This is a genomic window from Polynucleobacter sp. MWH-Berg-3C6 (assembly GCF_018881855.1).
In the GTDB taxonomy this organism is placed as follows: domain Bacteria; phylum Pseudomonadota; class Gammaproteobacteria; order Burkholderiales; family Burkholderiaceae; genus Polynucleobacter.
On record NZ_JACVPN010000002.1, the window covers coordinates 113,667 to 170,522 of the forward strand.

The 56,856-nt window shown below is 45.8% G+C and carries 57 protein-coding genes and 1 tRNA gene (1 of these 58 cut by a window edge); 24 read left to right on the plus strand and 34 right to left on the minus strand.

Annotated elements, in window-relative coordinates; translation table 11 throughout:
* Positions 1 to 86: 86 nt before the first annotated feature.
* From ICN13_RS05570 to ICN13_RS05580, 3 genes are read right to left on the minus strand one after another with little or no spacing between them, the layout of a single operon-like run.
* Positions 87 to 638 (minus strand): DUF3833 family protein, encoded by a 552-nt coding sequence (locus ICN13_RS05570; protein ID WP_216139418.1) that lies wholly within the window; start codon positions 636 to 638, stop codon positions 87 to 89.
* On the minus strand, positions 639 to 1,184 hold the full coding sequence (locus tag ICN13_RS05575; RefSeq protein ID WP_216139419.1) for a chalcone isomerase family protein: 546 nt from the start codon (positions 1,182 to 1,184) through the stop codon (positions 639 to 641).
* Between the two features lie 2 nt (positions 1,185 to 1,186).
* Positions 1,187 to 1,597, minus strand: coding sequence for a thiol-disulfide oxidoreductase DCC family protein (locus ICN13_RS05580; protein WP_216139420.1), 411 nt, complete (start codon positions 1,595 to 1,597; stop codon positions 1,187 to 1,189).
* A 62-nt stretch (positions 1,598 to 1,659) separates the two neighbouring features.
* Here ICN13_RS05580 and ICN13_RS05585 point away from each other — a divergent pair, with 62 nt between their 5' ends.
* Both ICN13_RS05585 and ICN13_RS05590 read left to right on the plus strand, forming a co-directional pair.
* Positions 1,660 to 2,034 (plus strand): DUF2237 family protein, encoded by a 375-nt coding sequence (locus ICN13_RS05585; protein ID WP_216139421.1) that lies wholly within the window; start codon positions 1,660 to 1,662, stop codon positions 2,032 to 2,034.
* Positions 2,031 to 2,933, plus strand: coding sequence for a histone deacetylase (locus ICN13_RS05590; protein ID WP_216139422.1), 903 nt, complete (start codon positions 2,031 to 2,033; stop codon positions 2,931 to 2,933). Before ICN13_RS05585 ends, ICN13_RS05590 begins: the two co-directional genes overlap by 4 nt.
* A gap of 8 nt (positions 2,934 to 2,941) precedes the next feature.
* Here ICN13_RS05590 and ICN13_RS05595 read toward each other — a convergent pair whose 3' ends face one another.
* Both ICN13_RS05595 and ICN13_RS05600 read right to left on the minus strand, forming a co-directional pair.
* On the minus strand, positions 2,942 to 3,490 hold the full coding sequence (locus ICN13_RS05595; RefSeq protein WP_216139423.1) for a phasin family protein: 549 nt from the start codon (positions 3,488 to 3,490) through the stop codon (positions 2,942 to 2,944).
* Positions 3,491 to 3,604: 114 nt separating this feature from the next.
* Positions 3,605 to 3,748, minus strand: coding sequence for a hypothetical protein (locus tag ICN13_RS05600; RefSeq protein ID WP_216139424.1), 144 nt, complete (start codon positions 3,746 to 3,748; stop codon positions 3,605 to 3,607).
* 109 nt (positions 3,749 to 3,857) lie between these two features.
* Between ICN13_RS05600 and ICN13_RS05605 the strand changes: the two genes are divergently transcribed.
* Both ICN13_RS05605 and ICN13_RS05610 read left to right on the plus strand, forming a co-directional pair.
* Positions 3,858 to 4,493: an NAD(P)H-dependent oxidoreductase gene (locus ICN13_RS05605; protein WP_216139425.1), complete on the plus strand. Its 636-nt coding sequence runs from the start codon at positions 3,858 to 3,860 to the stop codon at positions 4,491 to 4,493.
* Positions 4,494 to 4,503: 10 nt separating this feature from the next.
* Positions 4,504 to 5,160 (plus strand): DsbA family oxidoreductase, encoded by a 657-nt coding sequence (locus tag ICN13_RS05610; protein WP_216139426.1) that lies wholly within the window; start codon positions 4,504 to 4,506, stop codon positions 5,158 to 5,160.
* Positions 5,161 to 5,170: 10 nt separating this feature from the next.
* Here the strand turns inward: ICN13_RS05610 and ICN13_RS05615 are convergent, their stop codons facing one another.
* From ICN13_RS05615 to ggt, 3 genes are all read right to left on the minus strand, one after another.
* On the minus strand, positions 5,171 to 5,833 hold the full coding sequence (locus ICN13_RS05615; protein WP_216139427.1) for a cupin domain-containing protein: 663 nt from the start codon (positions 5,831 to 5,833) through the stop codon (positions 5,171 to 5,173).
* A 189-nt stretch (positions 5,834 to 6,022) separates the two neighbouring features.
* Complete coding sequence (locus ICN13_RS05620; protein ID WP_216139428.1) at positions 6,023 to 7,240, minus strand: serine hydrolase; 1,218 nt, start codon at positions 7,238 to 7,240, stop codon at positions 6,023 to 6,025.
* A gap of 91 nt (positions 7,241 to 7,331) precedes the next feature.
* Complete coding sequence (gene ggt / locus ICN13_RS05625; RefSeq protein WP_370622959.1) at positions 7,332 to 9,032, minus strand: gamma-glutamyltransferase; 1,701 nt, start codon at positions 9,030 to 9,032, stop codon at positions 7,332 to 7,334.
* Between the two features lie 338 nt (positions 9,033 to 9,370).
* Between ggt and ICN13_RS05630 the strand changes: the two genes are divergently transcribed.
* Together ICN13_RS05630 and ICN13_RS05635 are read left to right on the plus strand one after the other, a co-directional pair.
* Positions 9,371 to 10,381, plus strand: a complete 1,011-nt coding sequence (locus ICN13_RS05630; RefSeq protein WP_216139559.1) for an asparaginase — start codon at positions 9,371 to 9,373, stop codon at positions 10,379 to 10,381.
* Positions 10,382 to 10,577: 196 nt separating this feature from the next.
* The gene (locus ICN13_RS05635) at positions 10,578 to 11,330 is read left to right on the plus strand and encodes an SDR family NAD(P)-dependent oxidoreductase (protein ID WP_370622960.1); all 753 of its coding nucleotides are present in this window, start codon (positions 10,578 to 10,580) and stop codon (positions 11,328 to 11,330) included.
* Between the two features lie 11 nt (positions 11,331 to 11,341).
* Here ICN13_RS05635 and ICN13_RS05640 read toward each other — a convergent pair whose 3' ends face one another.
* On the minus strand, positions 11,342 to 12,736 hold the full coding sequence (locus tag ICN13_RS05640) for a 3'-5' exonuclease family protein (RefSeq protein WP_216139429.1): 1,395 nt from the start codon (positions 12,734 to 12,736) through the stop codon (positions 11,342 to 11,344).
* Positions 12,737 to 12,801: 65 nt separating this feature from the next.
* On the minus strand, positions 12,802 to 13,371 hold the full coding sequence (locus tag ICN13_RS05645; protein ID WP_216139430.1) for an Rrf2 family transcriptional regulator: 570 nt from the start codon (positions 13,369 to 13,371) through the stop codon (positions 12,802 to 12,804).
* Positions 13,372 to 13,460: 89 nt separating this feature from the next.
* Here ICN13_RS05645 and ICN13_RS05650 point away from each other — a divergent pair, with 89 nt between their 5' ends.
* A complete protein-coding gene (locus tag ICN13_RS05650) occupies positions 13,461 to 13,967 on the plus strand; it encodes a hypothetical protein (RefSeq protein ID WP_216139431.1) in 507 nt (168 codons plus the stop codon).
* On the opposite strand, the gene ICN13_RS05655 is transcribed toward ICN13_RS05650, so the two are convergent.
* Both ICN13_RS05655 and ICN13_RS05660 read right to left on the minus strand, forming a co-directional pair.
* Positions 13,944 to 14,372, minus strand: coding sequence for a DUF2244 domain-containing protein (locus tag ICN13_RS05655; protein ID WP_216139432.1), 429 nt, complete (start codon positions 14,370 to 14,372; stop codon positions 13,944 to 13,946). The genes ICN13_RS05650 and ICN13_RS05655 overlap by 24 nt on opposite strands.
* A gap of 22 nt (positions 14,373 to 14,394) precedes the next feature.
* Complete coding sequence (locus ICN13_RS05660) at positions 14,395 to 14,544, minus strand: hypothetical protein (RefSeq protein ID WP_216139433.1); 150 nt, start codon at positions 14,542 to 14,544, stop codon at positions 14,395 to 14,397.
* Positions 14,545 to 14,675: 131 nt separating this feature from the next.
* Here ICN13_RS05660 and ICN13_RS05665 point away from each other — a divergent pair, with 131 nt between their 5' ends.
* Together ICN13_RS05665 and ICN13_RS05670 are read left to right on the plus strand one after the other, a co-directional pair.
* A complete protein-coding gene (locus tag ICN13_RS05665; RefSeq protein ID WP_216139434.1) occupies positions 14,676 to 15,320 on the plus strand; it encodes an LON peptidase substrate-binding domain-containing protein in 645 nt (214 codons plus the stop codon).
* A gap of 4 nt (positions 15,321 to 15,324) precedes the next feature.
* A complete protein-coding gene (locus tag ICN13_RS05670; protein ID WP_216139435.1) occupies positions 15,325 to 16,185 on the plus strand; it encodes an oxygenase MpaB family protein in 861 nt (286 codons plus the stop codon).
* 79 nt (positions 16,186 to 16,264) lie between these two features.
* Here ICN13_RS05670 and ICN13_RS05675 read toward each other — a convergent pair whose 3' ends face one another.
* Positions 16,265 to 16,444 (minus strand): hypothetical protein, encoded by a 180-nt coding sequence (locus ICN13_RS05675; RefSeq protein WP_216139436.1) that lies wholly within the window; start codon positions 16,442 to 16,444, stop codon positions 16,265 to 16,267.
* A gap of 84 nt (positions 16,445 to 16,528) precedes the next feature.
* Here ICN13_RS05675 and ICN13_RS05680 point away from each other — a divergent pair, with 84 nt between their 5' ends.
* Positions 16,529 to 17,161 carry an alpha-ketoglutarate-dependent dioxygenase AlkB gene (locus ICN13_RS05680; RefSeq protein WP_216139437.1) on the plus strand — a complete coding sequence of 211 codons (633 nt, stop codon included), beginning with the start codon at positions 16,529 to 16,531 and terminating at the stop codon, positions 17,159 to 17,161.
* On the plus strand, positions 17,151 to 17,552 hold the full coding sequence (locus ICN13_RS05685) for a dihydroneopterin aldolase (protein WP_216139438.1): 402 nt from the start codon (positions 17,151 to 17,153) through the stop codon (positions 17,550 to 17,552). Before ICN13_RS05680 ends, ICN13_RS05685 begins: the two co-directional genes overlap by 11 nt.
* An 87-nt stretch (positions 17,553 to 17,639) precedes the next feature.
* On the opposite strand, the gene ICN13_RS05690 is transcribed toward ICN13_RS05685, so the two are convergent.
* From ICN13_RS05690 to rpsU, 6 genes are all read right to left on the minus strand, one after another.
* Positions 17,640 to 18,038: a BLUF domain-containing protein gene (locus ICN13_RS05690; RefSeq protein WP_216139439.1), complete on the minus strand. Its 399-nt coding sequence runs from the start codon at positions 18,036 to 18,038 to the stop codon at positions 17,640 to 17,642.
* Between the two features lie 114 nt (positions 18,039 to 18,152).
* Positions 18,153 to 18,229, minus strand: a tRNA-Ile gene (locus ICN13_RS05695).
* A 13-nt stretch (positions 18,230 to 18,242) separates the two neighbouring features.
* The gene (gene rpoD / locus ICN13_RS05700) at positions 18,243 to 20,783 is read right to left on the minus strand and encodes an RNA polymerase sigma factor RpoD (protein WP_216139440.1); all 2,541 of its coding nucleotides are present in this window, start codon (positions 20,781 to 20,783) and stop codon (positions 18,243 to 18,245) included.
* Between the two features lie 222 nt (positions 20,784 to 21,005).
* Positions 21,006 to 22,952, minus strand: coding sequence for a DNA primase (gene dnaG, locus ICN13_RS05705; protein WP_216139441.1), 1,947 nt, complete (start codon positions 22,950 to 22,952; stop codon positions 21,006 to 21,008).
* 51 nt (positions 22,953 to 23,003) lie between these two features.
* Positions 23,004 to 23,450, minus strand: a complete 447-nt coding sequence (locus ICN13_RS05710) for a GatB/YqeY domain-containing protein (protein WP_216139442.1) — start codon at positions 23,448 to 23,450, stop codon at positions 23,004 to 23,006.
* Between the two features lie 120 nt (positions 23,451 to 23,570).
* Positions 23,571 to 23,783, minus strand: coding sequence for a 30S ribosomal protein S21 (rpsU, locus tag ICN13_RS05715; RefSeq protein ID WP_011903537.1), 213 nt, complete (start codon positions 23,781 to 23,783; stop codon positions 23,571 to 23,573).
* A gap of 77 nt (positions 23,784 to 23,860) precedes the next feature.
* On the opposite strand from rpsU, the gene tsaD reads away from it, so the two are divergent.
* Positions 23,861 to 24,934 (plus strand): tRNA (adenosine(37)-N6)-threonylcarbamoyltransferase complex transferase subunit TsaD, encoded by a 1,074-nt coding sequence (gene tsaD / locus ICN13_RS05720; RefSeq protein ID WP_216139443.1) that lies wholly within the window; start codon positions 23,861 to 23,863, stop codon positions 24,932 to 24,934.
* A 14-nt stretch (positions 24,935 to 24,948) separates the two neighbouring features.
* On the opposite strand, the gene folE2 is transcribed toward tsaD, so the two are convergent.
* The 4 genes from folE2 to xseB are packed head-to-tail and all read right to left on the minus strand — an operon-like array spanning position 24,949 to position 28,847.
* A complete protein-coding gene (gene folE2, locus ICN13_RS05725) occupies positions 24,949 to 25,776 on the minus strand; it encodes a GTP cyclohydrolase FolE2 (RefSeq protein ID WP_216139444.1) in 828 nt (275 codons plus the stop codon).
* 25 nt (positions 25,777 to 25,801) lie between these two features.
* A complete protein-coding gene (dxs, locus tag ICN13_RS05730) occupies positions 25,802 to 27,703 on the minus strand; it encodes a 1-deoxy-D-xylulose-5-phosphate synthase (RefSeq protein WP_216139445.1) in 1,902 nt (633 codons plus the stop codon).
* Positions 27,704 to 27,723: 20 nt separating this feature from the next.
* Positions 27,724 to 28,614, minus strand: a complete 891-nt coding sequence (locus ICN13_RS05735) for a polyprenyl synthetase family protein (protein ID WP_216139446.1) — start codon at positions 28,612 to 28,614, stop codon at positions 27,724 to 27,726.
* Positions 28,614 to 28,847 carry an exodeoxyribonuclease VII small subunit gene (xseB, locus tag ICN13_RS05740; RefSeq protein WP_087909413.1) on the minus strand — a complete coding sequence of 78 codons (234 nt, stop codon included), beginning with the start codon at positions 28,845 to 28,847 and terminating at the stop codon, positions 28,614 to 28,616. Before xseB ends, ICN13_RS05735 begins: the two co-directional genes overlap by 1 nt.
* A gap of 161 nt (positions 28,848 to 29,008) precedes the next feature.
* On the opposite strand from xseB, the gene ICN13_RS05745 reads away from it, so the two are divergent.
* Both ICN13_RS05745 and ICN13_RS05750 read left to right on the plus strand, forming a co-directional pair.
* Positions 29,009 to 30,115 carry an aromatic ring-hydroxylating dioxygenase subunit alpha gene (locus ICN13_RS05745; protein WP_216139447.1) on the plus strand — a complete coding sequence of 369 codons (1,107 nt, stop codon included), beginning with the start codon at positions 29,009 to 29,011 and terminating at the stop codon, positions 30,113 to 30,115.
* A 31-nt stretch (positions 30,116 to 30,146) separates the two neighbouring features.
* Positions 30,147 to 30,980, plus strand: a complete 834-nt coding sequence (locus ICN13_RS05750) for a sulfurtransferase (RefSeq protein WP_216139448.1) — start codon at positions 30,147 to 30,149, stop codon at positions 30,978 to 30,980.
* A gap of 1 nt (position 30,981) precedes the next feature.
* On the opposite strand, the gene ICN13_RS05755 is transcribed toward ICN13_RS05750, so the two are convergent.
* Genes ICN13_RS05755 through polA form a run of 3 tightly spaced genes read right to left on the minus strand, consistent with a single transcriptional unit; the run spans position 30,982 to position 35,484 of the window.
* Positions 30,982 to 31,758, minus strand: a complete 777-nt coding sequence (locus ICN13_RS05755; protein ID WP_216139449.1) for a ZIP family metal transporter — start codon at positions 31,756 to 31,758, stop codon at positions 30,982 to 30,984.
* Between the two features lie 5 nt (positions 31,759 to 31,763).
* Positions 31,764 to 32,633, minus strand: coding sequence for a dienelactone hydrolase family protein (locus ICN13_RS05760; protein WP_216139450.1), 870 nt, complete (start codon positions 32,631 to 32,633; stop codon positions 31,764 to 31,766).
* Between the two features lie 22 nt (positions 32,634 to 32,655).
* Entirely contained in the window at positions 32,656 to 35,484 is a 2,829-nt protein-coding gene (gene polA / locus ICN13_RS05765; protein ID WP_216139451.1) for a DNA polymerase I, read from the minus strand.
* A gap of 85 nt (positions 35,485 to 35,569) precedes the next feature.
* On the opposite strand from polA, the gene ICN13_RS05770 reads away from it, so the two are divergent.
* From ICN13_RS05770 to ICN13_RS05780, 3 genes are read left to right on the plus strand one after another with little or no spacing between them, the layout of a single operon-like run.
* Positions 35,570 to 35,980 carry a hypothetical protein gene (locus tag ICN13_RS05770; RefSeq protein ID WP_255534061.1) on the plus strand — a complete coding sequence of 137 codons (411 nt, stop codon included), beginning with the start codon at positions 35,570 to 35,572 and terminating at the stop codon, positions 35,978 to 35,980.
* 26 nt (positions 35,981 to 36,006) lie between these two features.
* On the plus strand, positions 36,007 to 36,984 hold the full coding sequence (locus ICN13_RS05775; RefSeq protein WP_216139453.1) for a homoserine kinase: 978 nt from the start codon (positions 36,007 to 36,009) through the stop codon (positions 36,982 to 36,984).
* Entirely contained in the window at positions 36,981 to 37,757 is a 777-nt protein-coding gene (locus ICN13_RS05780; protein WP_216139454.1) for a BPSS1780 family membrane protein, read from the plus strand. The genes ICN13_RS05775 and ICN13_RS05780 overlap by 4 nt, the downstream gene beginning before the upstream one ends.
* Positions 37,758 to 37,771: 14 nt before the next feature.
* Here the strand turns inward: ICN13_RS05780 and ICN13_RS05785 are convergent, their stop codons facing one another.
* Positions 37,772 to 40,135 carry a UvrD-helicase domain-containing protein gene (locus tag ICN13_RS05785; protein WP_216139455.1) on the minus strand — a complete coding sequence of 788 codons (2,364 nt, stop codon included), beginning with the start codon at positions 40,133 to 40,135 and terminating at the stop codon, positions 37,772 to 37,774.
* A 24-nt stretch (positions 40,136 to 40,159) separates the two neighbouring features.
* On the opposite strand from ICN13_RS05785, the gene ICN13_RS05790 reads away from it, so the two are divergent.
* A complete protein-coding gene (locus tag ICN13_RS05790; protein ID WP_216139456.1) occupies positions 40,160 to 43,051 on the plus strand; it encodes a valine--tRNA ligase in 2,892 nt (963 codons plus the stop codon).
* A gap of 33 nt (positions 43,052 to 43,084) precedes the next feature.
* Entirely contained in the window at positions 43,085 to 43,969 is an 885-nt protein-coding gene (gene galU, locus ICN13_RS05795) for a UTP--glucose-1-phosphate uridylyltransferase GalU (RefSeq protein ID WP_216139457.1), read from the plus strand.
* A gap of 15 nt (positions 43,970 to 43,984) precedes the next feature.
* On the opposite strand, the gene ICN13_RS05800 is transcribed toward galU, so the two are convergent.
* Both ICN13_RS05800 and alaS read right to left on the minus strand, forming a co-directional pair.
* On the minus strand, positions 43,985 to 44,212 hold the full coding sequence (locus tag ICN13_RS05800) for a sulfurtransferase TusA family protein (protein WP_216139561.1): 228 nt from the start codon (positions 44,210 to 44,212) through the stop codon (positions 43,985 to 43,987).
* A gap of 11 nt (positions 44,213 to 44,223) precedes the next feature.
* Positions 44,224 to 46,848, minus strand: a complete 2,625-nt coding sequence (gene alaS / locus ICN13_RS05805) for an alanine--tRNA ligase (protein WP_216139562.1) — start codon at positions 46,846 to 46,848, stop codon at positions 44,224 to 44,226.
* A gap of 125 nt (positions 46,849 to 46,973) precedes the next feature.
* Between alaS and ICN13_RS05810 the strand changes: the two genes are divergently transcribed.
* From ICN13_RS05810 to ICN13_RS05820, 3 genes are all read left to right on the plus strand, one after another.
* A complete protein-coding gene (locus ICN13_RS05810; protein WP_216139458.1) occupies positions 46,974 to 47,435 on the plus strand; it encodes a tripartite tricarboxylate transporter TctB family protein in 462 nt (153 codons plus the stop codon).
* Between the two features lie 19 nt (positions 47,436 to 47,454).
* On the plus strand, positions 47,455 to 48,957 hold the full coding sequence (locus ICN13_RS05815) for a tripartite tricarboxylate transporter permease (RefSeq protein WP_216139459.1): 1,503 nt from the start codon (positions 47,455 to 47,457) through the stop codon (positions 48,955 to 48,957).
* Between the two features lie 83 nt (positions 48,958 to 49,040).
* Positions 49,041 to 50,813, plus strand: coding sequence for a glutamine--tRNA ligase/YqeY domain fusion protein (locus ICN13_RS05820; RefSeq protein WP_216139460.1), 1,773 nt, complete (start codon positions 49,041 to 49,043; stop codon positions 50,811 to 50,813).
* Here the strand turns inward: ICN13_RS05820 and ICN13_RS05825 are convergent.
* Entirely contained in the window at positions 50,794 to 51,690 is an 897-nt protein-coding gene (locus ICN13_RS05825; RefSeq protein ID WP_216139461.1) for an SDR family oxidoreductase, read from the minus strand. The genes ICN13_RS05820 and ICN13_RS05825 overlap by 20 nt on opposite strands.
* Before the next feature lie 27 nt (positions 51,691 to 51,717).
* Here ICN13_RS05825 and ICN13_RS05830 point away from each other — a divergent pair, with 27 nt between their 5' ends.
* A complete protein-coding gene (locus ICN13_RS05830) occupies positions 51,718 to 52,758 on the plus strand; it encodes a 2Fe-2S iron-sulfur cluster-binding protein (protein ID WP_216139462.1) in 1,041 nt (346 codons plus the stop codon).
* Between the two features lie 56 nt (positions 52,759 to 52,814).
* Positions 52,815 to 54,008, plus strand: coding sequence for an acetylornithine transaminase (locus ICN13_RS05835; protein WP_216139463.1), 1,194 nt, complete (start codon positions 52,815 to 52,817; stop codon positions 54,006 to 54,008).
* Positions 54,009 to 54,010: 2 nt separating this feature from the next.
* Here the strand turns inward: ICN13_RS05835 and ICN13_RS05840 are convergent, their stop codons facing one another.
* The 4 genes in view from ICN13_RS05840 to ICN13_RS05855 are tightly spaced (each overlapping or abutting the next) and all read right to left on the minus strand, a layout consistent with a single transcriptional unit that may run on beyond the window.
* Complete coding sequence (locus tag ICN13_RS05840) at positions 54,011 to 54,724, minus strand: ABC transporter ATP-binding protein (RefSeq protein ID WP_216139464.1); 714 nt, start codon at positions 54,722 to 54,724, stop codon at positions 54,011 to 54,013.
* Positions 54,724 to 55,497 (minus strand): ABC transporter ATP-binding protein, encoded by a 774-nt coding sequence (locus tag ICN13_RS05845; protein WP_216139465.1) that lies wholly within the window; start codon positions 55,495 to 55,497, stop codon positions 54,724 to 54,726. Before ICN13_RS05845 ends, ICN13_RS05840 begins: the two co-directional genes overlap by 1 nt.
* Positions 55,497 to 56,585: a branched-chain amino acid ABC transporter permease gene (locus ICN13_RS05850; RefSeq protein WP_370622962.1), complete on the minus strand. Its 1,089-nt coding sequence runs from the start codon at positions 56,583 to 56,585 to the stop codon at positions 55,497 to 55,499. The genes ICN13_RS05845 and ICN13_RS05850 overlap by 1 nt, the downstream gene beginning before the upstream one ends.
* Positions 56,578 to 56,856: the end of a branched-chain amino acid ABC transporter permease gene (locus ICN13_RS05855; protein WP_216139466.1), read on the minus strand. The gene runs 657 nt beyond the window's last position; the window shows 279 of its 936 coding nt (coding positions 658-936); the start codon falls outside the window, past its right edge — the gene reads right to left on this strand; its stop codon occupies positions 56,578 to 56,580. The genes ICN13_RS05850 and ICN13_RS05855 overlap by 8 nt, the downstream gene beginning before the upstream one ends.

The following is a 56,856-nucleotide window of genomic DNA, read 5'->3' on the forward strand; positions in this document are numbered from 1 at the left end:
ATGGGTTTTTAGATTTTCCTGGAGTTCTGCGACCCCTCTCTTTGTGACACTTGTTGGAAAGTGTGACACAAATCCGGGGTATCTGCTTAGCGCTTATAAAAGCTTAAAGTAACCTCTCCGAGCTCAATGCCGAACTTGCTCATTTTGGCCTTATTCAACATCACCTTAGGGCTTACAAGGTACATCCAGTCATTAAATTGCACATGGTAAATCGTGCCGTCAACGGACAAGGCCAGGGTATAGGCCCAATTCAGTGCGTTACCAGCCAGATCACCCTGGGCATCGCCTACGACGTCATCTGCTCTACCAATATATTTTCCAGGAGACTGCTCTATCAAAGTCCAAATACGTTTTTGTTTAGTGCCATCTGAGTAATCAAAACTCTCATCCAGAGTGCCAACTTTTTTACCATCAACTACCTTCCAATCTGCTTTTATGAGGACGGTAAAGCGCTTCTTCACTTCACCACTGCGATCAGTAAAGATTCCATAGGCATCGATGGTTCCAGAAAAGTACTCGCTCAAATCTAATGCCGGTTTCTCATTGGCATATTGCCTAACACTCGGGCCTGAACAAGCAAGCAATAAGAGTGCACTTATTAGCGCCGCAAAAGACTTCAGAGAAAAATAGTGTTTCACTTAGCAGGCCTCATTAAAAAGTGGTGGCGGGCAACCTTGCCCTAGCAATTCATTGCGCAACTTAGGAGCGCTCGTTTTGGGATCTAACCAAATGCCAAAGAATGCTTTTGAAAACTCGACTCCGGGTATCTGAGCAACACGTTTGCCATCGTGATAAAAAATCGTCCCCTGTTTAGGCGTATAGATTGCCGTCAAGGTTTGGCCTGACTCAATATTGGGCAAAATAGTGGCAAGCTCCTTACCCCATGTTGTTACCTGGGCATCAGGAACGCCCATTTTTTTCATCTCGTCAGCAGTGCGATTGGCAATAGAGACGCCAGTAAATGATTTTTGATAGCGAATGTTAAGAGCAAACTCCGGGGAAGACGGCACACCTGAGCGATAAAAGGATGCATCATAAATATGAAAACCCAACCAATTTAATCTACCGCTACCCTGAAGCTTTGCAGGGTTTAATACGCTATCAATATAAGAAATATCTCGCGCAAAGCTATTGGAGGCTAAGAGAAAAATAGCTCCGCAGAAAATGAAAAGTTTCTTCAGCATATTCAAGATGCGCTCTTTGTGGAAGTAGCTTTCACTAAATAGAGGGCTACTGGACCAAATACATTAGATATAGCATGCCGGTTTTTAGCAAAGAATCGATATCCCACTTGCAATATGGGTTGCAATAACTTTCTAGAGAACATCCATGCTAAGAATGGGAGATTTGCCCTACGATATGCTTCAGGGAAAACAGTCACCCCTTGAATCAGGACCCCATTGGCATACTGCCCATACATAGCAGCCAAAGCTTGCTCACAGGAGATGCCAATTCTGTCAGAGTCAAAACGTTCAGAATTGATGTCCACAAAGTCGAGTAGACCGGCTTGATTTCTTCTGGATAAAAACAGAATTTCAGCCTGGCATAAAGGACAGGCGCCATCGTAAAAGAGAGTTAGTTTTTCTAGTGCATTCATGGCTCAGCAAGTTTAAGCCTTATTGAATAAACTGGCTGATAACAACACTATTAAGGGATCTCATGCAAAAAGAAGTTGCCTTAAACGTATTTGGAGAGCCATTAATCCCCTGTTCCTTTGATCCACTCACAGGCTTCTTTAGAGATGGATGCTGTAAAACCAATGAAGAAGATGTGGGTAGCCACTTAGTCTGTGCGGTTGTAACAAAAGAGTTTTTACAATTTAGCCTTGAAAAAGGAAATGATCTAATAACCCCAAGGCCAGAGTACCAATTCCCAGGGCTGGTTGCCGGAGATCAATGGTGCCTGTGCATTACTCGCTGGGTAGAGGCCGCCAATGCTCAATGCGCCCCGCTCATCAAGTTGGAGAGCACGCATATCAATGCTCTCGAAACGGTTTCCTTAGATGTCTTGCAGCAGTACGCGAGTGAAGTGTGAAGGCTTTTTATACAGATCATTTTGTATTACCCCTGCCGGCAGGGCACCGCTTCCCGATGGAGAAATACTCTCGACTCAGAGATCTAGTCAATACCATCGCTGACATCGAGTTGCTTGAAGCACCAGCTGCTAGTGATACCCAAATTCTGTATGCCCATGACCCCAACTACCTGATCAATATCATTGAAGGAAAGCTAAGCCCTCAGGAGCAAAGAGAAATTGGTTTTCCTTGGAGTGAAAAAATGGTTGAGCGCTCACGCCGCTCCGCAGGCGCCACTGTCGCTGCTGCAAAAACTGCACTTACAGAAGGAATTGCCGTCAATTTAGCTGGAGGCACTCATCATGCCTATCGTGATATGGGTAGCGGATTTTGCGTGTTTAATGACTCTGCTATTGCAGCACGCACCCTTCAAAAAGAAATCAATCCCAAGTTAAAGATTGCCATTATTGATTTGGATGTCCACCAGGGCAATGGCACAGCCTCTATTTTGCAAAATGATTCCTCAATTTTCACATTATCGATTCATGGTGAGAATAATTTCCCTTTTAAAAAAGAGCAAAGTGATCTTGATTTAGGACTTGCTGATGGATGCAATGACGAAACTTACTTAAGCTCGTTAGAGCAGTGTCTTGATGAGCTGAGCTCTCGCTTTAAAGCAGACTGTCTGATTTATCTTGCAGGAGCCGACCCTCACGAAGGTGATCGCCTAGGAAGGCTGAAGATTAGTACAGATGGCATGCGCTTAAGAGATGAAACTGTTTTTCAATATGCCCTAGATAGAAATCTACCTCTCGCTATGTCAATGGCAGGCGGCTATGGAAAAGAAATTGAATCTACTGTTGATATCCATTTTCAAACCATTAGAACCGCTCTGCAGTTTCAACAGCAGTGCAACTAGCTAGCTACTTACTTCTTGCTAGGACTCACCTTTGGGGTTGGGAGCTTGCTCATGCTTTCTATGCCCTTCTCAAAACTTGCATAGGAATCGTTCATTGCAGCACGTATCAATTCAAAATTTTGCAGGGCATTATTAAATGAAGTCTTGAATACCGACACATAAGCCTCAGTACCCATTGGCGCATTATTGGTTGCATCATTTACAAAATGAATTAGATCGGCTTTAGATTCCTGAATTAAACCTTCTGCGATCGCAGCCAATTCTTGATTACCGCTCTTCAGAACCTGCATCAGTTGCTGTTGATACTGAATTACTTCTTTGGCGGCATCTTGCAACACTTCTGCATGCACATATTCAAACGCAGCACGAGGATCTTGAGTCTGCATGAGCTCAGACACTCTTTTTTGAACTAGCTCAGCTAATTCCTGTGCTGCCTGTTGGTTAATTTTTGCTATGGCTTGGGCGCTTTCAGTGGCCACACGCCCTGCAGCCTTGGTGGCATCGATAGCCCTTTGCTGACCAGGCATAGCACTCATATCAAATGGATTTTTGCTCATATCAACCCCTTAAGTAGTGATCACTAATATCAATCTACTCTGCTTATAGGAGCTTTCTATAGAGGAATACCAGTAGAAACAGGGGTAGACCTCAAATATTATCCAGCTGAATGCCTAGGCAATAGCAAAAGTAATAGGTTCGCCAATGAACGAGACATTTGCTTCATCGGGCCTGGTGGTGATGTAGGAAAAAATACAGGCGGCAACAATGCACAGTACGCCAACCCCTAAAATCCAAGATCTCGAATTCTTACTCAAATGCCCCCCTTAGAATGCTATAGACATCTATCGCACTGATACCTCAATGATTTATTTTAACTTGCAATAAAATCAATACCATCTTCTATCCCAATTCGAAGGAATATAAATGAGTTTGATTGATAAGCTGCAGTGGCGCTATGCCACTAAAAAAATGGATCCAGCAAAAGCGGTTCCCCCAGAAAAAGTGGATCAAATTCTGGAAGCAATTCGTTTGACAGCTAGCTCTAGTGGTTTACAGCCATATGAAGTGCTAGTGATCACCAATAAAGAGGTCCGGGAGCAAATCAAGCCGATTGCTAACGGCCAATCTCAAATTACTGACTGCTCGCACCTGCTTGTTTTTGCAGCCTGGGATACTTACACCGCAGAGCGCATTAACAACGCCTTTGATATGACAGAAAAAAACCGTAACTTCACTAGCGAATCCGGAACAGCTTATCGCCAAATGCTATTGAAGGCTTACCCAGCTAGAGATGCGGAAGTTAATTTCACACATGCTGCAAAACAAGCCTATATTGGCCTTGGCACTGCACTCATTGCGGCAGCCTATGAACAAGTCGATAGCACGCCAATGGAGGGATTTGATCCACAAGCACTCGACACCATTCTGAACCTCAAAGATAAAGGTTTGCGTAGCGTGGTCTTACTACCATTGGGATATAGAAAAGCTGATGAAGATTGGTTGCTTAATCTGAAAAAAGTTAGAAGAGCTAAAGAGAATTTTATTAGCTGGATTAAATAAGTATCAGCATATGAAACCAACTATCAAAATTGACTTTGTATCCGATATTGCCTGCCCCTGGTGTGCCGTAGGGCTAGGCAATCTCAATCAAGCAATTGCACAGCTGAGTGACAAAGCCAATTTTGAGGTGCACTTCCGCCCTTTTGAGCTCAATCCCTCTATGCCTTATGGGGGCCAAGATGCAATTGAACATCTCACGCAAAAATACGGCTTAACTGAGGAGCAGGTCAAAGCCAATCAAGCTAATATTCGCGCTAAAGCATTAGAAGCAGGGTTTGCATTTCATCCAGAAGGTCGTAAACGGGTTTACAACACCTTTCATTCTCATCGGCTTTTATCTTGGGCCGCAAAAGAATATGGTCTAAAGCAGCAAGCAGCCTTAAAAGTGGAATTGCTGAACACCTACTTTTGTCTTGCAGTCAATTTAGATGATCAGAAAAACTTACTAGATGCCGTAGCTCGAGCTGGCCTAGATGCCGAAAGAGCAAGAGAGATTTTAAATGGGGCTGAATTTGCTAATGAAGTACGGCAGGAAGAAGTCACCTATACAAATGCCGGGATCAACTCTGTTCCCTCAATCATTCTGAATGATCAATATCTTCTACAGGGCGCCCAACCTCCTGAATCATTCATAGAGGCATTTGAGCAACTCATGCAAAAGAGCTAAAAAGACAAATCTAGCTCTCGTCACTTAATAAGTGGCCAGTCTTCACAAAAATAGTACAGCCCTCTTTACTAAAAGGCTGATGAAGACTGAGGTGCGGGCTTCTAATCCATGATCCAGCAGGATAGCGTCCGTGCTCATCCTCAAAGACCCCGTCCACTACAAAAATTTCCTCGCCCCCATAATGCTTGTGCGGATTAAAGTAAGTCTGAGGCGCCCACCTCACTAGGGTGGATCCCGTTCCTTGTCGCATCAAGGGCATTACCGTCAAACCAGGAACCATTCCCTGAAACCACTCTGCGGAGTGAGTATCTACAATCTCTCGCTCCATTTGCTCTGATCCAAGATGCCGCAACTTTACAAAGAGAGTGCAGCCCTCTTCACTAAAAGGCGCATGAGACGAGCCAGGAGGATTCATGAGGTAGGTACCCGCAGGATAGCTTCCAGTCTCATCACTAAATACACCATCTAAAACAAAAATTTCCTCACCGTATTCATGAAGATGTGGCGCAAATCTTGCGCCTGCTTGATAGCGAACAATCGAGGTTGCCTTAGCGATTTCATCACCCATACGATCAAGCATGCGTCTCTCAACACCTAATGAGGGGCTAGAGATCCAGGGAAGATCATGGTGGTTAAGGACTACACGCTGACTGTAGTCAGAATTAATGTTCATTGGGCAGGTATTGATTGTTATTCATAGTTTTACATAAGAATACCAATGGAATGAAATCGGCATCCCAAAAGACAAAACACCGGTCACCCCGATAAACCCATCAGGACTTGAGCCTAGGGCCAAGGGATTTTTTGAGCAACCATATAACAGCTCGTTGCTCAAAAAATAACTTTTACCCTCACCAAAAAATTATTGGGCTATTTTCAAATTATCGACAACTGCTGCCAAGAAATCCAAGTCATCAATTGCTTGTTTACCAACAGGTTTTGAGCGAGCACCTAAGCCCACAATCACGATATTATTTGCTGGATTGATATAGAGATATTGGCCGTGAATACCTCTACCCATAAAAACACTCTCGTGAACTTTTCCAGCCTCAGGCTTTACAGTCCACCACTGATAACCATATCCATTTTTACCAGTAACTCCCGTAATAGGTTTAGCACTTCCAGCATCGGCAAGCCACCCATCAGGAACAATACTCTGACCATTGACTTTTGCTCCATCTAAAATGAATTGACCAAAGCGGCCAAAGTCACGTAACACCGCCAAAATTCCACTGCCACCAACCTCATGCCCCCCAGGAGAATCTAGCCACCACAAACCATTCGCTTGCATACCAACGGGTATCCAGATTTTTTTCGATAAATAATCTGCAAGCGGTATCTTGGTAGCAGCCTGCACGACCTCACCAATTAAAACTGTCTCACCCGTGCTGTAGTTAAAGTTTTTACCGGGCTCAGATGCCTTTGAAAGCGTTTTCATCACATCAAAGATTGCACCTTGCTTATTGCTAGCAATCTGAAGCTCTAATAACTTGCGACGATCAGATGATGGATCGGTATAGGTCTCGTTCCACTTCACACCCGAAGCCATCATTAGCAAATCCCGTACCGATACACCCTCGTATGCACTTCCGGCCAATTGGGGGAGGTACTTAGTTACAGGATCATTGAGGCTAGTGATGTAACCATCCTTAATGGCAGCGCCAACCAGCGTGGACACAAATGACTTGGCTACTGACATTGACATCCAGCGAGTATTTACTGTTACACCAAAGTCGTAATGCTCATACGCAATCTTGCCATCTTTTAGAACCAATAAGCCCACCATTCGATTCAGCGCGACATAATCGGGCAAATCATATGTTTTACCTTCCGAGGTAAATTTCAATGAAGTCAATTGTTGGGGACTTTGAAGTAAGGGTGATGGTTTACCGCCAGCCTTAATAACGCGCGTAGGGAAAATTTTCTCAGTTTGACTATAGGTACGAACGGCTTTATCTGGATAAAGAGAGCCATCGTAGATATCCCTTGCGCCGCCAATATCTGCAGTACTGGGTTGAGCATTTAGTCCTGTACAAAAAGATGTGACTAAAACTATCGCCAAAAATTTAATTTTCCACATTTGCTAGTTTTCTAATTTTGAGTTGAATAAATGCATCGAAAGATAAGACCTCTTTGCTTATAGCAAAGAGGTGCCAAATCAATTCAATAAACTATACGCCCAGAGCTCTGCCATCACTCCTTGGATCATGTGCACCAGTAATTTTTTTAGCTTGGTAGTCAATCACAATTGCGCCTGGGTGTCCTGCTAATGGGCTTTGCGCTGCAATTTCACTCATTTCATGACCACGTTTTCCAAGCTCGACAAATACTTCTTGCCCAGCATCTTTTTCAAGCTTTAAAGAATCCCTAGTATCTGAGAAAGTTTTCCCCAATAAGAAGCGTGGTTTTGCCAGCGCTGTTAATGGATCCATCTTATAGTCAATCAATCTAGTTAATACAGCTGCTAATGTCTGCGGTTGACCATCCGCTCCTTGCGTGCCATAAAGAATCGCTGGCTTTCCATCTTTGATATACATTCCCGGGTTTAAGGTATGGAATGGACGCTTGCCAGACTCAAGACGATTCGGTGATTTTGGATCCAAGTTAAAAGAGGCACCACGATTGTGCCAAAGCATTCCAGTATCCCCAACTTGCACCCCGCTACCCCAGTCGAAATAAACAGTAGTGAGCATAGAAGCACAGTTACCCTTGCTGTCTACTGCTGCCAAAAATACCGTATCGCCGTTTTTGTAAACATATGGCCAGGGCATAGCAGTTTCCATTTGAATCTTCTTGGCTTGCTGATCTAGGTAAGCATTAGATAGCAGTCTTTGAGTTGGAACATCTACAAATTTTGGATCAGCTACATATTTATTGCGATCGATGAATGCTAATTTAACGGCTTCAACTAATAGATGATAGTAATCAGGGCTTCCCTCAGGAATTTTTGAAAGATCAAATCTCTCTAAAATTCCCATAATCTCTAAAGTAGTGATCGCCTGGGTTGGAGGTTGATTGCCCAATAGGGTTCCGCCACGATACGCAACACTTAAAGGTGGTTCTATTTGGGCCTGAGTTAATGCAAGGTCTTGTGCCGTTAATGGCGATCCCGCATCTTTTAAACCTTTAGCCAAGATGGCTGCTAGCTTTCCTTCATAAAAATCACGATGTCCTCGCTCAGCAATCATTTCAATGGTCTTAGCAAGTTTGGGCTGCTTAAATATCTGACCGACTGTTGGCACCTTTCCATCAATCAAATATCCAGACTCAACTCCGGGCAATGATCCCATTTCTTTTAGACGAAAATTGAGCCAAAAGACTTCTGAAGCAGAAACGGGGAACCCATCTTTTGCTAGCTTAATAGCAGGTGACAACAATGAGGCCCAAGATTTATTACCCCTGAGATCTTTTTTACTAATTTCATAGGCTTTACCTAAGGTGTCGACATAGGCGGCACTTGTCAGCATTGATTTTGGCCCGCGAACTGGAATACTTCCCGAGTAAGAGCTGATGTCTTGCGGCGCCTGCCCGATGCCTGAAATTGTTTGTGCCTTTCCATTGGCATCGCTAATAATCATGAATGCATCGCCGCCATATCCTGAAAAATGTGGATAGGTAACTGATAGGCAGGATGAAATCGCAATAACCGCTTCAATTGCATTTCCCCCTGATTGAAGTACTTTCAGGCCCGCTTCTGTTGCCAACTCATGGGGGCTGGTCACCATTCCCTTGCTGGAAGTAGCTAGCGCACTTTTTGATGTGGACTGAGCTAATGCAAAGTTGGGTATTAAAGGTGCTATTGCCGCCATGCTCGAAGCCTGAATAAAGCCACGGCGCATTTGCGAAGATGGATTAAGTTTCTTATTTGTCATTGCTTGTCCCCATATTTTTTTATTTGAATAACTGCAAACCCATCCTAAAGCAGGGGGCCCCAATTTAGTGCAGAATTAATGGAAAGTACTTACAAGAGAAGTTGAGGGGGCAATAAAAATTAGAACTTCTAGAATTCGATTACTGAAGCTTACTTTTTTCATTTAAGAGTTGATGGACTTGATGCCGACTCTATTCGGAAGTTAGTGAAAACCCTAGATTAAGAGAGCATGGAATAAATTCACACCTGTATTTATGAAGTTTGCTAATAATTCTAAAAATATCATAGGGGACACAAGTGAAAATTAAGCATCTGATAGTAATCAGTCTATTTTGTGCAATGCCGCTTAAGGCTGCCATCGCACAAAATCTTCCAACAGTTAAATTCATTGCTACTGGCGGCACAATTGCAATGAAAATTGACCCAATCAAAAATGCACCGGTTCCTGCAATTAATGGGGATGACTTACTTGCTGCCGCTCCAGAGGTCGGCAAATACGCCAAAATTGAAGTAAGCAATATTTCCAACGTTCCTTCAGACTACATGAATCCTGAGCGATGGGTGAGCCTTACAAAAGCAGTTCAAGAGGCTCTTGAACGCTCTGATGTAGCTGGCGTCATTGTTTCTCACGGCACAGATACATTAGAAGAGACCGCGTTTTGGCTCGATTTAACAATTAAGTCCAATAAGCCAGTTGTCTTAATTGGAGCCCAAAGAAATGCATCAGTGTCAGATTTTGATGGTCCAAGAAATCTCACAAACGCCGTCCGTATCGTCGTCGATAAACAGTCTGAAGGTAAAGGCGTGTTACTGGCAATGAATAACCAAATTAATTCAGCTAGATACGTTACTAAAACTCATACCGCCAATGTAGAAACATTTAACTCTGGAATCTTTGGAATTATTGGCGAGGTATATCCTGATCGCATTTTTTATGCTTACAACCCTATTAGACGTCAGCACATAAAACTGAAGACTGACAAAATGCCAACTGTAGACATCGTTCCAATGTATGGTGGCGCCGATGGGGTTGCGCTAAAAGCATCTGTAGATCGCGGAGCTGATGGCATCGTAGTTCAGGCTCTAGGGATGGGCAATATGAATGAGTCAATGTATGAGGGCGTTAAATATGCCATCTCAAAAAATATTCCCGTTGTTATTTCCACTCGAGTTCTTAACGGTAGAGTTATGGGAAGTTATGGGTTTGTGGGTGGAGGCAAAACCACTGTTGATGCAGGTGCAGTAATGGCAGATGATCTCCGCGCTCAAAAAGCCCGAATTCTCTTGATGTTATTGTTACAGCAAGGCACCAAGGATCAAAAATCTTTACAACAAGCCTTCGACAAATAATTTAGGAAGGCTTTTTAGCACTTATTAATCATGCTGCTAATGTAAAAATGCCAACCTAAGGGTTGGCATTTTTATTTCTGGTGGGCACACCAGGACTTAGGCCTAGGACCAAAGGATTGGGAGAGAAAAGCTTCCAACTAGACCCCTAAGGCAAGAGGCTACGGGCAGTCATTAGCGTTACATGGGTAAATGTGCAGTGGGCTTACACTTAGAAGTCACTGTAATCCATGACCACACTACTCAAAAGATCTTTATGCAATTACTGCCAACTCCTTTTCGCGCTCTAGTCATTGGCTCTTCCGGAACTATCGGAATGGCTTTTGTAGATCTGCTGAAAAAGAATCCTGCCTGCTCAGAGGTAATAGGCATTCATCGTCAATCAGAGTTCCCAATTGACTATCAACATTTTGAATCCATTGAATCTAGTGCTAATGCGCTTGCTCAGATGGCACCTTTTCAACTGATTATCAATGCCGTTGGGGTTTTGCATACGAGCAACTGGATGCCAGAAAAGAGGCTAGATGATCTCAATGCCGAACAACTGATGGAGCTTATGAGCATTAATGCCATTGGTCCGGCGCTAACCATTCGTCATTTCTCCAAATTACTGGATCCCAAAAATAGCATTATGGTGACCCTATCAGCTAAAGTTGGCAGCATTGAAGATAACCGTCTTGGCGGGTGGTACAGCTATCGCAGCTCAAAGGCAGCTCTGAATATGCTTTTGAAAACGGCATCTATCGAGTGGGCTCGCACAAAACCGAATACTGCCTTAATCGCAATGCATCCTGGCACAGTGAACTCTAGACTCTCCAAACCCTTTCGTGGAGAGCAAATTGGCAGGCCTGCAGACCAAGCGGTAACCGATATGTTTAAGGTAATTGAAAATCTCCAGAAAGAAGATTCAGGAAGCTTTATATCGTATTCAGGTGAAAAGCTACCTTGGTAACAAACTGATCGCTAATTGATATGAATCACTTGGTTTTTATATCGTCCTGCTAGCGCTTTTTTAACGATCTTATAGATATCTAAATCAAATTCGACATCACCGGTGCTTTTCAGTTCAGATAACTCATCTGCGTTAATAGCAGTCCCTAGGTAGCACCACTTATCCAGGACAATCATTTCGCCACCATCATCAATCGCAATTGGACCCTCATAAGGCCAAACTTGCACCTTATACAGATTCATTGCAGTTTGAAGCTGCAGGTTATACATCTTGGCAGACATGGCGCCAATACATGCTCCGCTACATTGCTTTAACTGATATCCAAAACAGGGCTTTCCTTCTGCGCCCTTTTCTAGCCCCAACAGCACTTCGCATAAGCGATACTTTTTAGCAACTGCTTTGAGATAAGAGTGCGCCTCTCTTTTGCTATAAAACAGGCCATATAAGTTATCTTGAAGGCCAGGTAGCAAATCTTTCTGATTAACTAGTGCTGGCACTAGCATTCCTGCAGAGTTTTGTTCTAGACTCCAGGCACACAGATCCTTAGAGCGACGAAGCTTGATATTCATACTGGGCATGCGCTCTTTAATGAGCTGAGACTCCAGAATTAAGGCTCCCAGCTCGCCACTGGTTTCTATCCAGTCAATGTCCCTGACCTGTAAAGAGAGTTTCATTTCTTTGCGCTGTGTAAGCGAACCCTGAAAATGGCCCATCACCCTGCTTCGCAAAGAAATACTTTTTCCAATATACAAAGGGCTCTTGTTTTCGCCATAAAAAATATAGCAGCCTGGCGCATCTGGGATTGAGTCAATCAATTCCTGATCAATATTGGACGGCAAGCTTGCATTACCAATTAATTGATTGACGGCTTCAACTAATCGCTCTCTACCAACTGTTTTTTCACATACTTGCCAAAATTGAAGTAATAAATCAGCATCGCCAAGCGCCCTATGCCTTGCACTGACAACTAGGTCATGAGACTGAATAATGGTATCGAGGCTATGACGCGCTTGATTCGGAAACAATAATCTTGATAGTTTTACTGTACATAAGACCTTGGGCTTGAAATCAATTCCAAGCCTTTTGAGAGATGCTTTGATGAAGCCATAATCAAATCTTGCGTTATGCGCTACAAAGATTTTACCTTCGAGCTCTTCTTTAATTTCTCTAGCAAGCTCCTCAAAAGTCGGCTGACCAGCTACCATTTTCGGGGATATGCCAGTTAGCCTTTGGATATTTTGAGGAATGTAGACCTGGGGATTAATTAATCTTTCCCAAACGCTAATCTGATTATCTGCAAGCGTTTTAATCCCAATCTCAGTAATACGATCCCGCTCGAAATGGGATCCTGTAGTTTCAATATCAACAAAAGCAAGCTTGGGATATTGAATGGTTTGCTGATTCATAAAAATTCAATATTGATGAGCAATCAGGCCGGCTACGTGGGCACAATTGCAATCATTGCCTGATTTTAGCTAGGGTTACGATGCAAGTAGTTAGCAAAGTCAAATACGGAGTTAGGCCCACGTGGAACTTCCGCTACTTTCTTAAATTCAGCCTTCACAACATACTGAATCTCGCCTCGTTGTTTCTTCTCTTTCTTTGGATCCAAGGGAATATATGACTTACGTTCTGGTGCTTTTTTAGCCTCACTAAAACTTGGAACATAATCTTTAATGGTCGATGCAAGGGATACGTTTTCCATGCAACTCAACATATAAGCTTCAAGAGACTGATAAAGATCTTTAGCAATATCCGATAGCTCAACCTTGCGCTTTTTGATTAAATTCATTGCAAGCACGATGTCTTTAATGGTGATGATGCGAGGGTCTTTAGAGAGTTGATAACCGCCTGTTCGCCCCTTCACCGCAAAGACGATCCCAGACTCCCTCAAGGGGCGTAATAGGAGCTCAATACGGCTAATGGACAAATGCTGCCTCTTGGCTATCTCAGGGACCGGCACAAGCTGACCATTGCCTGAATGACTAGCTATATCAACCAAGGTATTGAGTGCTGTTTTGACTGCTTTTGTAATTTCCATGGCTCTTTTAGCGAAAAAATTAGATTGGGACTAGTATGAAACCGAATCCAATATCTTGCTGCAGCGCACTACTTAACCCTCTTTATCACATGGTTGAAGCCACCCAAACTCACCACCCCCTTGCGTATCGACTACTTAGGCTAATCGCCTACCTTTTGGCAGGCGGCATTCTCGCGCAAGCCTTCAGTTGTGGTCTTATCTATTTTTTAATTTATGACTCTCAAGCGGCAGGCATGCTAGCCCACATGATGATTCAACATCTCTCTTATTTTTTCTTAGGAGGCATATTTGTCATTATAAGCGTTTCCAATATTCTCATTAAAAGGGGTGTATCCCATTTAAGAGTGATCCGCTTTCCATCGCTCACTGTATTTTTAGCAATTGCTACTACAAGCTTTCTACTGATACCCCGTATGGATTACTTACGAGAAACTGCCCTAATAGATGGTATGCCAGTCTTACTCTCTCCTTTTGCAAATTACTTTGCAATACTCAATGCGATTACGCTGCTACTACTGACTACCCAGATTATTTTTAGTGCCATCATAGCGTGGCGCTTAAGCGATACTCAATTAACCCAAGTGGCGTCTAACTGAAGCAATCAATGGAATCTGTTGTTCAGGCCTGACAAACTGTCCAAGCTCAACTCGTAAATCAGATTGAGCAATAAAGAAGGTTTTTGAACCCTCAATGGGCGGCTCGATCTTCGCCCATTGGGCATTAAATTCATAAACCTTTTCTCTATAGCCTATGAATTTTTTGACCAAAAGACGCTTGCCTTCAATTTCAATCGTTTCACAATCTAAGGCATGTCTACAGTAGATTAAAAATCCAATGGTTACTGCGGTTAATTCCAGAGTTGTGAAAATCGGAATCATCCAGACTCCAGCTAAAAAGAAGCCTACCCCCACTATTAAGGAGAGACATACTAGGGCAATATAAAACTGGAGCAGTTGCTTCGGTGTCAGCGCACAGTTTCTACGCATTTGCCAAGTCTTCATGCCAAACCCGTTTACCTATAAATTAATGAGTGCTTTTGCGCTCTTGGGATTTGGCCAACTGATCAGCACTTCTTTGCTGGAAATCGACCATACTGTGATAACCCATTTGGTAGCAAGGGCAATGTTTCCCTAGAATCCAGCGAGCAAGCTTCACACGAAATTTTTGAATCATTTACATCTCCTAGTATTGAGCTTTAAATGTAAACGCAAATGGGGTTTGGTGCTGGCCGAAAGCATAAAAGTGGGGCATTTAGCACTGATTTGGTGTCAGCAAAGATGGGATAAATCCATTACATTGAATACATGACTAATTCGACCTCCATCACTCGTAAATTGCCTTTATTCCCACTGGGTACCGTACTTTTTCCAGATGGCGTTATCGCTCTCAAGATTTTTGAAGCACGCTATCTCGACATGATTAAGCAATGCCTACGTGAAAAGACAGAATTTGGCATCGTGAGCATCATTAAAAATACCGACACTAGTGATGAAGACATTTCTCAATCATTTTCCAAGATCGGCACGCTAGCTCAAATTGAGGATTTTGACCCTGTTCAGCCAGCACTTTATATGACCAAGTCATTTGGTACGCAGCGCTTTAAGCTATTAAGCTCCAGTCAGGAAGCTAGCGGTCTTTGGATCGGCGAAGTCGAGCTTTTGGAAAACGATCCACTCATGCCCATTCCGCAAGAACATCAAGGCGTGGCTAAATTACTCGATCAAATTATTTCCGTCATTCAAAGTGAAGATTTATTAGGAGAGGCGCCTTTTAAGAAGCCCTTTAAGGTAGATGATTGTGGATGGGTATCCAATCGCCTAGCAGAGCTACTACCGATCTCTCTTGCCCAAAAAAATCATTTGCTAGCCCAAACCAATCCGCGCATTAGACTGGATCTGATTACTGAAATTATCGAAGATGACGATTTAAGAAATCTTATGATGCATTGAAGCCATGCTTGATGAGTTGATCCGTAAAACAATTCGAGAAATGGTTGGGGGCAGCGGTCCACCAGTTGCCTTCTTAACTCCACCAGGAGATCGAGGATTATTCGGCCCTGAGTCAGTTGCCTGGAAAATTCATGCAGATTTTATTTCCATGATGATTGGCGGCATAAGTTCGCTGATTTTGCAGGCCTTACACCCACAAGCTTTAGCTGGGGTATGGGATCACTCCACTTTCAGAGAAGATCTAAAGGGTCGCCTTGGTAGAACTGCGTTTTTTATTGCGGCAACGACCTACGGCCCCACTGAGATGGCAAATAACATCATCACTAAGGTCAATCAGATTCATACCAAAATCACCGGCTTCGATGAATTTGGTAAACCGTATTCAGCTACAGATCCTCATTTGCTTGCTTGGGTCCATCTCACGGAGACGCGCAGCTTCATCAACTCATTTGAAGACTATCGCAAAGAAACAATCAGCCCAAAAGAGAAAGATCAATATTTTTTAGAGATGAGCTCCCTAGGAGAAAGAATGGGTGCTACGAACCTTCCAAGCACTTATGCCGCTACCGAGAAAGCCATTCAAGCTTATATACCAGAGCTCTATTTTGGGGAGCGTGCTAAGAGCATTATTGATTTACTTGACAACTTCCCGAGCAATTTAACAGCCAAGCCATTTATCAAACTCATTAGTCGTGCCGGTTTTCTCAATCTTCCCGACTGGGCATACCCGATGATTGGTAAGTCCACGCCAAGTTACTTTGAGCGCATGGCAGTCAAAAAAAGTATTGATTTAATTGCAATCCCGGTGCGTGAGGCTCTTAAAAATGGGGTGGCCGCCCACTCCTTACGGAGAGTTTACGGATAAGCTTGAGAAATTAATCGGCTCTCGAAGTAATTTTCATTTGCAGAAGATTTAGCCAAGAAAGCCTGGCTGAGAGCAAAGACTAAGACTCAGGCTTAGTTTTGTCAGGATCTTGCTCTACATTCTTGAGGACGCTTGGCTTTAAATTTAAAGCAGGTGCCGCCATTTTTTCACCATCCCAAACTTGGCCGCACCAACACTCACCAGCATCATTAATGATGCAGACACCAGATCCACAGCAGCGTTTATCTGGGGATTTCATAATTAAGCCCTTATCAATTCAAGATTGGATATTAAGGCTATTCTAGAGTTTTTATTGATTCAGTGTTGACCTATCATTTGCATCATGAAGCAAACCTCTTTATTTGAAACAATTCCATCCCAATATAGGCAAAACTATTTACCTAAGGATGGGTCTGCTTACTACCATGCAGAATGGATGAGTGGGCCAGATAGCGCTAACTTGATGAATCAACTCAAGAATTCACTGCAATGGGAAGCAGATCAGCTATTCATGTTCGGCAAGCAAGTGGTTACACGCCGTCAAGTGGCTTGGGTTGGAGATGCAAACTGCACTTATACCTACTCTGGCGTCAAAAAACATGCTCAGCCGTGGATTCCAGAGTTACTAGCAGTGAAAGCGCAAATGGAGAAGCTTGCCCAAGCAGAATTTAATTCCTGCTTACTTAATCTTTATCATGATGGAAAAGATGGAATGGGTTGGCACAGCGATAATGAAAAAGAGTTAGACGCGAACAGCCCCATTGCCTCGCTAAGTCTTGGTGCCACCCGCAAATTCGCATTTAGACACAAGACTGATAAAACAACCATCTCCCTGCCCTTAGAAAATGGTAGCGCCCTTGTGATGAATGCACCAACTCAGCAATTTTGGCAGCATGCCTTGCTCAAAACAACAGCCATTCACACAGCTCGTATTAATTTAACTTTTAGAAAAATTAATCATCACTATGACAACTAACGCATGTATTGAACTAAAAGATCTTAAGCTCCAGACACAAATTGGAACCTATGGACCCGGCGCAATCATTCCCAAGCAACACTTATTGGATTTAACCCTGTGGATTGACGAAAAACTCGTCTTAATTACAAAAGATGTCATGGAGAGTGTGTTTGACTATGACCCATTAGTCGTCGACATCAACCGAATTGCAGGTGATGGCCACTATGAAACTCAAGAAAGACTCATGACCCGTATCATTCAGGCTTGCTCACAATATCCTGAAATTCAATCTCTTGAAATCAACCTCAGAAAATCACCAGTCAGCGCGGGCTCTGGCTCACTCGGCGTCAGACTCTCAGTGAATCAAACTACTTTGAATAATTTAAGAGCCTCTAAGCTTTCATCGTAAATAAGCCCTAATGAGACTCAAAATATCATCGTAGAGCTGCCTAAGCGTTTTAAAGAATTTCATCAATCATGATTTTAAGGGCCGGTTTTACTGGCTATCCCTTAATGCGATTAGTAAAGGGTGGTCCTTCGGAAACTCCACATCTTCAATTGCAGCGCTAACTTCTGGCAGGGTTTCAGCCATCTCTTCACTTCCCTGAAACACCATTGTCCACTTACTAAAGCTTCGCTCACTGATTTGTTTTGACTCTATTAAGTGAACATTTTTATGGCGGTCATCCTTTTGGATTTTTTGCCACAAGGCATTGATATCCTTTTCGAGCCCCTCAATAACTTGCCCAAACTTATTGTTCTCATAAATAAGCGCGCCAGTAATCCCTAAGGCCTGGTTATTAGAATAGGAGTGGTATAAGAGCCTCATCAAGCCCAAGAACGACATATTTTGAGCTGGCTCACTCACATAAGTTAGTTCAATTAGCTGAGACATGAACTAATAATAGAGATACCCCATGTCAATTGCTCTAGGCGTTTACCCGCGCGTCCGATCAAGCAAGCCCCAAATGACAAAACCCTCACCATTTCTGATGAGGGTTTTCTTTTCTGGTGGGCCCACCAGGACTTGAACCTGGGACCAAAGGATTATGAGTCCTCTGCTCTAACCAACTGAGCTATGGGCCCGCTAATCCTTCGATCAATCCTCCTCAAGGAAGGTCTTGAGTTTGTCGCTGCGGCTTGGATGACGCATCTTTCTCAAGGCTTTGGCTTCAATCTGACGAATACGCTCACGTGTTACGTCAAACTGTTTACCCACTTCTTCGAGAGTATGGTCTGTGCTCATTTCAACACCAAAGCGCATGCGCAGTACTTTTGCTTCACGTGGTGTTAATGAGTCCAGAACATCTTTAACAACGTCACGCATCGATTCATGTAAGGCTGCTTCAGCTGGGGCCAAGGTATTGCCGTCTTCAATGAAATCACCTAAATGAGAATCTTCATCGTCACCGATTGGCGTCTCCATGGAGATTGGCTCTTTAGCAATCTTCATGATCTTACGAATCTTATCCTCCGGAATCTCCATCTTCAGCGCCAAAGTTGCAGCATCTGGCTCATGACCAGTTTCTTGCAAGATCTGACGGCTGATACGGTTCATCTTGTTGATCGTCTCAATCATATGAACTGGAATACGGATCGTACGTGCTTGGTCAGCAATAGAACGGGTAATTGCCTGACGGATCCACCAAGTTGCATAGGTAGAGAACTTATAGCCACGACGGTATTCAAACTTATCTACCGCCTTCATCAAACCGATATTGCCTTCTTGAATCAAATCCAAGAACTGCAAACCACGGTTGGTGTATTTCTTGGCAATAGAGATTACTAGGCGCAAGTTGGCTACAGTCATCTCGCGCTTTGCCTCGCGGGCACGCTTCTCGCCAGCGATCATCTGCTTATTGACTTCTTTTAACTCAGGCAACGGAATGACGACATTCTTCTGAATATCGATCAATTTCTGCTGAAGTTCCTGAATCGCAGGTACGTTACGTTGCAAAAGCGCGCTATATGGCTTGTTCTCTTTGAGTAACTTATCAGTCCAAGTCAAATTCATGGACATCTTAGGAAACTCTTTTAATACTTCACCACGATTAACGCCAACTTTGTCTACCAATAAGCTCACGATACCGCGCTCAAGCTTCCATACTTGGTCAACTTGGGAACGCATGGTGTCGCATAACTTCTCAACACTTTTCGCGGTTAAGCGGAAACCGAGTAACTCGCCACGAATCAGATCTTGTGCCTTGATATACGCTGGGCAGTTATAGCCGTCTTTATCAAAGGCACGGCGCATTTTGTCGGCTTGGGTACGAACAATGGCAAATTTCTCGAGAGAGATTTGTTTTAGTTCTTCAAGCTGCTTCGCATTCGCTGTTGCAGCACCACCACCGCCACCACCTTCATCTTCACCTTCTTCATCACCCTCTTCTGCATCGGGATCAATCTCTGGCTCATCAGGGCCCAACTTAATATCTTCTGCGTTTGGATCTACTAAACCATCCACAAACTGGTCGATCTCCATCTCGCCACTAGCAATCTTGTCTACGTTAGCAAGAATTTCAGCGATAGTGACTGGGCAAGCAGCCAAGGCCATCACCATATCCTTGAGACCCGCTTCAATCTTCTTCGCAATAACGATCTCGCCTTCGCGAGTCAGCAAATCTACAGTACCCATCTCACGCATATACATGCGGACTGGATCGGTAGTACGACCGAATTCTGAATCAACCGTAGAAAGTGCTGCTTCAGCCTCTTCCTCAGCCTCTTCTTCTGAAGCTGCTGCGGCAGTGTTGTCAGACAGAATTAGTGTCTCTGCATCTGGCGCCTGCTCATAAACAGTAATACCAATGTCATTTAACAAGCTGATCAAGGTTTCTAATGCATCAGCATCAGATAACTCATCAGACATGACGTCATTCATCTCGCCATGGGTCAAGTAACCCTTAGACATACCCATCTTGATCAAGGTCTTCAAGCGCGCACGACGTAATTCTTGTTGCTCTTCAGTACCTAATTGCTGAGCAGCAAACTCTTTTAAGAGCGCCTTCTCTTTTGCTTTGCGCTCACGTGCTTTTTGACGATCCGTTAAGACTGGCTCAGCGCCATCAGCAGGAACTTCAGCCTTGGCCTTGCGACCACGCTTTTTCTCTTCCTCAACCACTGGAGCAGCAACTTCAACTACCTTCGCTTTTTTGCCTTTGATCTCTTCTACTTTTGGTGCCGCTGTCGCTTTACCTTTTTTTGGTGGCTCAACCTTAACTGTTTTTGCAGGAGCAGACTTTGCAGCAACTTTCACTGGCTTTGCTGCTGCCTTAGTTGGAGTCTTAACTGGAGCCTTAACTGGTTTAGCAACTACCTTTTTCGCTACTGGTTTTGCAACAGCCTTAGATGCTGATTTAGGTGCTGATTTAGGCGCTGGTTTAGCAGCCTTCACGGGTTTGGCTGCTACTTTTTTAGCTACTGGTTTAGTAACAGCCTTTTTTGCAACCGGTTTAACTGGAGTCTTTGCTTTAGGCGCTGGTTTAGCAGCCTTCACTGGTTTGGCGACTTTTTTTGCAACAGGCTTCGCTGGGGCTTTAGGTTTGGTCTTCACCACTGGTTTAGCTAGGGCTTTCGCTTTGGACTTAGCTGCTGGTTTACTTGCTGGCTTAGCTGGTTTTTTGATCTTAGTATTAGGCATTTATTAGCACTTACTCACATTACTGTTATTGATATCGACTGATTAAGTACAGCCCCGTAGTCCACTTGCCCAAAATTTCATCAAAATAAAGCGCAAGTAGCTGAATTAATTCATTTTTTTCTTGGGAACAGAGGATTATAGTCGATTGCGACTTTTTTAGCCCTAATTTGCCTAAAAATAAGGGCTAATTTCAGGTATTTCTGGGGCTGTTTGGGTAAATTCTTAGGAGAACTTCAGTTTCTCGCCCAATTCTCGATATCTAGCCCGATCTTGGTCATTGGCGGTACCCCCGGCAATCTTTTGGGCAATAGCAGTCATTTCTTGCTTTAGGTGAGTCAGCTCAAGCTTTTTAAAGGCGCCCTCTAAATCTGCTTTAGCGCCATCAAGATCTAGATCAGAACCCATCACCCGATTTCTGAGTACTTCGTATAAAGGGGCAAGCTCACTTCGAGAGAGTTGATCTTGGAACATGGCAAAAGCTCCGGCGCCGACTGTTGCAGACTTTCCATCCTCACCCGGAATCAATTCAATTAAATCGCATTGTGATAACAGATCTTGCATGAGGGAAAGTGCTTTTGCTGATCGTTGCTCTGCTGCTTTGAGAGCGAGCGCCCGCTGATCGCTATTGAGCGCTTTACCTAAATGAGGGAACTGAATGAGCACGCGCAACATTTGCTCTGCCAAGTCTGTTGGCGCTTTTGGTGGCTCGATATTTTGTGTCGAAACTCTTTTTGCAGAACCTTTAGAAGCTTGCCAAGGCGCACCCTGCCGATTGCTATTCGTAAAATTATTTTGATTACTCTGTGATCTTGCAGGGGCAGTTTGATATGAGGATTGCTGTTCAGGAACCGGTACTACCGTTAAGCCACAAAATGCTTCAAGTTCTGCTGGCGTTGTGTTGGTACGAATTGCCAGTTCACGCAAAATCTGAGTGCGCAATGCAATCGGTGGCATTGAAAGTAGTAAGGGCTTGGCCGCATGATGCGTATGTGCTCTGCCCTCTGGGGTTGTTAGCTCATGGCCCTCGCTCACAACCTTAAAGAAGAAGCTAGAGATAGACATCGCCTCTTTGATGACTTTTTCAAAAGCAGGGGCACCGTAAGCGCGAACATAACTGTCGGGATCATGTTCGGTTGGCAAGAATAAGAAACGAATTTCTTTATCGTCAGACATGAGCGGCAAACAAGCCTCTAGTGCACGCTGTGCTGCTCGTTGACCGGCAGAGTCACCATCAAATGAGAAAACCACTTTATCGGTTTGGCGCAGCAACATCCTCACATGGTTTGCTGTACAAGCGGTACCCAAGGTTGCTACTGCATTTGGGAAACCCAATTGCGCAAGTGCCACAACATCCATATAGCCTTCGCACACTAAAACATATTCTTGCGCACGAATCGCTTGTCTTGCTTCAAATAATCCGTAGAGCGTATTGCCCTTAGAAAACAGTGGCGTCTCCGGAGAATTTAAATACTTGGGCTCGCCTTGATCCAAGATACGGCCACCAAAGCCAATCGTTTGACCTTTAGGGTTACGAATCGGGAACATGACACGATCGCGGAAACGATCGTAGCGCTTGACTGGAGAGCCCTCAGACTGCTCACCCTGAATCACTAAACCACCTTCTACCAAGGTCTTGGCCACTTCATCATTGGTGTAAGGACCAAATACCGCCTCAAGACCTTGCCAGCCATCTGGGGCATATCCCAAGGCATAACGTTTTGCGATCTCACCGGTGAGGCCCCGACCCTTTAAATATTCCACCGCCCTGGTATTACCTTTGAGTTGCTGGCGATACCAATCTGCAGCCGAACTCATTACCTCACTTAAAGCCATTGCCTGCTGTTGTCTTGCAACATCATTAGCAGTGCGCTCTTCACGCGGCACATCTAAACCCGCAGATCTTGCTAGATCCTCAATCGCATCCACATATCCAAGACCGGAATACTCCATTAAGAAACTAATGGCCGATCCATGGGCACCGCAACCAAAGCAGTGGTAGAACTGTTTATTTGGCGAAACGGAGAATGAAGGGGATTTCTCTGAATGGAAGGGGCACAAACCTTGATAGTTTGCGCCGGCCTTTTTTAACTTCACGTGCTGCCCAACCACATCAACGATGTCAACCCGATTTAAAAGATCGGCAATGAAGGATTGTGGAATGAGCGCCATCAGGCTAGCAGTATGAAACTGTTTTATTGACTTAGCTAGTCTCTTAATTACTTATTTAGCGAGTGCGGCTTTTACTAAAGCAGAAACCTTACCCATATCAGCCTTACCAGCCAATTGACCTTTGAGGGCGCCAATCACTTTGCCCATATCTTGCGGCCCAGCAGCACCGGTAGAAGCCACTGCCGTAGCTACTGCAGCCTCTACTTCAGCATCTGACATTTGTGCAGGTAGATAGGCTTGCAAAATCGCCATCTCAGCAGCTTCGATTGCTACCAAATCATCACGATTGGCTTTTTCGAACTGAGAGATCGAGTCTTTACGCTGCTTAATCATTTTTTCAACAGTAGCAATTACTGCCGCATCATCCAAAACAATCCGGTCATCCACCTCACGTTGCTTGATAGCGGCTAGCAGTAACCGAATTGCTCCAAGGCGTGCAGTTTCTTTTGCACGCATTGCATTTTTCATATCTTCAGTTATTTGATCTTTTAGACTCATGGCATTTTCCTGATGTTGAATATCTCTAGCTGTGTTTAGCAATTCAAAAAGCAAAAACCCGCTGCGTTTCACCGTCAGCGGGTTTCAAAGCTTCTCGGTGAAGAGAGCTTTTAAATTCTATTAGTAAAGCTTCTTAGGCAACATTTGGCTGCGAATACGCTTGTAATGGCGTTTTGCAGCAGCAGCCTTTTTACGCTTACGCTCAGCCGTTGGCTTCTCGTAAAACTCGCGTGCACGCAAGTCTGTCAAAAGACCATTTTTTTCAATGGTGCGCTTGAAACGGCGCAATGCCACTTCAAATGGTTCGTTTTCGCGGAGGCGGACTGTAGTCATACTTATTTAACTCGTATATGCTCGATAAATATCGAAAAATTAACTGAATTGCGATTCTAGCACGACCAAGCCAAAAAATGATTGTTTTAGGAATAGAAACTTCTTGTGACGAGACCGGGGTGGCTTTATACAACACCACCCCCTGGGAAGAGGGCAAACCTGCATTCCAGGGCATTCTGGGCCAGGGTTTGCACTCCCAGATCGCTATGCACCGGGATTACGGGGGTGTTGTCCCAGAGTTGGCCTCAAGAGACCATATTCGGCGTGTTTTACCCCTTTTAGACCAATCTTTAGCCCAATCGGGCCTCAAATTGGCCGATATTGACGCGATAGCCTTCACCCAAGGCCCAGGTCTTGCTGGAGCCCTGCTGGTGGGCAGTGCTTTTGCCAAATCCCTAGCCCAGGGTCTCAATTTGCCTTCAATCGGGGTTCACCACCTTGAAGGACACCTACTTTCCCCACTATTGGGTCAGACCACCCCTCTATTTCCCTTTATTGCACTTTTAGTCTCAGGAGGTCATACCCAACTCATGAAAGTGTCCGGCATTGGCCAATACGAACTTTTAGGCGAAACCTTAGATGATGCTGCCGGCGAAGCCTTTGATAAAACAGCCAAATTATTGGGCTTAGATTACCCAGGCGGCGCTGCGATTTCCAAATTGGCTGAGAAGGGTCGTATTGGTATTTTTGATTTACCTAAACCGATGCTGCACTCTGGCGATTTGGATTTTTCTTTCTCGGGACTTAAGACGGCAGTTCTCAATCAAGTGAAAAAGTTTGAAGAAAAAAAGATTGCAGATCCTTCTGAGGTGGCGCAATTTCATGCAGACCTTGCACACAGCTTTGTTGACTCCATTGTTGCGGTGTTGGTGAGTAAGTCAGAGAAAGCGCTCAAGCAAACTGGCTGCAAACATTTAGTGCTAGCTGGCGGTGTAGGCGCAAATAGACAATTACGTAATGCGCTCAATGACAAAGCCAAGAAAAATGGTTTTGAAGTGCACTATCCACCACTAGAGCTCTGTACCGATAATGGCGTGATGATTGCATTTGCGGGGGCGCTGCGTATGCTTGCTAAAAATAATGGCTCCACAACATCAGGAGCCTTCGATATCAAACCCCGTTGGGATTTGCAAAGCAATAATTTGATTTAGTTTGCCATAGTAGCTTATTTTTGATGACTAATTCTGGCAAAAGCGCTGTGATTATGAATCGATTCAAAGTTCTCAGCTTCCACCACAAAAGACCGGATACGCTCATCAGCCTTGAGGTTGCCAGCTACATCGCGCACTAAATCTTCAACAAATTTAGGATTGCTGTAGGAGTGCTCAGTCACCCACTTCTCATCAGGGCGCTTGAGTAATCCCCACAACTCACTAGAAGCTTCGCTCTCTGCAGCAGTGATTAAATCCTCAACCGTCATTTTCGTTTGCGAATCAAGCATGACATCCATCGTTACATGAGAGCGTTGGTTATGCGCACCAAACTCTGAAATCTCTTTAGAGCAAGGACATAAACTCATCACTGGCACTTGAGCGCGTAATCCCAACTCAACATCTAACTTACCTGCGGAATTTTGTTTGGCTCTTGCCATCCAAGTTACTTCGTAATCCATTAGGCTTTCTACACCTGATACTGGCGCAGCTTTTTTGACGAAGTGGGTGTAAGTAAATTGCACATGACCTTCTTTAGCATCCAGCAAAGGCAGCATATCGCACACCATTGCAACTACTGTTGTACTGTCAATAGCCATTTCTTGTTTTTGCAAGAGCGCCATGAAACGCGACATATGCGTTCCCTTCACATGCGCAGGCAAAGCTACATCCATTTCGAACTGACCAACAGATGGAAAGTCTCCATAGGTGCTGCGAATCGTTAGCGGGTGACGGACACCGCGAATACCAACCTGCTCAATCGGCAAAGCGCGCTCATCCAATGTGGATTGCACATCGGGCATCGCACTGGCTTTGAGAAAGGCGGGGTTCATGTCATTCATAACTCTATTTTCAAGCAAAACGGGCTTATTTGCCTGAAATTACTGAATTTGCCATTAATACTGCAGGAAAACGCTGCTTAATCGAATTGGCGATGCCTTCTGCATCCAGGCCACACTTGGACATGAGCAAGTTATAGTCGCCGTGCTCAATGAATTGATCCGGAAGACCTAACTGTAAAAGGGGTTTATTGATTCCCAGATTTGAGAGCGCTTCCAAGCAAGCGCTACCTGCACCACCTTGAATAGCGCCATCCTCAATCGTCACAAAATAATCATGCTCTGCGGCTAGAGTTTTGAGTAAATCAATATCGAGCGGTTTTACAAAGCGCATATTGGCAACGCTTGCATCGATCCCTTCAGCAACTTCAAGCGCTGGGTATAGCAAAGTACCAAACGCCAAGATGGCTACGCGATGTCCAGAAGGAGCATTCGATTTGCGACGAATCTCCCCTTTTCCAAATGGCAAGGTGCGCAACTCTTTAGAAGGAATAGTGCCTACACCTGCGCCTCTTGGATAGCGCACAGCACTTGGATGCGGCTGATGAAATGCAGTCGTCAAAAGATCACGGCACTCTGCTTCATCCGCTGGCGTCATCACCAACATATTTGGAATACAGCGTAAGTATGGAATGTCATAAGCGCCGGCATGGGTTGCGCCATCGGCGCCAACTAAGCCAGCTCGATCTAATGCAAACAAAACTGGTAAATCTTGTATGGCCACATCATGAATCAGTTGATCGTAAGCACGCTGCAAGAAAGTGGAATAGATTGCTACTACTGGCTTCATACCCTCGCACGCCATACCAGCAGCGAAAGTGACCGCATGCTGCTCAGCAATACCGACATCGTAGTAACGCTTTGGAAAGTTTTTCTCAAACTCAACTAGGCCAGAGCCTTCACGCATTGCGGGTGTAATACCAACTAAGAGGGGATCTGCATTTGCCATATCGCACAACCACTCACCAAATACTTGAGTGAAGGTTTTCTTACTGGCAACAGTTTTTTTAACGCCCTCCTCAGGGTTAAATTTACTAGGGCCGTGATAGAGCACAGGATCGGCTTCAGCCAACTCGTAGCCCTGGCCCTTTCTAGTCACCACATGGAGGAACTGCGGGCCACGACCTTCCAAAGCTAAGCGGCGTACGTTCTGCAACATCGGAATTAAGGCATCTAAATCATGGCCATCGATTGGGCCAAAGTAATTAAAACCAAACTCTTCAAAAATAGTTGAAGGTGAAACCATGCCCTTAGCATGATCCTCAAGTCGTTTTGCAAACTCACGCAGTGGTGGCGCAATAGATAAAACGCTATCAATTCCTTTTTTAGTAGCTGAGTAAATATTGCCGCTCAGCAATCTGGCTAGGTGGCGATTGAGCGCGCCCACCGCTGGAGAAATTGACATGTCGTTGTCATTCAGAATAACTACTAATGGCAGGTCTTCATACACACCAGCATTGTTCATAGCTTCAAATGCCATGCCACCGGTCATTGCGCTATCGCCAATGACGGCCACAGCTACATGACGCTCACCCTTGGTTTGAAATGCGCGTGCCATACCCATTGCTGCAGAAATACTCGTGGATGAGTGCCCAGTACCAAAGGCATCGAATTGGCTTTCAGAACGATGCGGAAAGCCCGACAATCCTTTGAACTGACGCAAGGTGCTCATGCGCTCACGCCGGCCAGTCAAAATTTTGTGGGGATAACTTTGGTGTCCCACATCCCAGACAATACGATCGTCTGGAGTATCAAAAACATAGTGCAATGCAATCGATAATTCCACCGTCCCTAAGTTGGATGAGAGGTGTCCACCCGTTTTGGATACAGAATCCAATACAAACTGACGCAACTCATCAGCAAGCGCAGGCAATTCTTCGCGAGTCAGTTTTTTTAAATCTTCAGGAGAGTTGATGGAATCTAAGGTCATTAAATTGATTTAATCTGTATTTATTTCGCCCTATTAACTACTAAGAGCGCTAAATCTTTTAAGGCATCTGCCCTGCTACCAAAATCTACTAGGCTAGCAATCGCCATTTCTTGCAATTCTTTAGCCTGCTTTTGGGCATAGTCTAAACCCATCAAGGTCACATAGGTAGGCTTGTTGGCTGCTGCATCTTTGCCAGCTGTTTTTCCAAGGGTTTGGCTATCGGCTGTTGCATCCAGAACATCATCAACAATCTGAAAAGCTAGGCCTAGGGCTGTTGAATATTTCTGTAGTTGAGCCAACTGAGCAGCATTAAGATGGGCTGCAATACCGCCCAACTCAACCGCGCAAGAAAGTAAAGCACCTGTTTTCATGGCATGCATTTGTTTTAGCCCAGCAAGATCCAACTTTTTGCCAACACTCTCTAAATCAATTGCCTGGCCGCCAGCCATACCGCGCGAGCCAGAGGCGGCAGCTAAAGCGGCAATCATTTTCAAACGCGCATCCGCATCACACGGTGCATTTGCAAGAACTTCAAAGGCGCGGGTTTGTAGTGCATCACCAACAAGCAATGCAGTAGCCTCATCAAATGCCTTATGTACTGTTGGGCGCCCACGACGCAAATCATCATCATCCATGCAAGGTAAATCATCGTGCACCAAGGAATAAGCATGAATACATTCAATCGCGACTGCTGCCGCATCTAATGCCTCAGTCTTCGCATCACCAAGAGAACCTGCTGCATAAACCAATAAAGGACGAATACGTTTGCCACCACCTTGCGCTGCATAACGCATCGCTTCGTGCAAACGATTTGGAGTAGTGCTAGCAGAATCGAGCAGACAATCTAATACTGCTTCGGCTTGCTCTGAGTGATGGCTAAGCCACTCCTGAAATTGAAAAGCGGAAGTCATTAAGCCTCAAACACTCGAACTTGTTGCTCAACTTGAGCAAGGACGCCCTGACAATGCTTTAACAAAGCAGCACCGCGTTGATAGGCTAAAAGGGTCTCTTCCAAAGAAAATTTGCCTGACTCCATATCCGAAATGAGCTTTTCGAGCTCTTTCACAGCTTGCTCGTAGCGGAGATCTGGGTCTATTTGGACCTCAAGACCTGGTTTTTGAGTTTCTGACTTTTTGGCTGGCATAAGCTAATTCTTTCTTATTTCCCGTACTAATAGCCCTACATCTTAAAGCGAGAACCACCTCGGATGGGTATAATCCACCCCTTCCTTTCCAATATCGATCCGTCGATGGTTGGATTGGTTATTCCGCTTAGCTTCGGCTGACGTTTTCGGGGGTGGGGAGAATGACTAATCTGGCTACCGCGCAGAAGCTTGCGCCGTCCAATCTACAACTGCCGGTTTCGGCATATTTTGACGCTGACCTGTATCAGCGGGAAATTGAACTGCTTTTTAAGCAGGGTCCTGGCTATGTTGGCCACGAACTCATGGTGCCTGAAATTGGCTCCTATCAAACTCTAAGCGCAGAAAACGAAGGTCGCATCCTGCTTCGCAATGAATCTGGTGTAGAACTACTTTCGAATGTCTGCCGTCATCGCCAAGCACTCATGCTCAATGGCAAAGGTAAAGCAGACAATATTGTTTGCCCACTCCACCGCTGGACTTATGACTTAGGTGGAAATTTATTAGGTGCGCCACACTTTGAAGACAAGCCTTGTTTAAATCTGGGGAAGTCACCTTTGCAAAATTGGCAAGGACTTCTCTTTGAAGGTCCGCGTGATGTCCGCGCCGATCTAGCAAAACTCGGTGTAGCTGACGATCTCAAATTTGATGGTTATATTCTTGATCATGTTGAGGTACACGATTGCAATTACAACTGGAAGACTTTCATTGAGGTTTATCTCGAGGACTACCATGTTGTGCCGTTTCATCCTGGCTTAGGCAAGTTTGTTTCTTGCGAAGACTTGCATTGGGAGTTTGGTGATTGGCATAGCGTGCAAACTGTTGGTATTCATAAAGACCTCCAAACTCCAGGCTCACCTACCTATCGCAACTGGCACGATGCAGTCTTGCGGCAATTTGGCGGCAAAGCTCCACGCCACGGGGCAATCTGGCTAACTTACTATCCCAATGTCATGGTGGAATGGTACCCAGGTGTTCTCTGCGTTTCTACACTGCACCCAATGGGCCCAAACAAAACCCGCAATATTGTTGAGTTCTACTACCCAGAAGAAATTGCCTTATTTGAGCGCGAGTTTGTGGAAGCAGAGCGCGCTGCCTATATGGAAACCTGCATTGAGGATGATGAGATTGGCGAACGCATGGACCAAGGTCGTGCAGCCCTCTATGCTCGTGGTATCAATGAGGTTGGCCCTTATCAAAGTCCGATGGAAGACGGTATGCAGCATTTTCATGAATGGTACCGTCGCGTCATGAACTTTCAGGGCGCATAATTCAGAAACGTTCTTCAATATAGGAAGCAATATGACTCCTCTTATTACCGCCAACCAGTTAGAAGAAATCCTTAATAGTGGTGAGAATGTTTTACTCTGCGATTGCCGTTTTGATTTAGCGAATCCAGAGGCTGGCAGAAAAGCCTACGAAGAGAGTCATATTCCTGGCGCCATCTATGTTGATCTTGATCAAGATATGTCTGGCAGCAAAACTGGGAGCAATGGTCGACACCCACTTCCCTCACCTGAAGCGTGGGCAAAAACCAAAGCACGTTTAGGTATGAGTACAAATACTCTACTAGTGGCCTACGATAAACAGGGATCGGTATACGCTAGCCGCCTTTGGTGGATGCTCAAAGCGACTGGGCACGCAAATGTTCGGGTTTTGGATGGTGGCCTAGATGCTTGGAATGGCCCAATGGGAACCATGCCCCGTAAACCAACACCAACATCACAAGCAATTGAGCCTATGTCCTATGTTGGCCTAGCCCTAGTAGATGAAGTGGTTGGAAACCTTCAGTCTCAGAAAAATCTAGTACTTGATGCCCGAGCAAACGATCGCTTTCATGGTCAGAACGAAACCTTGGACCCGATTGGTGGACATATCCCAGGCGCAGTGAATCGATTCTTTAAAGAGAATCTTTCTGCAACAGCCTTTAAAGCACCAGAGCTACTATTTAAAGAGTTTGTCGATCAACTAGGATCTAAGAAGCCTTCTGAAGTGATTCATCAGTGTGGTTCAGGTGTTACTGCTTGCCACAATCTCTTAGCCATGGAGGTTGCTGGACTAAAAGGCTCTCGTCTTTATGCAGGCAGTTGGAGTGAATGGTGTGCCGATCCTAAGAGACCGGTTGCAACTGATTAAGTTATTTATGCAGCAGCGATAACAGAATCACAAATCCTACGCCGCACGCAATCAAAACTGTTTGACGCAATGACTCTGCCCAATGAGGGCGGCGGTGCATTTGCGGAATTAAATCACTGACCGCGATGTAGATGAAACTACTGGATGCAATGACTAGCAAATATGGCATTGCTGCATGAGCCTTCTCCAAGAAGAAATAGGCTAGTACGCCTCCTACTACAGCTGATAAGCCGCAAATAAAGTTGTACAACAATGCGCGAGCCCTAGAGAATCCCGCATTGAGCAACACAATGAAATCACCAATCTCTTGGGGAATCTCATGGGCAATAATGGCAATTGCAGTAAAGATGCCAACCTGATAGTCGGCCATAAATGCAGCAGCGATCAAAATGCCATCAACAAAATTATGAATACCATCGCCTACTAAAATCATCCAACCGCTGCGGCCTGCATTCTCAGCATCATGCCCGTGATGGTGGTGATGACCATCACCTTCATGATGATGGTCATGGCGTAGTAGGGCAATCTTCTCAAGCAAGAAGAAACCTAAAAGGCCAGCGAGCAAGGTGCCGAACAAAAGCTGTGGACTTGTGCCCTCCATACTGAAGGCCTCTGGCAATGAATGCAGTAAAGCCGTAGCTAACAAAATACCCACCGACAAACTCACCATGTTGTTGACCATCTTAGACAGTAGCGCTACAGAAAAGCTAGCAGCCACCATCACACTGGCAGTGCCTGCTAGTGCGGTGACTAAGAGAATTGTTTGTAGAACAGTCATGCGGATTAAGCTACTCCATTTTTCTTAAACCAAGCAATGCACTTCTCCCAACCATCTTTAGCAGGGCCTTCACGATAGGTTGCGCGATAGTCGGCGTGGAATGCATGTGGAGTATCTGGATACACCTCAAATTGAGATGCTTTAGCAGCTGGATTCTTAGCAGCAGCTTGCGCTAATGCCGCTTTCATCTGATCAACGCTCTCTAATGAAATGCCAGCGTCAGCACCGCCATACAAGCCCAACACTGGCGCTTTTAAGTCAGCAGCAATATCTACTGGATGACGGGGATTACCTTCAGTCTTCTCGCCAATTAAACGACCGTACCAAGCAACACCAGCACGTACTTGCGGCAAAGTTGCAGAGAGCCAAGTGATGCGACCACCCCAACAGAAGCCTGTTACACCCACTCTTTTAAGATCGCCACCATTTTTACCAGCCCATACCAAAGCGGCCTGTAAATCATTTAAGACTTGGGCATCTGGAGTTTTAGAAACGATGTTGGCAAAGATTTCTGCAGTAGTGCCATAAGTATTGGGATCACCGGCGCGAGTGAAAAATTCTGGAGCAATCGCGAGATAACCCAGCTTTGCAAAACGTCTTGTGACGTCAGCAATGTATTCATGTACACCAAAGATTTCACTCACCACAATAACGATGGGTAAAGATCCTTTGGATTTTTCAGGACGCGATACATAAGCAGGCATCTGAAAGCTGCCTACTGGAATCATTTGCTCGCCAGCCTTAAGGCCAGTGAAATCTGTCTCAATGGCAGCGGCAAGCACAGGCTCGGATGCTGCTACAAATCCAACCCCAAGGGCCCCTATCGCCGACGTCTTAATGAAGCCTCTTCTACTGTTTTGTATTTTTTCAGTCATTTCTGTCTCCTCATCTCTATTTCTAATGCGCTTCTTCCCAATTATCGCCAATGCCAATACTAACTACTAAAGGCACCTTCAGTTCGGCAACATTACACATCAAACCGGGTAATTTAGCCTGCAGGAGTTCGATTTCGTCCAGCGGGACGTCAAACACCAATTCGTCATGCACCTGCAGGAGTAATTTTGTTTTCAATTGTTCTTTTTCAAGCCAATCCTCCACTGCAATCATCGCTAATTTAATGAGATCTGCGGCAGTACCCTGCATCGGGGCATTAATTGCAGCACGTTCAGCCCCTTGGCGACGCGGACCATTCGAACCTTTGATCTCTGGCAACCAAAGACGGCGTCCAAAGACCGTTTCCACATAACCATTTTCTCTAGCCTCTAAACGGGTGTGCTCCATATACTGAGCAACCCCAGGGTAGCGATCAAAGTATTTGGCAATATAGTTTTGCGCTGCAGAGCGCTCAATACCTAAATTACCAGCCAAGCCAAATGCACTCATGCCATAGATCAAACCAAAATTAATGACCTTGGCATAGCGGCGTTGCTCAGAGCTCACTTCATCTAATGGAATACCAAAAATCTCTGCAGCGGTTGCTTGGTGGACATCCTTGCCATTCCTAAAAGCAGCCAATAAATTATCATCTTCAGCAATATGCGCCATGATGCGTAACTCAATTTGAGAATAGTCTGCTGAAAGCAATTTACAACCCTCGGCCGGCACAAATGCTTCACGAATCCGACGACCCTCTTCGGTCCGCACGGGAATGTTCTGTAAATTGGGATCGCTAGAAGCTAGGCGGCCAGTCACCGCTGTGGCTTGCGAGAAATTGGTATGCACACGACCCGTTTTCGGATCAGCCATACGCGGAAGTTTCTCAATATAGGTAGACATTAATTTAGCCAAACTGCGATAGTCCAAGATGCGTGCTGGCAATGGATAGTCTTCAGCCAGCTTTTGCAATACTTCTTCATCGGTAGAAGGCGCGCCAGAAGGCGTCTTCTTAATGACTGGCAATTCCAGCTGACCAAATAAGATTTCAGCAATCTGTTTGGGCGACTGAATATTGAAAGGTTGTCCAGCAAGTTTATGAATCTCACCCTCTAACTCGAGAAGACGTTTGCCAACCTGCTGGCCTTGCTGAGCCAATAATGCAGAATCAATCCGAATGCCGTTGCGCTCCATGATGCCGAGTACCCGCATAGCTGGCATTTCAATCTTTTCATACACATATAACAATCCAGGGCTTTCCTGAATCTGTGGCCAGAGCTCCAAATGGAGGCGGAGAGTAATGTCTGCATCCTCTGCGGCATAGTCTGTAGCGATCTTGAGGTCGACTTGATCAAAACCAATTTGATGGACACCTTTGCCGCAGACCTCCTCATAGCGAATAGTCTTCATGCCTAGGTGACGCTCAGCTAGGCTATCCATATTGTGCGGAAGATGGGATTCCAATACGTAAGACTCGAGCAAGGTATCAAATGCAATACCGTTTAATGTGATTCCGTAATTGGCAAAGATATGTGCGTCGTACTTGAGGTTTTGCCCAAGCTTCAGATGTGTCTGACTTTCCAACCAAGGCTTCAATTTTTTAAGTACAGCATCACGATTGAGTTGCACTTCACCGTTTCGATGTGCGACCGGAATGTAGCAGGCTTCACCTGGTTTGACTGATAGTGAAATACCCACCAACTCTGCAGCCAGAGCATCAAGGCTAGTAGTTTCGGTATCGACTGCCGTGAGCTCTGCAGCTTCAATTTTCTTTAACCACTTCTCAAAACCTACTTCATCAGTAATGCATTCATAGTTTTTGACGATGGCGTCTTGTAAATCTTTTGTGTCCTGCGATAAATCTTTCGTGGGTGAGCTTGCAATCACCGCAGATTTTTTAGACGAGGGGCTTTGATCGACTGCTTGATTGGCGATTGGCGTGCCCGCCAAGTCAAAGGCAGACTCAGGAGCCTCATGGGGTGGGCTTGTCAGCTGTTTTTCAACATCTCGTAGCCAAGTCTTAAAGGCATAACGCTCAAAAAGTTCACGCAGCAAAGCGGCATCTTCAGATTTCGCATGGAGATCATCTAGGCCTGGTAAATGCGGGGATAAATCACAATCGGTTTTAACGGTAATGAGTTGACGCGCTTGAGGCAACCACTCTAATGAGGCACGTAGATTTTCCCCAACGACGCCTTTTACTTGGTCGGCATTGGCCATTAAATTATCAAGATCGCCAAATTCTGCTAACCACTTATTGGCTGTCTTAGGCCCCGCTTTTGGAACACCGGGAACATTGTCGACTGCATCACCAATAATGGATAAGTAGTCGACTATGCGCTCTGGTGGCACTCCAAATTTTTCAATCACGCCATCAATATCTAACTTTTCATTAGTCATCGTATTAATCAAAGTGACTGATGGATTTACTAATTGCGCTAAATCTTTATCTCCGGTGGAGATGATGGTTTCCCAACCGGCTTGAGTCGCCTGACAAGCCAATGTGCCAATCACATCATCAGCCTCCACTCCAGAAACCATTAATACTGGCCAACCCAACGCTTTCACAATGGCGTGGATTGGCTCAATTTGTTTGACTAAATCCTCGGGCATCGGGGAGCGATGGGCCTTGTACTCGGAATACATTTCATCCCGGAAGGTCTTGCCCTTGGCATCAAAAACGCAGGCAATATGGTCAGCCTTGAGCTCAGACCGAGCCCGGCGCATCATATTGACCATGCCATAAATGGCCCCAGTGGGCTCTCCAGCCCCATTTCTGAGGTCTGGCATGGCATGGAAGGCGCGATAGAGGTAGCTAGAACCGTCTACCAACAAGAGTCTATGTTTAGTCATACCGCAATCGTACAATCTAGTTGTGAATTGCCTACAGGTCTGGTTAAGGAACCGCCCTAGAGTAGGCTTAAAAAGGTGAAAAATGATGCATGTTCTTACTAACTTAACTAGCCACATCCTCAATCAAAACCAAGCCCTGATGAGCATTTTGGTGGTTTTTGGACTGCTAGGATCTGCCTCAGTACAGGCTCAGAATAACAGTCAGGCCCTAAGCCCCTCAGAACTGAACCGGATCAATAATCAGCCTCTTGCGCCAGTTGCAACACCTTCTGGTGCCCTGAATTCCCCTCAAAGCCGCAATCCTAGCTATAAGTACAAAGATGCAAATGGCACCGAAATCACGGAATACAAAGACACCAACAGTCCAACGCAAGTTCAAGTGAAAACAAAGTACACCACCTATGAAATGTCTCCGCCTGATTCTGTGAAACCTGGAGCGCAATCTGGTGAAGGTAACTTGCTAAGCGTACCCAGCATCAGCATTCCGATTCAGTAAAGAATTAACAGAATATTTGCTGCTATATGGCTGTCTTTACCCCGATTGACCTCGATGATATTTCTAAATGGATTTCTGAAGACTTCAATATTGGTCAAGCAAACGAGATTCGTGGCATTCATGGCGGCATTGAGAACTCGAATTTTTTTCTCGACACCATGCAGGATGGTAAAAAACAGGAATACGTTTTAACCATTTTCGAAAGACTATCCGCACAACAACTGCCCTACTACCTTGAGTTGATGCGCCACCTGGCAAACAAGGGCATCCCTGTTCCAAAACCAATTGAGAATCATAAAGGTGAAATCCTGTTTTCACTCAAGGGTAAGCCAGCGGCCATCGTTAGCAAGTTGCCCGGTATATCTAGACTTCAGCCAGAAGCAAAGCACTGCGCCATGGTTGGCGAGATGCTCGCTAAGATGCATTTGGCTGGAAAAGATTTTTCAAAGACTCAAGAAAATTTGCGTAGTTTGGGCTGGTGGCAAAAAACCATTCCCTTGGTATTGCCGCACCTCAATACACCACAAAAAGATTTACTCACTCATGAGCTAGCTTCTCAAGAAGCATTTTTCAGCTCAGCGGCTTATGACACTCTTCCCCAAGGGGCTAGCCACTGCGATCTCTTTCGTGACAATGTCTTGTTTGACACACAAGGATCTACCGACACCTTACAAGATCAATTGGGTGGTTTCTTTGACTTTTATTTTGCCGGTACTGACAAGTGGTTATTTGATCTTGCAGTAACCGCAAACGATTGGTGTCTTGCGGAAAACAAACAAGATTTAGATCCTGCACGTCTTGATGCACTCATGAATGCTTATCAATCAGTACGCCCCCTGACTAAAGAAGAACAAGCCAGCTGGACTCTCATGCTACGTGCAGCAGCACTTCGTTTCTGGGTGTCTCGCCTTTGGGACTTTTATTTACCGAGAGACGCACAAATGTTGACACCTCATGACCCGACTCACTTTGAGCGCATTCTTCTAAGCCGTAGATCCCTATGAAACTCAATTCCGTCGCCCCCAAAGAAGGCTATACCTGGATCAGACAGGGTATTTGGCTATTCAAACAGAATCCTCTTGGGTTCTTGATGCTGGTCTTCCTATACATCTTTGCCGCTCAATTAGCAGTCATTGTTCCCGTGATTGGTGTATTTGCTGTCCTATTGCTAACACCAACATTGTCGGCTGGCTTTATGACTGCCTGTCGTCAAGCAATTCAGAAAGAGCGTATCAGCCCAATGGTGTATTTAATTGCCCTCAGGTCTAGTGCACTCGTTCGCAAACGTATTTTGCAATTAGGCTTGGTATATGCAGTCCTCATTTTGCTGATGAGTTTTGCATTAAGTCTTTTAGTTGATTTTGAATTATTGATTCCATTAATGACTAGTGATAAAGCCATCACACCTGAAGGGCTCCGCCAAATTTATTTAGTACTATTTTTTGGGGCCATTCTGTACATTCCGATAGCAATGCTGATGTGGTTCTCGCCAGTATTAATAGCTTGGATAGACATGTCGGTTGCTCAAGCACTCTTCTCGAGCTGGCTAGCTTGTTGGGCCAATAAGGCGGCGTTCTTTTTGTATCTGTCGATTTGGAGCGTGATTCTAATTGCCATCCCACTAACAGTGGGCATGATTTTTGATGCACTCGATTTGGGTCAAGCAGCCTCCTTCATCATTGCGCCCCTCTCCATGGCTGGCTTAACAGTAATGCACTGTTCTTTCTACGCGACTTGGAAGGCCTGCTTTACTGAGGAAGAAGTACTAGCCTCTTAAGTTTTTTGATGCTCTCAGTCAATAGCTGCAAGCTTAGCAATACTGAGTTGTAACCACTTCACACCGTGACGCTTGAAACTCACTTGAGCGCGGGCATCAGCATCAACACCTTCTAAGCCTGTAACGCGGCCCTCACCAAACTTGGTGTGAAATACATTCTGACCAATCGTAAATGGATAATTTCCCCGTGGAGGAGAAGCTAATCGCTTTACCTCCATTGAAGCAGATCCCACTCGCTTAGTTGGTCGTTGACGTTCACTACCGGAGTCAAAGAAGTCATTCGACTCATACTCGCGTTGGCGGGTATAGCCATCTTGCCAGGTAGATCCTGATCTAGTGCTACCACCCCAACGCGCATCTTTTGCTTTAGGCGTCAACCACTTCAAAGATTCAGAAGGTAATTCTTCTAAGAAACGGGAGGGCATGTTGTAGCGCACTTGGCCATGCAGCATGCGTGACTGGGTGTGCGACAAATACAAACGTTCTTTGGCACGCGTGATTGCGACATACATTAAGCGCCGCTCTTCTTCGAGACCATTTTGCTCATTGATGCTGTTTTCATGAGGGAACAAACCCTCTTCAAGGCCTGTAATAAATACCGAGGTGAACTCCAAACCTTTGGCGGAGTGCACTGTCATTAATTGCACTGCATCTTGCCCCGCTTGGGCTTGGTTATCCCCAGCCTCCAAGGAGGCGTGCGATAAGAAAGCCGCCAATGGAGACACCTCAACAACACCAGGCGCATTTTCGCCAGGTAGCATCGCTGCCGCAGCATCCTGCCCATAACCCTCTTCTGCGATAAAGGCAGTGGCAGCATTAATTAATTCTTGCAAGTTCTCTACGCGATCTTGACCTTCACGCTCTGACAAATAATGCTGAATCAAACCACTGTGCTGAATGACAAACTCTACAGTTTCAGGAAGCGTATTGTGACGCGTGGCTTCACGCATATGATCTACAAGACGCACAAAACCTCCAAGTGCAGCACCGGCCTTACCCTCCAAAGAGGAGGCAGCTGTATACAAAGAGGATTGCTGACTTCTAGCAGCATCCTGCAAGGCCTCAATGGATCTTGCACCAATACCCCGGGTCGGGAAATTTACTACCCTTGAAAATGAAGTGTCATCGTTTGGATTCTCAAGCAAACGCAAGTAGGCAAGCGCATGTTTAATTTCAGCGCGCTCAAAGAATCGCAATCCACCATATACGCGATATGGGATGGCAGCAGAGAACAAGGCATGCTCAATGATGCGGGACTGTGCATTGCTTCTATAAAGCAAGGCTACTTCAGTACGTTTGATTCCACTATTGATTAGCGCTTTAATTTCATCAACCAACCAAGCAGCTTCAGCATGATCACTTGGTGCCTCATAAATTCTGACTGGCTCGCCATGACCCGCATCAGTTCTGAGGTTTTTACCAAGACGTTCTGAGTTATTCGCAATCAAATGATTTGCTGTATCCAGAATATGCCCATGTGAGCGATAGTTTTGCTCCAACTTCACCATCATTGGGTGAAACTGCTTTTCGTAAAGGCGCATATTTTCAACGTCAGCGCCGCGGAAAGCATAAATACTTTGATCGTCATCGCCCACCGCAAAGACGGCACTGCTTCCAGCGCCACTCACATTGATGCGACTCGCATCATGGCCTGATAATAATTTGAGCCAGGCATATTGCAAGGCATTGGTGTCCTGAAACTCATCAATCAAGATATGACGAAAGCGCTCTTGATAATGAGTACGAATCGCCTCACTATGTTTCAGTAATTCATAACTCCGCAGAAGGAGCTCGGCAAAATCGACTACGCCTTCACGCTGACATTGTTCGTCATAGGCAGCATACAGTTGCGCCATCTTCGCCTGAAAGTCATCGCCAACTGATAAATCTTTAGCACGCTGTCCGCGCTCTTTGGCATGAGCAATAAAGTACTGTAACTGTTTTGGGGGGTACTTTTCATCATCAACCTTCAAACCCTTCAAAAGACGTTTAATGGCAGAAAGTTGATCTTGGGTATCCAAAATCTGAAAAGTGGATGGCAAACCAGCTTCTTTGTGGTGAGCCCGTAATAAACGATTACAAAGGCCGTGGAAGGTGCCGATCCACATTCCCCGAGTATTGATGGGCAACATGGCGCTTAAACGCACCATCATCTCTTTAGCAGCCTTATTGGTAAAAGTCACCGCTAGGACGCCAATAGGGGATACCTGGCCGGTCTGAATCAACCAGGCTATACGGGTGGTGAGGACGCGGGTCTTACCGCTACCAGCCCCAGCCAAAATCAAGGCGGATTGGGCTTGGCCGTTTTCATTGACAGGCGGGAGGGTCACTGCCTCGCGCTGTTCTGGATTGAGGTTCGCGAGCAAGTCAGAGTACATCGCCCCAATTATAATTTGCCTCTTATGCCAAATGCCTCAAATACCCCTAATTCACCAGCGGCCAGTTCTGCAGACGAACTCGCCAAATCCTATGAACCCGCCCCGATCGAAGCCTATTGGGGTACTGAGTGGGAGCGCAGGGGTATTGCTGATGCCAGCATGGACGAAGGTAAAGGTGACTTTTCGATTCAACTGCCACCACCTAATGTCACCGGCACCTTACATATGGGTCATGCTTTTAATCAAACCATCATGGATGGCTTGGTGCGTCATGCCCGTATGTCTGGCAAAAATACTTTGTGGGTTCCAGGAACTGACCACGCAGGCATCGCCACCCAAATCGTTGTTGAGCGCCAGCTCGATGCCCAAAAAGTTTCTCGCCATGACTTAGGTCGTGAGAAGTTTTTAGAAAAAGTGTGGGAGTGGAAAGAAACTTCCGGCAACACTATCACCCGTCAGATTCGTCGCCTAGGTGCGTCGATTGATTGGAATAAAGAATATTTCACAATGGACAGCAAGATGTCCAAGGCAGTGGTGGAAGTATTTGTGCGCCTTCACGAACAAGGCTTGATTTATCGCGGTAAACGTTTAGTTAACTGGGATCCTGTTTTGGGAACAGCTGTTTCTGATTTGGAAGTAGTCAGCGAAGAAGAAGATGGTTCGATGTGGCATATCCGCTATCCACTAGCCGATGGCTCGGGCCACTTAACCGTTGCTACCACCCGCCCAGAAACCCTACTGGGTGACGTTGCAGTGATGGTGAACCCAGAAGATGAACGCTATAAACATCTCATTGGTAAATCAGTCAATCTGCCTTTATGCAATCGCCAAATTCCAATCATTGCAGATGACTATGTTGATTTGAACTTTGGCACTGGCGTAGTAAAGGTGACTCCTGCGCATGACTTTAATGACTACGCAGTGGGACAACGTCACCAATTACCACTCATTAACATTTTGACTTTAGATGCCAAGATTAATGAGCATGCTCCAGCTGCTTATCAAGGTATGGAGCGCTTTGCTGCTCGCAAACAAATTGTTTCTGATTTAGATGCAGCAGGCCTATTAGAAAAAGTTCAGCCACACAAGCTCATGGTGCCACGGGGTGACCGCACCCAAACCATCATTGAACCTATGCTCACAGACCAATGGTTTGTAGCAATGTCTAAGCCAAGTCCTGATAACAAATATCAACCCGGCTCATCCATCGCTGGTGCCGCTTTAGATGCAGTCACCAAGGGTGACATTAAGCTCGTTCCAGAAAACTGGATTAATACTTATACGCAGTGGCTAGCAAACATTCAAGACTGGTGTATCTCTCGTCAACTCTGGTGGGGCCATCAAATCCCCGCTTGGTATGGCGATGGTGGAGAGATCTTTGTTGCACGTTCTGAAGAAGAAGCTAGAGCGAAAGCTGCTACTGCTGGTTATACCGGCAAACTCAATCGCGACCCTGATGTTCTAGATACCTGGTTTAGCTCCGCCCTCGTACCATTTAGCTCTTTAGGTTGGCCTGAAGAAACGCCCGCTTTAAATCACTTCTTGCCTTCCTCAGTTTTAGTGACCGGCTTTGACATTATTTTCTTCTGGGTAGCGCGCATGGTCATGATGACCTGCCACTTCACTGGCAAAGTGCCGTTTCATACTGTCTACGTCCATGGCCTCGTGCGTGATGCCGAAGGTCAAAAGATGAGTAAGTCCAAAGGCAATACCTTAGACCCCATTGATTTGATCGATGGCATCAAAATTGAAGAGTTGGTCGGAAAACGCACCACGGGCTTGATGAATCCCAAGCAAGCAGAGAGCATTAGCAAGAAAACTAAGAAAGAGTTCCCGGACGGCATTCCTGCGTTTGGAACCGATGCCTTGCGTTTTACCTTCGCCTCCCTAGCTTCTCTTGGTCGCAATATTAATTTTGACCAGAAGCGTTGTGAGGGCTATCGCAATTTCTGTAACAAGCTTTGGAATGCAACCCGCTTTGTTTTGATGAACTGCCCAGGTAACGACGAAGAGAATGGCTTGGCACCTTGTGACAATCAATGTGGACCGGAAGGTTATTTAGATTTCTCGCCAGCAGACAAATGGATTGTTTCTCAATTACAAAGAACTGAGACTGAAGTTGCCAAAGGCTTTGAGAACTATCGCTTTGACAACATTGCTAGCAGCATCTATCAATTTGTTTGGGATGAGTACTGCGACTGGTATCTAGAACTTGCTAAGGTCCAACTGCAAACGGGAACTCCGGCACAACAGCGTGCGACCCGTCGTACTTTGTTGCGTGTACTCGAAACCATCTTACGCATGGCGCATCCATTGATTCCATTTATTACCGAGACTCTTTGGCAAACCGTTGGTCCAAAATCTGGAAAAGATTTGGCTAAACAAGCGAAGCAAACCATTGCACTCCAGCCCTATCCTGTTTCTCAGCCAGAAAAAATCGATGAGAAAAGTGAAGCCTGGGTAGCACAGATTAAAGCGATTGTGGATGCCTGCAGAAACTTGCGCGGTGAGATGCAAGTTCCTCCTGGCCAAAAAGTACCACTTTGGATTTATGGCCCAGAGGAATTCCTGGCAAGAGCTACTCCTTATTTGACAGCCCTCGCTAAATTAACTGAAGTCAAAATCTATAGTGATGAGTCTGCTCTAGAGAAAGATGCCCCTGGAGCGCCAATTGCTCTGGTAGGTGACATCAAACTCTTGCTCAAGATTGAGGTGGATGTTGCCGCTGAACGCGCTCGTCTGGGCAAAGAAATTGAGCGTCTGGCAAATGAGATCAATAAAGCCAAGGGCAAATTAACGAATGAAAGCTTTGTGGCTCTTGCCCCAGCTGAGGTTGTGGCCCAAGAGAAGCAACGCCTGGCTGGTTTTGAGCAAAATCATGAGAAGCTTGTTGCACAATTAGAGCGTCTGAAATAAAACAGCAGCAAATCCAGAGCGATCGGAATCCTTATGCCATTAGCCACTAAAGCCGTTACTAAAGCTGTTTTCCCTGTTGCCGGTTTAGGCACTCGTTTCTTGCCTGCCACTAAAGCAAGCCCGAAAGAGATGCTCAATGTAGTTGATAAGCCCCTCATTCAATATGCTGTTGAAGAAGCTATTGCAGCAGGTATTACTGAAATGATTTTTGTTACCGGTCGCAGTAAGCGTGCGATTGAGGATCACTTTGATAAAGCATATGAGCTTGAAGCCGAGCTTGAAGCTAAAAATAAAACTGCTTTACTAGAGATCGTTCGCAGTGTTAAACCCAGTCACGTGGATTGTGTCTACGTCCGCCAACCTGAAGCCCTAGGTCTAGGACATGCCGTTTTATGTGCAGAAAAGCTAGTTCGTGATGAGCCTTTCGCCATCATCCTCGCGGATGACTTATTAGATGGACAACCACCAGTGCTCAAGCAAATGCTCAAGGTATTTGATGAGCAAAATGGTTCTGTGATTGCCGTAGAGAAAATTGATCCCGCTAAAAGTGGTTCATATGGCATCGTATCTGGAGCGGAAGTGGCTAAGGGCATCTATCGCCTTAACGGGATTGTAGAAAAGCCACAACCCAAAGATGCTCCTTCCAACTTAGCTGTTGTGGGGCGCTATGTTTTGTCTTCTGACATTTTTAGCCACATTCGCAATCTCAAACCCGGTGCTGGTGGCGAGATTCAATTGACCGATGCAATTGCTTCTTTACTCAAAGAGGAGCCGGTATTTGCTTATGAATATGATGGCGTTCGCTACGACTGCGGTAGCAAGCTTGGCTATCTCAAAGCTTCAGTGGAATTTGCTTTACGCCACCCAGAAGTAGCGACTGATTTTGCAGCCTACCTAAAGAGTCGCTCTTTAACTTAAGACTCTTAGCTGTGCTTATCTTCTTTTGAGGAAGAAAACTAAGACATCGCCTTCAGTAGTGCTGGCAATGAGTTCATTTCCAGTTTGCTTGGCGAAAGCTGGGAAATCATGAGCAGCACCTGCATCGGTTGCCTTGACCTTAAGAACCTCGCCAGATTGCATAGTCGCTAAAGCTTTCTTCGTGCGCAAAATTGGCAATGGGCAATTCATCCCAATCGCATCTACCTCTGCGGTAAAAGCAATATTTTGATCACTCATTTACTGGCCACCCAATCTTTCACGCCTTCTAGTGCTGCACCCAACTTGCTTGGGTCATTACCACCGGCCATTGCCATTTCTGGCTTACCGCCACCCTTGCCACCTACTTGCAGGGCAACAAAGTTCACGAGATCACCTGCCTTTACTTTTCCGATAGAGTCTGCGGTCACGCCTGCAATCAAGCTAACCTTATCGCCCTGGACAGATGCCAGCACAATTGCTGCGGTTTTGAGTTTAGCTTTGAGTGCATCCATCGTTTCACGCAAGACCCCTGCATCAGCTCCATCTAAACGAGCAGCTAATACCTTGAGACCATTGACGTCAATTGCTTGACCAGCCAACTCGTCACCTTGACTTGCAGCCAACTTCGAATTCACTTTCTCTAACTCACGTTCAGCCTGGCGCAAGCTCTCTTGCAATTGAGTAACGCGGTTTACTAAATCACCTGGATGGGTCTTCAGAATAGCTGCAGCCTCATTAATCTTATCTTCCATGCTTTGCAGGAAGTGAAGTGCATTATTGCCAGTAACCGCCTCAACACGACGAATACCAGCAGCCACGCCACCTTCAGAAACAATCTTGAGACTACCAATATCACCGGTGCGGGAGACGTGTGTACCGCCACACAACTCTTTAGAACTACCAATTTCTAGAACGCGTACTTCTTCGCCATACTTCTCGCCAAAAAGCATCATGGCACCAGTCTTTTGAGCATCATCCAAAGACATGACTTTGCCTGAAGTGGCGGTGTTTTCAAGAATCTCTTGGTTCACAATATCTTCTATTTTGCGAATTTGCTCAGCAGTAATTGGGGCGTTGTGCGTAAAGTCAAAACGGGTCTTAGAAGCATCTACCAATGAACCTTTTTGCTGCACATGATCACCCAGCACTTCACGTAAAGCTTTATGCAGGATATGGGTAGCACTGTGATTGCGCATAGTGTCAGCTCTTTGTTGAACATCAACTAAAGCATTCAGCACATCTCCTACTTTGAGTTCACCCTCAAGCAACTCACCTTGATGCCCAAAGACATCGGCCTGGATCTTGAAGGTGTCTTCCACTGCGAAGCGAACAGTCTCATTGCGAAGCTCGCCTTTATCACCAACCTGGCCACCAGACTCAGCGTAGAAAGGAGTGTTATCCAAAACAATCACTGCAGCATCGCCAGCCTTTACTGAAGTCACGGCAGATCCATCTAGATATAAAGCAGTTACCTTGGCGCCCTCATGTTTTAAGGTGTCATAACCATGAAACTGGGTTGGCTGGCCTTTGTAATCTAAGCCTTGGGCAACTTTGAACTTGCCTGCTGCTCTAGCTTGATCGCGCTGCTTTTGCATCGCTACCTCAAAACCTGCGGCATCAACTGTCACACCACGCTCACGACAAACGTCGGCAGTTAAATCTAATGGGAAACCAAAAGTGTCATGTAAACGGAAAGCAGTTTCACCATCAACTACTTTTGCGCCACCCGCTAATGCACCATCTAAAATTTCCATGCCATTGGCAATCGTTTGGAAGAAGCGCTCTTCTTCTTGTTTTAGCACTTCACCCACTTTATCTTGGGCAGCTCGCAACTCTGGATAGGCATCACCCATTTCTTTTACTAAAGCAGGCACCAATTGGTAAAAGAATGGTTTGCGGGCACCGAGCTTATAGCCATGTCGAATTGCACGACGGGCAATACGGCGCAATACATAACCGCGCCCAGCATTTCCGGGAATCACCCCATCGACAACGATAAAGCTACAAGCACGAATATGGTCAGCAATCACTTTTAGTGATGGGCTTTGCGCATCGCAATTTTGGCCACCAGCAGCATCCACCGCATCCTTGGAAGCCTTGATGAGATTAACGAAGAGATCAATCTCATAGTTAGAGTTCACATGCTGCAAAACAGCAGCAATGCGCTCCAGACCCATGCCAGTATCAACGCTAGGCTTAGGCAATAAATGCATGACACCCGCTTCATCGCGGTTGAACTGCATAAAGACGTTATTCCAAATTTCGATATAGCGATCGCCATCTTCATCTGGACTACCAGGAGGACCGCCAGGAATATGATCACCATGATCATAGAAAATTTCTGTACAAGGACCGCATGGACCTGTGTCACCCATCATCCAGAAATTGTCAGAAGCGTAACGCGCACCTTTGTTGTCCCCGATACGAATAATGCGCTCCGCTGGAATACCGATTTGCTTATTCCAGATCTCATAAGCCTCATCATCTTCGGCATATACAGTGACTAACAGCTTTTCTTTAGGTAACTTAAATTCTTGCGTCAATAAATCCCATGCAAGCTGAATCGCATCTTTCTTAAAGTAATCCCCAAACGAAAAATTACCCAACATCTCAAAAAAGGTATGGTGACGTGCGGTATAGCCAACGTTATCTAAGTCATTGTGCTTACCACCCGCCCGAATGCACTTTTGAGCAGTCGTGGCACGGTTATATGGGCGCTTATCAAAGCCCAAAAACACGTCCTTGAACTGGTTCATACCCGCATTCGTAAAGAGCAGGGTTGGGTCATCCCCCGGCACTACCGGACTGGACGGAACAATTTGATGGCCTTTTTTGGCAAAGAAATCCAGGTATGCCTGGCGAATTTGGGAGACTTTCATGGCAATAATTATCGCATTGGCACTAGCATAGGGCAAACGCTTAGCCAGATAGGCCCATCCTGGCTTACAATCCCACAACACCAATAAATAGATCGACACTTAAGTCGGTAATTAAGGAGCGCATCTTGAAAGTTCGCAATCAACGGGATCTAGGGGCTGGGATCATGTATATGGTCATTGGCGTCTTCTTTGCCGCCATGGCAACCCAATACCCAATGGGTACCGCTGCCAAAATGGGTCCTGGCTATTTCCCATTCTATCTAGGCATTCTCATGTTCTTGCTTGGCTTACTGGTAGCCGTTAAGGCATTTGGTGCCAAGGCAGCCATCGAGTCAATTCCTAAATTTAACTGGCGGATCATTGCCCAAATTACTGGTTCAGTAGTTCTCTACGGACTTTTACTGCCAAGGCTCGGTTTCTTGATCGCAGTAGTTGTTCTAGTTTTCGTAGCGGCAAGTGCAAGTAGAGAGTTCACCTGGAAAGGCACCCTGATTAATGCTGCCTTCTTAGTGACATTTACTTACTCAGTTTTTGTGTTGGGTCTGAAACTTCAGTTCCCACTCCTGCCAGCATTCCTACAACAATAAAGAACCGGGACACTACAAAATGGATTTATTTGCTAATTTAGGTCTCGGTTTCGAAACCGCATTTACCCTACAGAATCTCTTATACTGCCTGATCGGCTGTATCTTGGGAACCCTCATCGGCGTATTGCCTGGCCTGGGCCCAATCGCTACTATCGCGATGCTTTTGCCAGCAACGTATGCATTACCTCCAATTGCTGCTTTGATTATGTTGGCTGGTATTTACTACGGCTCACAGTACGGCGGATCTACAACAGCGATTCTCCTCAACATTCCAGGGGAGACGTCGTCGGTGGTGACTGCAATTGATGGCTATCAAATGGCTCGTAATGGCCGTGCTGGTGTTGCCTTATTCACTGCTGGCTCTGCATCCTTTTTTGCAGGTTGCGTAGCGACTTTGGTCTTGGCTGCTTTTGCCGCCCCACTCTCGCAGCTCGCGTTTAAGTTTGGTCCTGCTGAGTATTTCTCACTCATGGTCTTAGGCTTGATTGGTGCAGTTGTTCTAGCGTCCGGCTCTTTGATCAAAGCGATCGGCATGATCATCCTAGGTCTGCTAATGGGCTTGATTGGTACCGACGTGAACTCCGGTGTCTCACGTTACGCGTTTGACATTCCTGAGCTCAGCGATGGTATCGGCTTCGTTGCAGTTGCGATGGGTGTTTTTGGATTTGCTGAGATTATGAGCAATCTAGAGAAGACTAGTGACGATGAGGGCTTCCTCAATAAACTCACCAGCATGGTTCCAAGCAAGACCGATGTAAAGCGCATGATTCCATCGATCTTGCGCGGTACCACTATTGGCTCCATCCTGGGTATTCTGCCTGGCGGCGGCGCAGCATTAGCAGCCTTTGGCGCCTACTCAGTAGAGAAGAAATCATCTAAGTACAGTCATGAATTCGGTAAGGGTGCGATTGAAGGTGTTGCAGGTCCTGAAGCGGCGAATAATGCGGCAGCACAAACCTCATTCATTCCATTGCTGACTTTAGGTATCCCACCAAATGCCGTGATGGCGCTGATGGTTGGTGCGATGACTATTCATAACATTCAGCCAGGTCCGCAAGTGATGACCAGCAACCCAGCATTATTCTGGGGCTTAATTGCTTCCATGTGGATTGGTAACGTGATGCTGATTCTCTTGAACTTGCCACTGATTGGTATCTGGGTAAAGCTCTTGAAGATTCCTTATCGCTTCCTTTATCCAGCAATTTTGGTCTTCTGCTGTATCGGCGTATATACCGTGAACAACACTGTGTTTGACGTATATGTAACTGCAGGCTTTGGCTTGATTGGTTACCTGTTCTTCAAACTCGGTTGCGAACCTCCTCCATTGCTTTTGGGCTTCGTGCTCGGACCAATGATGGAAGAGAACTTCCGTCGTGCACTATTGCTGTCCCGCGGCGACTTCACTACCTTCCTGACCCGCCCACTTTCCCTAGGGTTGCTAATTGCAGCTGCCCTATTGGTCGTGATAGTGGCCTTACCAGCGGTGAAGAAGACTCGCGAAGAGGCATTCGTAGAAGAGTAATTCCTTCTACCCATCCAGAAACGAGCCCGCAGCAGTTTGCGGGCTTTTTCTTTATGGGTCAGGGTTTTCTCTACAATGTGGCTATGTCCCAAGATAGCAAACCCTCTAAAGCTAATACAGGTCCTGTGGCCGAGCCCTCCAACTTTTTACGTCAGATCATTGATCATGACTTAGCAAGTGGTGCTTTTTCACACAGAACCAATTTAGCCGGCGAGTCAATTCCGTCGATCATTACCCGTTTTCCACCCGAACCAAATGGCTATTTACATATTGGTCATGCAAAAAGTATTTGCTTGAACTTTGGTCTGGCTGCTGACTACAACAATCAGCCTGGTGGTGCGCGCTGCAATATGCGGCTTGATGACACTAACCCAGTCAAAGAAGATGTTGAGTATGCCGACAGTATTTTGGATGCAGTTAAATGGCTAGGTTTTGATTGGGGTACCCACCTTTATCATGCGAGCGACTACTTTGATCGCCTCTACGAGTTTGCTGAAATTCTGATTCAGAATGGCAAGGCCTATGTTGATAGCCAAAGTGCTGATGACATTCACGCCAATCGTGGCAACTTTGGTCAAGCTGGAAAAAATAGTCCTTATCGCAATCGCAGCCCCGAAGAAAACCTCTCTCTGTTCCGTGAGATGCGGGATGGTAAGTTCAAAGATGGTGAACACGTTCTACGCCTAAAGATTGATATGGCGCATCCTAATATTGTGATGCGTGACCCAGTGGTCTACCGTATTCGCCACACTGATCACCATCGTACGGGTAGCAAGTGGTGCATTTACCCCTTATATGACTTCACGCACTGTATTTCTGACGCGCTAGAGAATGTCTCTCACTCTATTTGTACTCTTGAGTTTGAAAACAATCGTCCTCTTTACGATTGGATCGTCAATTCCCTCAAAGAATTAGGTGTGTTTAAAGATCCTGTGCCACATCAATATGAGTTTGCACGTCTGAATTTGACATACACCATCACCAGTAAACGCAAGTTGTTGCAACTTGTAGAAGAAAAGCATGTTGATGGCTGGGATGATCCCCGCATGCCGACCATTGTCGGTATCCGTCGTCGTGGCTACACCCCAGAAAGCATTCGCCTGTTCTGCGAGCGCATTGGTGTATCCAAAGCCGATAGCTGGATTGACATGAGCACCTTGGATCAAGCACTGCGGGATGATCTTGAAGTCAGAGCACCACGTGCCACAGCAGTGCTCAAACCACTGAAGCTGGTGATTGAAAACTTTGATGCTACTGGCAAAGAGCCATGCTCAGCCCCACGTCATCCACAACATCCCGATTGGGGCAATCGTGAATTTAATTTCACCCGTGAATTGTGGATTGAAGAAGATGACTTCATGAAAGAACCCATCAAAGGTTTCTTCAGATTATTTCCACCCATTGGTGATCAGCCTGGAAGTCGCGTACGTTTACGCCATGGCTTTGTGATTGAATGCACCGGCTTTGAGACTGATGCTAACGGCAATGTGATTCAGGTGAATGCAACCCATTTCCCCGATAGTAAGAGTGGTACTCCTGGCTCTAATAACTATAAGGTGAAGGGCAATATTCACTGGATCAGTGCTGCTGAAGCCATTCCAACTGAGGTACGGCTATACGATCACCTCTTTAGCGATCCACACCCTGATAGCGGTGATAAGAATTTCCTGGACGCTATTAATCCGAACTCTAAGCAAACCATTGCTGCCTACCTAGAGCCTTGCATGAAAGAGGTCAAAGCTGGAGAGCGCTTCCAGTTTGAACGTCATGGCTACTTTGTTGCTGATGAATCCGATTCCAAACCTGGCAAGCCAGTATTTAACCGCACCGTTGGCCTTAAGGATTCTTGGAAATAGTTTTCAGAAAATGGGCTACGCTCGGATAGCGTAGTGGTCTTTTTAATTCATGCAGGCGAGTGTTCGTGACTCTTCTTGACTCGCGCATAAAAGACCACAACATTGGGTTAACCATTTTTTGCAACTCAGCAGCCGGCATTCTGGGCGGTCGATCCAGACCAAAAGCATCAGCCACCTCATCAAAGTAATCGCCCATTTTGGTTTCACCGCCATCACACGTGTTAATGACTCTCTGTGGCCTGCCGTGATAAACCGCAGCACAAATCAAGCTTGCTAAATCATCGCTATGAATGTGATTGGAATAAGCGTCCTCTTCAGAAATTAATGCTGGGGTTTTAGAGTGCAAGCGCTCAATTGGAAGACGGTTAGCAGCATAAATTCCGGGTACCCGCAAAATGGTTAAAGCCACCCCATGAGCTGGCGCCCATAAACGTAATTCGCGCTCAGCATCCACCCTTCTTTGGGCGCGCTCACTCTGAGGGCTAACTGGGGTGACTTCGCTCACCTTGGCGCCCCCGTGATCCCCATAGACGCCTGTAGTGCTGATATAGATCAAGCGCCTGACGGCATTGGATCCTTGGGCTAAAATTCGGATTAGGTTGCGGGTTCGGCAATCACGATTTCCTTGGTTTTGGGGTGGCGCTAAATGAATAACGGTTTGAGCTAAACCGGATAGGCGCCACAAAGTTTCTGGCTGATCCAGATTGCCCAATAGTGGAGTCGCGCCAACCTCCCTCAACTCCTGAAAACGACTTTGTTGAGAAGTTAAAGCAAAAACTCGATGACTCCGGGAAAGCTGTTTTGCCACCCGAAGACCAATGTCACCGCAGCCAATAATCAGGATTGAAGGTTTACCAAAAGATTGCATAAGTAACATCGTAACGATTTATTGAAAGGAATGAGAGTGTCTTATCAGGTCACGCTCAAAACGAGCGGCAAACAATTTACTGTTAACCAGGATGAAACACTCCTGGAAGCCGCCCTTCGTCAAGGCATCAAGCTACCCTATGGCTGCAAAAACGGTGCCTGCGGATCCTGTAAGGGCAAGATCGTAGAAGGTCAGGTAACCCATGGCCAGCACAGCGAGGGCGCCTTAAGTAAGGCAGATGAAACTACTGGCGGCACTTTATTTTGTTGTGCCCATCCGCAATCTGATCTATTGATAGAGGCCCGTGAAGTTCAGGGTGCCGGTGATATTGCCATTCGGAAAGTTCCGTGTCGAGTCAACACGATTGAGCGACCTAGCCATGATGTAGCAATTCTGAAACTTCAACTTCCCGCTGCTGAACGCTTTCAGTTCCTGGCAGGCCAGTATCTGGAGTTCCTCCTCAAGGATGGCCAGCGCCGCGCCTACTCTATTGCCAATGCGCCAGACCAAGAAGGTCCGCTTGAGCTACACATCCGCCATTTACCTGGCGGCGTGTTTACCGACTTTGTGTTTGGAGCGGCAAGTCCGGCACTGAAAGAAAAAGATATCCTGCGCTTTGAAGGTCCTTTAGGTAGCTTCTTTCTCAGGGAAGACTCCAAAAAGCCCATCATCTTTGTAGCTGCAGGTACTGGCTTTGCCCCGATCAAATCGATCATCGAGCAAATGCAGGCCAAAAAGATTCAAAGACCTATTGAGCTCTATTGGGGCGGACGTCGCCCTAGCGACCTGTACCTAGATGATTTATGCAGGGCCTGGCAAAAAGACATTCCCAACTTCCAGTACATTCCGGTGATCTCAGATGCCCTCGCAGAAGATGTCTGGACTGGCCGAACCGGCTTTGTGCACCAGGCCGTTATGTCAGACCATCCTGATATGAAAGGCCTTCAGGTCTATGCTTGTGGCGCACCGGTCATGGTAAATGCCGCAAGAGACGACTTTTCATCTAAATGTCACCTGCCTGAGGAAGAATTCTTCGCGGACTCATTTACCAGTGCCGCAGATTTAGCTACCAACTAAACTCCGATAAAGTTAGATAATAGAAACCTCATTAGCCCCAATTACCCAAGTTCAGTATGAATAAGCCAGCCCAAGCGATCGACACCAATTCAGTGATGTTCATCACCCAACGCCCAGAGGTCATCATGGTCGAGGGTAAGGGTTCATGGTTAACCGACAACAATGGCAAACGGTATTTAGATTTCTTGCAAGGTTGGGCAGTTAATTGTTTAGGCCACAGCAATCCTGGAATGATTGAAGCGCTGAACGCGCAAGCAAAAAAGCTCATTAATCCAAGTCCAGCGTTTTATAACGAGCCAATGATTGGCTTATCTAATCTGCTGACTGCCAATAGTTGCTTTGACAAGGTGTTCTTTGCTAACAGCGGTGCCGAAGCAAATGAAGGTGCGATCAAACTTACGCGCAAATGGGGTCAACTCCACAAGAATGGCGCTTTTGAAATCATTACTTTTGATCATAGTTTTCATGGTCGCACCATCGCTACTATGAGCGCCTCTGGAAAGCCAGGCTGGGATACGATGTTTGCCCCACAAGTAGCTGGATTTCCAAAAGCAGATTTGAACGACTTGGAGTCTGTCAAAAAATTGGTGACTGATAAAACTGTTGCAGTCATGCTTGAGCCAGTTCAGGGTGAAGGTGGCGTGATCCCCAGCACTAAAGAATTTATGCTTGAACTACGTAAGTTCACCAAAGAAAACAACATCCTTCTGATTGCCGATGAAGTGCAGGCGGGCTGTGGCCGTACGGGCACCCTCTTTGCCTATCAGCAATACGGAATTGAGCCGGACATCATGACCTTAGGCAAAGGTATTGGTGGTGGCGTTCCGCTGGCAGCACTGATGGCCACTAATGCAGCAGCTTGCTTTGTGCCGGGCGACCAAGGTGGTACCTATAACGGTAACCCACTGATGACTGCTGTTGGCATCAGTGTGATTGAGCAACTACTGGCCCCAGGATTTTTAGATAGCGTCAAAGCTAAAGGCGAATTACTAAAATCAGAACTGCTAAAGCTAGTTGCAGAATTCAATCTTGAGGGTGAGCGTGGTGAAGGTTTATTGCGTGCCCTCATGCTCGGCAAAGATACTGGTGGAAAATTGGTTGAACTTGCTCGCGATCGCAGCCCTGAAGGTCTATTAATCAACTCACCAAGACCAAACTTATTACGCTTTATGCCTGCTCTGAATGTCAGTGATGATGAGATTCTTCAGATGTGCGGCATGCTGCGTGAATTACTCAAGCAAACTGCTTAAGTCTATTCACCTAAGTAGGCTGTTCTCACTCTAGAGTCTTCTAGCAATTCTTTTCCACAGCCACTCAAGGTAATTAATCCGCTTTCCATGACATAAGCACGATTAGCCATTTGTAAAGCCAATCGTGCGTTTTGCTCTACCAAGAGAATCGTCATGCCATTGGCCGATAGATTGCGGATAACATCAAAAATAGTTTCGACCATGATGGGCGATAAACCCATGGAAGGCTCATCGAGCAGCAAGAGCTTTGGTTCTGCCATCATTGCCCTGCCCATCGCTACCATTTGCTGCTCGCCACCGGAAAGCGTGCCCGCCAATTGCGATAAACGCTCCTTCAATCTCGGGAAATAGGAGTAGACCTCCTCTAACTTTTGCTTAATAGCAAGGGCATCTTTTTTCAAAAAGGCCCCCATCTGCAAGTTTTCCAAAATAGTCATGCGCTTAAACACGCCCCGACCCTCTGGAACCATTCCTAAGCCCAGCTGGACCAACTCATATGCTGGCAGCCTCTCTGCACGGTGATCTAAAAACTGAATTTCGCCTGCCGAAGGAGTCAGTACACCAGAAATCGCCTTCAAGCTTGAGCTCTTACCAGCGCCATTGGCACCAATTAAAGCGACTAGCTCGCCTTGATCAACATGCAAATCAATTCCTTTGACGGCATTAATGCCGCCATAAGAAACTTTGAGATTTTTTACATTCAGCAGGGCGCTCATTACACTGCCCCCTGGCCAAGATAGGCTTTGATCACTTCTGGATGTACGCGCACATCTGCAGGCTTACCAGAGGCAATCACTTTGCCGTAATCAAGTACTGTCAAGCTGTCGCAAATACCCATGACTAAACTCACATCATGCTCAATCAATAGAATTGTTTTACCATCCGTTTTAATACGCAGTAATAACTCGCGTAGCTCTAATTTTTCAGTGGCATTCATACCTGCAGCTGGCTCATCTAAAGCCAAGAGCTTAGGTTCAGTAGCTAAAGCCCTTGCAATCTCTAGGCGACGTTGATGGCCATAGGAAAGATTGCGTGCCTCCATATTGGCAAACTCAGTGAGCCCAACATAAGCAAGTAAGGCCAGTGATTTATCGCGGATAGATTGCTCTTCACGCTGAGTTCCCGGAAATCGAAAGATTGCCCCTAGGATTCCAGCCTTTGAGCGGCAATGGCAACCCACCATCACGTTCTCAAGAGCTGACATTTCACCAAAGAGACGAATGTTCTGAAAGGTTCTAGCTAAACCCGACTTTGTTACCTCCGAGACCGACTCCGGAAAGTAAGACTTTCCATCGAATAAAAAAACACCTGAGTCTGCTGGATATAAACCGGTAATCACGTTAAAGAAAGTGGTCTTGCCTGCTCCATTAGGCCCAATCAAGCCCACAATCGATCCATGCGGTACTTGTAACCCAACTGCTTCAAGCGCGCGCACTCCACCAAAACGCTTAGAGACGTCTGCAACATCCAGAAGTAAGCGGGCTGACATCACTTAGCCTCACTCTTTTGCCAAATGCCGCCTGGGCGATACAGCATGATCAAAATAAGAGCTAAGCCATAAATGAGCTGGCGAAGAACTTCCACATCCACAACAAGATGCCCAAATAAAGCTTGTTGAAGAGGCTGTGCAATGGCGCGCAATACTTCCGGAAATATTGCCAAGAGAACTGCGCCAAGAATGACGCCAGGGATATGACCAATACCTCCTAGCACCACCATTGCTAAGACGACAATCGACTCCCAAAGCGTAAATGATTCAGGAGAAACAAAGCCCTGAAAAGCAGAAAAAAGAACGCCTGCAACACCGGCAAATGATGCTCCAATCGCAAACGCCAGCAACTTCATATTGCGCGTATTAATGCCCATCGCTTTAGCGGCAATCTCATCTTCACGAATTGCAACCCATGCCCTACCAATACGTGAATCTTGCAAGTGAATGCAAACGATCGCTACAGCAATCGCTAAGGTCAGAAATAAATAAAACACTAAATACAGACCAGGAATTTGGACAAAACCGAGATCTAAAGGCTTTGCGAATGAAATTCCAAAGAGCTGGATTGGATCTATTGCAGTGATACCTTTCGGTCCATTGGTGAGATTGAGTGGGCGATCCAGATTATTCATAAAGATACGAATAATTTCTCCGAAACCCAAGGTCACAATGGCCAAGTAATCACCACGTAACTGTAATGTTGGAAAACCTAAAATGATTCCAAATAGCGCGGCCAGAATGATTGAAAATATGGCAACCATCCATGGTGAAAAATGCATTCCTTCCGGAAAGGCTGCTGCAATAGTTGCAAATTGCTGCGGCAAATGGGGAGATGCCAGTAATGCAAAGCTATAAGCACCAAGAGCATAAAAAGCGATGTAACCTAAATCGAGTAGGCCAGCAAAACCCACAACGACATTGAGTCCCAGTGCAAGAACGATATAGAGCAACGCAAAATCAAGTACTCGTACCCAGTAATTTCCGCCACTAGCGCCCACTACCCAAGGCAAGAGAATAAGCGCAACAACACCAATCCACCAGTAAGCGGATTTTGGTAAGCGATGAAATAGCGCTCCCTTAGGCACGATCAGAAACCCTTTCCCCCAAGAGACCGGTGGGACGCAAGACTAGTACCAGGATTAGCACCAAGAAAGCAAAGATGTCTTGATAGTTGGAACCAAAAACACCGCCAGTCAATTCACCTATGTAGCCCGCACCTAAAGACTCAATTAAGCCCAAAAGAAGACCGCCCAACATCGCGCCTTTTAAATTGCCAATGCCCCCAAGTACAGCCGCTGTAAATGCTTTCAGACCCGGGATGAACCCCATATAAAAATGGACGTTGCCATAGTTGCT

Bases quoted from the DNA above. Each gene is read 5' to 3' on its own strand.
- ICN13_RS05790 (WP_216139456.1), top strand. From the start codon at position 40,160: ATGCCAAATGCCTCAAATACCCCTAATTCACCAGCGGCCAGTTCTGCA.
- ICN13_RS05660 (WP_216139433.1), bottom strand. From the start codon at position 14,544: ATGATTCAAAAATTTCGTGTGAAGCTTGCTCGCTGGATTCTAGGGAAA.
- ICN13_RS05580 (WP_216139420.1), bottom strand. From the start codon at position 1,597: ATGAATGCACTAGAAAAACTAACTCTCTTTTACGATGGCGCCTGTCCT.
- ICN13_RS05760 (WP_216139450.1), bottom strand. From the start codon at position 32,633: ATGACTGAAAAAATACAAAACAGTAGAAGAGGCTTCATTAAGACGTCG.
- galU (WP_216139457.1), top strand. From the start codon at position 43,085: ATGCCATTAGCCACTAAAGCCGTTACTAAAGCTGTTTTCCCTGTTGCC.
- ICN13_RS05735 (WP_216139446.1), bottom strand. From the start codon at position 28,614: ATGACTTCCGCTTTTCAATTTCAGGAGTGGCTTAGCCATCACTCAGAG.
- ICN13_RS05685 (WP_216139438.1), top strand. From the start codon at position 17,151: ATGACAACTAACGCATGTATTGAACTAAAAGATCTTAAGCTCCAGACA.
- ICN13_RS05835 (WP_216139463.1), top strand. From the start codon at position 52,815: ATGAATAAGCCAGCCCAAGCGATCGACACCAATTCAGTGATGTTCATC.
- xseB (WP_087909413.1), bottom strand. From the start codon at position 28,847: ATGCCAGCCAAAAAGTCAGAAACTCAAAAACCAGGTCTTGAGGTCCAA.
- ICN13_RS05785 (WP_216139455.1), bottom strand. From the start codon at position 40,135: ATGTACTCTGACTTGCTCGCGAACCTCAATCCAGAACAGCGCGAGGCA.
- polA (WP_216139451.1), bottom strand. From the start codon at position 35,484: ATGACTAAACATAGACTCTTGTTGGTAGACGGTTCTAGCTACCTCTAT.
- ICN13_RS05630 (WP_216139559.1), top strand. From the start codon at position 9,371: ATGCCGCTTAAGGCTGCCATCGCACAAAATCTTCCAACAGTTAAATTC.
- ICN13_RS05650 (WP_216139431.1), top strand. From the start codon at position 13,461: ATGGTTGAAGCCACCCAAACTCACCACCCCCTTGCGTATCGACTACTT.
- tsaD (WP_216139443.1), top strand. From the start codon at position 23,861: ATGATTGTTTTAGGAATAGAAACTTCTTGTGACGAGACCGGGGTGGCT.
- ICN13_RS05655 (WP_216139432.1), bottom strand. From the start codon at position 14,372: ATGAAGACTTGGCAAATGCGTAGAAACTGTGCGCTGACACCGAAGCAA.
- ICN13_RS05820 (WP_216139460.1), top strand. From the start codon at position 49,041: ATGTCCCAAGATAGCAAACCCTCTAAAGCTAATACAGGTCCTGTGGCC.
- ICN13_RS05815 (WP_216139459.1), top strand. From the start codon at position 47,455: ATGGATTTATTTGCTAATTTAGGTCTCGGTTTCGAAACCGCATTTACC.
- alaS (WP_216139562.1), bottom strand. From the start codon at position 46,848: ATGAAAGTCTCCCAAATTCGCCAGGCATACCTGGATTTCTTTGCCAAA.
- ICN13_RS05680 (WP_216139437.1), top strand. From the start codon at position 16,529: ATGAAGCAAACCTCTTTATTTGAAACAATTCCATCCCAATATAGGCAA.
- ICN13_RS05840 (WP_216139464.1), bottom strand. From the start codon at position 54,724: ATGAGCGCCCTGCTGAATGTAAAAAATCTCAAAGTTTCTTATGGCGGC.
- ICN13_RS05575 (WP_216139419.1), bottom strand. From the start codon at position 1,184: ATGCTGAAGAAACTTTTCATTTTCTGCGGAGCTATTTTTCTCTTAGCC.
- dnaG (WP_216139441.1), bottom strand. From the start codon at position 22,952: ATGGCGCTCATTCCACAATCCTTCATTGCCGATCTTTTAAATCGGGTT.
- ICN13_RS05675 (WP_216139436.1), bottom strand. From the start codon at position 16,444: ATGAAATCCCCAGATAAACGCTGCTGTGGATCTGGTGTCTGCATCATT.
- ICN13_RS05775 (WP_216139453.1), top strand. From the start codon at position 36,007: ATGGCTGTCTTTACCCCGATTGACCTCGATGATATTTCTAAATGGATT.
- ICN13_RS05770 (WP_255534061.1), top strand. From the start codon at position 35,570: ATGCATGTTCTTACTAACTTAACTAGCCACATCCTCAATCAAAACCAA.
- ICN13_RS05665 (WP_216139434.1), top strand. From the start codon at position 14,676: ATGACTAATTCGACCTCCATCACTCGTAAATTGCCTTTATTCCCACTG.
- ICN13_RS05755 (WP_216139449.1), bottom strand. From the start codon at position 31,758: ATGACTGTTCTACAAACAATTCTCTTAGTCACCGCACTAGCAGGCACT.
- ICN13_RS05690 (WP_216139439.1), bottom strand. From the start codon at position 18,038: ATGTCTCAGCTAATTGAACTAACTTATGTGAGTGAGCCAGCTCAAAAT.
- dxs (WP_216139445.1), bottom strand. From the start codon at position 27,703: ATGACCTTAGATTCCATCAACTCTCCTGAAGATTTAAAAAAACTGACT.
- ICN13_RS05845 (WP_216139465.1), bottom strand. From the start codon at position 55,497: ATGTCAGCCCGCTTACTTCTGGATGTTGCAGACGTCTCTAAGCGTTTT.
- ICN13_RS05595 (WP_216139423.1), bottom strand. From the start codon at position 3,490: ATGAGCAAAAATCCATTTGATATGAGTGCTATGCCTGGTCAGCAAAGG.
- ICN13_RS05750 (WP_216139448.1), top strand. From the start codon at position 30,147: ATGACTCCTCTTATTACCGCCAACCAGTTAGAAGAAATCCTTAATAGT.
- ICN13_RS05670 (WP_216139435.1), top strand. From the start codon at position 15,325: ATGCTTGATGAGTTGATCCGTAAAACAATTCGAGAAATGGTTGGGGGC.
- ggt (WP_370622959.1), bottom strand. From the start codon at position 9,032: ATGACAAATAAGAAACTTAATCCATCTTCGCAAATGCGCCGTGGCTTT.
- rpoD (WP_216139440.1), bottom strand. From the start codon at position 20,783: ATGCCTAATACTAAGATCAAAAAACCAGCTAAGCCAGCAAGTAAACCA.
- ICN13_RS05610 (WP_216139426.1), top strand. From the start codon at position 4,504: ATGAAACCAACTATCAAAATTGACTTTGTATCCGATATTGCCTGCCCC.
- ICN13_RS05710 (WP_216139442.1), bottom strand. From the start codon at position 23,450: ATGAGTCTAAAAGATCAAATAACTGAAGATATGAAAAATGCAATGCGT.
- ICN13_RS05780 (WP_216139454.1), top strand. From the start codon at position 36,981: ATGAAACTCAATTCCGTCGCCCCCAAAGAAGGCTATACCTGGATCAGA.
- ICN13_RS05605 (WP_216139425.1), top strand. From the start codon at position 3,858: ATGAGTTTGATTGATAAGCTGCAGTGGCGCTATGCCACTAAAAAAATG.
- folE2 (WP_216139444.1), bottom strand. From the start codon at position 25,776: ATGAATGACATGAACCCCGCCTTTCTCAAAGCCAGTGCGATGCCCGAT.
- ICN13_RS05620 (WP_216139428.1), bottom strand. From the start codon at position 7,240: ATGTGGAAAATTAAATTTTTGGCGATAGTTTTAGTCACATCTTTTTGT.
- ICN13_RS05645 (WP_216139430.1), bottom strand. From the start codon at position 13,371: ATGGAAATTACAAAAGCAGTCAAAACAGCACTCAATACCTTGGTTGAT.
- ICN13_RS05615 (WP_216139427.1), bottom strand. From the start codon at position 5,833: ATGAACATTAATTCTGACTACAGTCAGCGTGTAGTCCTTAACCACCAT.
- ICN13_RS05825 (WP_216139461.1), bottom strand. From the start codon at position 51,690: ATGTTACTTATGCAATCTTTTGGTAAACCTTCAATCCTGATTATTGGC.
- ICN13_RS05585 (WP_216139421.1), top strand. From the start codon at position 1,660: ATGCAAAAAGAAGTTGCCTTAAACGTATTTGGAGAGCCATTAATCCCC.
- ICN13_RS05640 (WP_216139429.1), bottom strand. From the start codon at position 12,736: ATGAATCAGCAAACCATTCAATATCCCAAGCTTGCTTTTGTTGATATT.
- ICN13_RS05745 (WP_216139447.1), top strand. From the start codon at position 29,009: ATGACTAATCTGGCTACCGCGCAGAAGCTTGCGCCGTCCAATCTACAA.
- rpsU (WP_011903537.1), bottom strand. From the start codon at position 23,783: ATGACTACAGTCCGCCTCCGCGAAAACGAACCATTTGAAGTGGCATTG.